The sequence below is a fragment of the uncultured Cohaesibacter sp. genome, from assembly GCF_963556055.3.
GTDB lineage: Bacteria > Pseudomonadota > Alphaproteobacteria > Rhizobiales > Cohaesibacteraceae > Cohaesibacter.
The window spans coordinates 230687-288357 of the sequence record NZ_CAUVYE020000030.1; the positions used below are offsets into that span (position 1 = coordinate 230687).

Below are 57671 nucleotides of genomic sequence, written 5' to 3' on the forward strand. Positions count from 1 at the left end.
AGCATCCAGCCCGAGCACCACGATCCCGCGGGTATGTTTGTCATTGGCTTCAATGGCATCGACCACCGCTTGCCACTCTGCATCGCTCTTGAAGGGCTCCAGCTTCCACCAATCGGGATAGACGCCGATATCATAGAAGCGCTGGATAATCGCTGGCGTCGCGTTCACGTCGACATCCCCTACCTTGGAGGGGATGACTTCGAGCAGGAATTCCAGCCGATTGCGGCGTGATGCAGTAAACAGGCGTTTGACCACAGCCTCCTGTTCGGCCTTCATTTCCTCGCTGTCGTCCGGGTGATAAAAGCACAGGCACTTGACGACATGATCGAGCGGCCATTCGCTGAGGCCACCGAAATCCTCTCCAAGCTGCGGCTCCAGACGCAAGGGGCGCGAGGCTGGCCACTCGGTAGGCCTGCCGATCCACAGCCCCTCTCCTGTCACCTTGTCCAGTGCATCGCGACCAAGACGTCCGTCACACAAAAGACCATAGCCTTGCCGCCCCTCGGCCACATCAAGCGCAACCCTGACGCAAAGCTCTTTGAAGGCACCGATTTTCTCAACCGTAGCCCCATCCATGTCTTCCAGCTGGATGCGATGATCAAAAGCGAAGATATGCATGTTTGACCAGTCACCCCTGCCTTTGTTCTTCAGGCTGATCGGGCGACGGTTGGTGGACCAGTGCAGCTGTTCCAGTTCCTTGTCCTTGCGCAAGGCCTTCACCTTGACGCCTCTTTCAAGGAAGAATTGCAGCTCTTCCCAACTCGGATAGGCAGGTGTGCAGCCATGGCGAGAAACAGCAAAGGCTCCGCAGGCATTGGCATATTTGAGCGCAGTCGGCCAGTCTTCCCCCGTCAGCCAGCCTTTGAGCAGCCCTGACATGAAACCATCGCCCGCACCCAGCACATTGAAGACCTCAATCGGGAAGCCGGGTCCGGCTTGCCCGTCATCAAGATCATCGGGAATGGCGTCCGTGAAGGCCACGGCCCCCATGGCTCCTCGCTTGCAGACAAGGGTTGCCTTCGACACGGTCCTTACAGCGCGCAGAGCCTTGACGGTGTCAGTGGTACCCCCTGCAATATGGAACTCCTCCTCGGTACCTTACGATCAGATCGAAAAGGTGGAGGGTCGATTGCAGCTTGGCGGTCACCTTGTCCGAAGCAATGAATCGGTTCTCCCCGTCCCCATGCCCGGAAAGCCCCCAGAGATTGGGACGATAATCGATATCAAGCGCCGTCAACGCCCCGTTGTCCCGCGCCAGCCGCAAGGCCTTCAAAATGGCACTCTCGGTATTGGGGTGGGACAGATGGGTGCCGGTCACCGTGACACAGCGGCTTTCAGCAATGAAATCCGGATCGATATCCTCTTCACATAGCGCCATGTCTGCGCAATTCTCACGATAGAAGATCAGAGGGAACTGTTCGCGATCCCGGATGCCAAGAAGCACCAGAGCGGTAAGCCGCTGAGGGTCCGTGACGACACCGCGCGTATCCACCCCTTCCCGCTCCAGTTCCTCACGAATGAAACGGCCCATATGCTCATCGCCGACACGTGTGATCAGGGCTGATTTCAGCCCCAACCGCGCCGTACCGGTTGACATGTTGGTGGGGGATCCCCCCAGATATTTGCTGAAAGAACCCATGTCTTCCAGTCGACCGCCAATCTGTGCCCCGTAAAGGTCTACAGATGACCGTCCAATCGTGATCACATCCAGTTTTGTCATACCGATGTCCCTACTCGTCGTCTTGCTGTCTGATCTTCGTGCGTATCGATTCTAAACCGAGATTTCCTCAAGGCGAACCGTACGGCCTTCTTTCAAGGACAAATTTGCGGCTTCCGCCAGCAACAGGGCGTTCACACCGTCCTTGAGCGTTGCCGGAAAATCGTGTTTGGCCTCGATTGCCTCAACGAAGCTGGCCCACTCGATTGTGTAGGCTTTCATATAGCGTTCAAGGAAGAAATGTTCGGGCTTGGCCGAGACCACCCCATCGGCGGTTGACTTGACCACGGTATTCTCAAGCATGTTTTCTGCTGAAAGCATGCCCGATGCTCCAAGCAACTCGATCCGTTGATCATAGCCAAAGGCTGCTCGGCGGGAATTTTTGATCACAGCCAGACGCCCATCGGCAAATTGCAGGGTCACGACGGCCGTATCAACATCTCCGGCCTTGCCGATTTCAGGATCAACGAGACTGGCCCCCGTTGCAGTGACCCCTACAGGGCAATCCCCATAGAGCCAGCACACCATATCAAAGTCATGGATCATCATATCTCGATAAAGACCGCCCGAGACCTTGACATAAGACACCGGCGGCGGGGCCGGATCAAAGCTTGTGACGGTAAGCAATTCGCCCTTGCCGATTTCACCTGCATCAAAGGCGGCTTTCAGCGCCGAGAAATTTGGATCGAATCGACGATTGAAGCCGATCATGACCGGGTGACCGGCCGTCTCGGCAACGATCTGACATTGCCTTGCCCGAGCCAGACTGAGATCGACGGGCTTCTCGCAAAAGACCGCTTTGCCTGCCTTGACTGCCGCCTCGATCAGATCCGAATGTGTGTCGGTAGAACTGGCAATCAGAACCGCGTCGATACCGTCATCCTTGAAGATGTCCTCAGCCGAACAGGCCTTGATGCCATATTGCGCGGCCAATTCTTCTGCCGCCTGCCCATTGACGTCCGAGACAGCAACCAGACTCGACTTGTCATTCTGCGCAACACTATGCGCATGGACACGGCCTATCCGGCCTGCTCCCAGCAAACCTACCTTCAACATGATTTCCTCCCCGCGGAACACTTGATTCCTGCGCAATTAATATTTCCTCAATCGCAAAATGTCACAGTTTGCTCGCGCGAGCAAGATAGTTTTGCTCCCGTGAGCAAAAATTTGCCAACACCCCGAAATGTGTTTATGTAAAGAAGGGTTTCTCGGTGCATGAATGACAAGCCGAGCCAGGGAGTGCCATCTTAATGGTCAAAAACACGACGATCTCGGAAGACGTCCCGATCACGGCGGACCATGTGGCCAAGGCCGCTGGCGTGTCCCGCTGGACGGTGAACAGGGCCTTTCGCCGCGACGCATCCATTTCGGACAAGAGTCGGGAAAAGGTATTAGCCGCAGCAGCAAAGCTCGGCTATGCCCCGGACTTGCTCGCATCAAGCCTCGCCTCCGACCGGTCCAATCTCGTGGCCCTGCTGGTTGATGACTTCGGCAACCCGCACAAGATGGTCATGATTGAACAGCTGACACGCATTCTCAGATCCAGCGGCTGGGACAGCCTGCTTGTCAACATGCTCAGCGAAAGCGATGCGCCTGACGCCCTTGTCAATGCCAGCCAACGACGCGTGGACGCCACCATCCTGCTGGGGGTGGAATTTGGCGAGACGGTTCTTGCAACCGCTCAGGGAGCACGCAAGATAAAGAAACTGATTGTTTTTGCACGCTCATCCGACAACCCCGACACAATTTCGATCTCTACTGACGACGAGATCGCCATTGGTGAGATTGCCGACTACTGTTTTCAGAAAGGATACAGGGCACCCCTCTTTGTGGCGGGCCCCGAAACCCTGTTTGCCCACGTGGCAAGGCAAGACATCTTTTGCTCTCTTTGGCATCAAAAGACCGGAGCAACGCCCCCAGTGATCCGGACATCGGCCTATGACTCGAGACTGAGTTACAAAGCCGTTGAACAGCATCTGGAAACCCTTGAGGAGACAGGCAGACCCGATGTACTGGTCTGCGAAAATGATGCCCTCGCCATCGGCGCCATAGACGCGATCCGTCACCGGCTCAACCTGCGCGTTCCCGAAGACATCGCAGTCATCGGCTTTGACGATGTGCCTTTGGCGAGCAACCCCAATTATGATTTGACAACCTATCGCCAGCCAATCGAAACGATGGCCGAATACATGATTGAAGTCCTTGAAAATCGGGTAGAAAGTGAGCTTTCCCAGATTTTCAAGGGGCAATTGATCATTCGACACAGTGCCTGATTTCACAATCAAGCAGGCATTTGGAGGACCCCATGCCGGATAAAAGATATGAATTTACGCCACGCGACGGAGATTGCACCAAGGACCTGCAAGCCGCGATCGACCAATGCGCTGGTGCAGATGTGACGCTGGTCCTGTGCGCAGGGACACATTTTTGCGCGGGACTGGAGCTGAAATCAAACCTCAGCATGCATCTGCAAGAAGGGGCGATCCTGTGCATGCTGGATGGCTATGAACGCTATGCAAAGAACACGGTTGGCGTGATTGCAGAGGATTCGGATCGGGCCATGCTGGTCGCCTCTCACCAGAAAAACATCAGCCTGTCGGGCAAGGGGATCATAGAAGCTCATGGCGAAGCCTATATTGTAGGCGCGCTGGAGGAAATGGGCACGCACATTCCGGCAGCAAAACGCCCGCGAACGCTTGTCATCGAGCATTGCGAGAATTTCAGCCTGTCAGACATCACGATAAAGGATTCCCCCATGTGGACCATCCACATGGTCAATTCCAGGACAGTCAACATCGAACATGTCTGCGTCGACAATGACCGCAAAATGCCCAATACGGACGGCATTGTCATCGATGCCTGCGAGGCTGTCAGCATCAGTCATTGTTCCATCGCCACGGCAGATGACGGCATTGTGCTGAAAACAAGTGCCAAAGGGAACAGTCTGGAGCCGGTAGGCATTTGCAAAGCCATTTCCGTTGCCCATTGCACCATCGAGAGCCACAGTTGCGCACTCAAGATCGGAACAGAAAGCTTCGGAGACTTCGAAGCCATCAATTTCACCCATTGCACCATCGAACGGTCCAACCGCGCCCTTGGGATCTTTTCCCGTGATGGCGGCAACATAAGCAACGTCAATTTCTCGGATATCTCGGTTGATTGCCATGAAACCCCGCAAGGGTTTTGGGGATCGGGGGAAGCCATTACAGTCAACTGTCTGGACCGCCGCAAGGAATTGCCTGCCGGCAAGATCGAGAATATCACTTTCTCCAACATTACCGGACGCATGCAGGGGGCCATCAATCTCTATTCAGACAGCCCTTCGGGAATCGACCGGATCTTTTTCCGTTCTGTCGCACTTGAGCAGGTGGAGGGTCCCTACAATTCAGGCCGTTTCGACGTGCGCCCCACGCATTTTGATCTGGCCCCGTCTCCGGATGCCGCCGGCCGCGCCAATGCCTTTGTGAAGGACGAGAATGGTGAAGTCATCGGGCTAGTCCCCTACCCTGATGGACAACCAGGCATTTTTGGGCGTAACATCAACGGGCTAATATGCGAGAATGTCGAGATCAAGCGCCCCTCGCCTTTGCCTGCTGGCTGGAACACGAATGTGTTCATGATGGCAAAAGATGAGTCGCCCCTCTGGACCTAGTCGTCCATTGTGGGGCATGTGTCACCATCCCAAAGGCGCAGACATGAAATAATTTTCACCAACTATTCACAATTCGGAGATAAGAATCCTCACAAATGCGCGGAAAAATATCCAGAATGCTGCCATTTTTCTTTCCCTTCCTTTCATTTGTTGCTAGATTTCGTGAAATATTTTTCACAAAGGTAGCATAATGAAGCGCAGCAATCGCAAGGTTAGCATCAAGGATGTCGCATTCCGCGCAGGTGTTGCAAATTCGACCGTATCGCACGTGCTCAATGGTACTGCATCCATCTCGAGCGAGGTTCGGGCTCGCGTCCTGACCGCAGCCAAGGAACTGGGCTATCTGGCCAAGCGGGAAATGAAAGCCACCATATCCGTGCTCGACACGATATTGCTGGCCGTGAATGAAGAGGCTTTGCCCGCCAGTGAATCAAACCTGTTTTCCTGGACCATTCTCAACGCCCTGTCCAACAGCTGCAAAACGCGTGGCGTCAAACTCGTGCCGAGCCCGGCCGCAGGCACGCTCGAACCCCGTCAAATCGTCGAAACGGCAAAAGCCGCCGAAGCCGATGGCATCATCATCATCAACGAAGATAACAGTCCCTTTCTTGAAGCGGTGCGCAGTTCAGGCATTCCTGCGGTTCTGATCAACGGCGAAGATCAAGAGATGCATATGGACAGTGTCGCGCCAGGCAACCGGTTTGCTGCCAAACAGGCAACCAACTGGCTGATAAGTCACGGCCATCAAAAAATCATGCATCTGACATGGAATGGCAGGATGACAATCAGCCGCCGCCTCGATGGCTTTCTGGACGCCGTCGATGACCATGGGATTGCGCGAGAAAAGGCACCAATCGTCCGTCTGGAAGGATATGACCAGCAATTTGCCGAAGACGCCATTTATCGCTGGCTCGACGAGCATGGCGGAATGGACGGAGTGACCGCAGTCTTCGCTGCATCAGACAATCTGGCAATCGGAACCATGAAGGCACTCACAGCAAGAGGCCTGTCCGTCCCGGATGATGTGTCGGTCATGGGATTTGACGGTGTGTCTCTTGGCGAGTTGGTGCATCCACCATTGTCCACTGTCAGAGTTCCTCTGGAACAGATCGGCCCGGCGGCCTTAATTCTGCTCGAACAACGCATCCTGGATAACAACGAAAATCGTGCCGCGCACCGTCTTGAACTCGGCTGCTCCATCATCGCACGCGACAGCGTTGCAACCTTGGCCACGGCACAGAAATCGACAGACGAAGCCTCGCCCGATTGCGGATCCCAAAACCAATAACTTCACGCAAAAGCGCCTTGATCAAGGACTTGCATGCATTGAGAGCAAACGCGTGCGCATAACCTCATTTACGCAGACCGCTCGAAAAACACGACATCAAACTGACATCAGACCCTGCTGCAATAAAAGTCGTTGATCCGCCCGGCATGACTCACTCACAGATTTCAATAAGGCAAATTGGCAACCAGCCCCTTTCGCAGAAAAGATGCCCGGCTGATTCCGCGTCCGATCGTCATGAGCAATCTGGAACCTTTCGGCTCGAACTCCGCTCGATCTGCTGAACAAACCGCTCACCAAGGCCTCTCAAATTCCACGCGATCCGGATATATGCACCTATTCATCCCTGTCCGCTAAATGAAAATATTTTCATATTGCGAAGTCAAAAAGCTTATGATTATTATGTTTTTATGTGAAAATGATCCGACCTAATGTGAAATTATTTTTATTTTTGTTTTGGTTCCCAACCAAACGGAAATCACCTCGGAGCAGTCACATACAGGGAAGGAATTTCTTGGCGAGTTTAGCTTCGCCACAAGTGGAGGACACCCAGAGTGATGATCAAAACTGGTTTACTTACATCTATCGGGCTTGGCCTGATGCTTTCGACATCGGCCTATGCATTTCAGGAAGCTCCAATATTGGCAGAGATGGTAAAAGCCGGTCAGCTGCCCCCCGTTGAGGAGCGTCTGCCAGAAAAACCAACTGTTGTTAAAGCCCTTTCCGTCGGCCAATATGGTGGCGTCTGGAAACGCGCCTTCAAAGGCCCCGGCGACCGTTGGGGACCAACCAAACTGATGGAAGAGCGCGTTTTGAAATATGCTGCAACTCCTGAAGGCAATGTTGAGCTGACCCCGGCATATATCGAAAGCTATTCGGTCAATGAAGACTCGAGCGAATTCACCTTCACCCTGCTCAAAGGCATGAAATGGTCAGATGGCCATGCCGTGACCACGGAAGATGTGAAATTCTGGTACAACGATATCTATAACAACAAAGAAATCACTCATAACCACGAGTCATATCTCGCTCCGGGTGGCAAACCATTGACGGTCGAGATCCTTGATGATCGCACCTTCACCGTCAAATTCTCTCAGCCTTATGTCTATTTCCTGAATATTCTGGCTCAGGACTCGACTGGCACCGCCGCCTTCCTTGACCGTCCGTCTTTCCTTGCTCCAGCCCATTACCTGAAAAAATTCAACAACCATTATGCTTCTGCCGAAGAGCTGGCAAAACTGGCTGAAGAATACAAGGTAGAAGACTGGACCAAACTTTGGGGCTCCAAAGGCAAGGTAACGGCTTGGTGGTTCAACGAAGATCTGCCAGTCATCACAGCATGGAAAGTCAAGGGCGGTGTCATGGGTGACAAGGTCACCATGGTTCGCAACCCATATTACTGGGCCGTTGATCAGGAAGGCAACCAGCTTCCATATATCGACACCATTGAGCATCGTTTGTTCGAGGCACAGGATGCCTTCAACCTGATGATTGTTCAGGGTCAGATCGATATGCAGCAACGCTATGTGACCGCCAACGACTTCACCTTCTACAAAGAGAATGAGGAGAAAGGTGGATATCATGTCGGAGCATCCAAATCTGCGAACGTCTGGTCTCTGGTTCCAAACCTGACTGTAAATGACGAAGGGCTGCGTGCATTGTTTGAAAATGCCGATGTCCGCCAAGCTCTCTCAATTGCCATTGATCGTGAAACCATCAATGAGCTTGCATTCTCGGGCCTCGGCGAAGCCCGCAGTGCGTCTCCGATTTCCGGGTCTCCATATTTCAACGCCGAGCTTGAAGCCCACTGGACGGCCTATGATCCGGACAAGGCCGATGAGCTACTAGATGCAGCAGGTCTTGATAAACGGGATTCCGATGGTTTCCGCCTGCGCCCTGACGGGAAACGCTTCCAGATCGTCGTGGAAAACAACAACGACGCCTACAACAACCTGCTTGAGCTGGCCGCAGATAACCTGCGCGATGTTGGCGTGGAAATGTTGCCTCGCCTGATCGACCGCACCCAGTGGGACGACAACCGCAAGAACAACAACTTCCAGATGCAGTTGATACCGTTCGACCGTTTGTCTATCGTTCCTGCTGATCCTCGCATCATGATGGGCAGTGATTTCTTCGCCAACGAGTATTTCACCTGGTATCGCACCGGGGGAGAAAGTGGCATCGAGCCACCTGCTGATCATCCTATTCGCAAAGTCTGGGCAGATTGGGACCGTGCGTCTAGCGCTGGCTCACTTGAAGAAGCAGACAAGGCAACCAACGAAATGATTGCCGAATTTGTGAATAACGGCTGGGTTATCGGCCTTATCGGTGAAGTCAGAACCCCAATCATCGTGAAAAACAACTTCCACAACCTTCAAGAAGGGTTGGTCGAAGACAACATCACCCGCGGTATCGGCATTGCCCGGACCCAACAGATGTGGATTGGAAAATAACTCTGTCTTCCAGACTACCGGAGTGGCCGTTGGCCACTCCGGGGCTTTATACTCCCTATAGCATCGGGTTTGATCCAAACCCGTGCACGGGAGGGGTGCATCTCTAAAAAATAAGCGTGGTAACACAGATGCTCGACTTCGTCGTCAAACGAGTCTTATGGGCCATTCCCGTCCTGGTGGTCGTATCCTTTGTTTCCTTTGCCATCATCCAGCTGCCACCGGGGGATTATGTAACCGCCCTGGTCGCTGAAATGCGCAATAACGGAGAATTCCTGACCCTCACACAAGAAGAAGATCTGAGAACCTCGATGGGGCTCAATGATCCGATGCTGATACAGTATTGGCGCTGGATTTCAGCCATTATTCTGCATGGTGATTTTGGTCAATCCTTCCACTGGAACGCTCCGGTCTCAGACCTCATCTGGGGACGCTTGTCGATCACCCTAATCCTGTCCACCCTGTCCCTGATCTTCACCTGGATCATAGCCATTCCGGTCGGCATCTATTCGGCCACACGGCAATATTCCCTGTTCGACTATGTTTTCACGGTCTTTGGCTTTTTGGGAAAAGGGATCCCGGACTTTTTGCTCGCCCTCGTGCTTATGTGGATGGGTTTTGCCTGGCTGAATATGGATGTTGGTGGTTTGATGTCACCAGAATTTGAAAATGCCCCATTCAACCTGGCGAAGTTTAGCAATATTCTCAGTCACATATGGATACCGGTGGTGGTTCTTGCCACAGGCGGAGCCGCTGGTCTGATCCGCGTGATGCGCGCAAACATGCTCGATGAACTTGGCAAGCCCTATGTCGAGACAGCCTATGCGCAAGGTTTGAGCGAACGGCAAGTGGTCTGGCGTTATCCAGTCCGCGTTGCGCTCAACCCCTTCATCTCGACGGTCGGCTGGGCGCTACCTGCCCTTTTCTCGGGGGACATCATCACCGCGGTCGTGCTCAACCTGCCAACCACGGGGCCGTTGCTGCTGCAATCCCTCAAGATGCAAGACATGTATCTTGCAGGCAGTTTCATTCTGATCCTTAGCGTCTTCACCGTCATCGGGACGCTGATCTCCGACGTTCTTCTTGCGTGGTCTGACCCGCGCATCCGTTATTCGTGAGCTTGCCCATGTCCATGATAGAAACAGCATTCGAAGACGAAGAAAACAGCAACGCCGAGAGCCTTTATTCCGCCAGTGCGACAACACTGATCTGGTGGCGGTTCAAGAAACACAAACTTGCTGTCATTTCTCTGATCTTTCTGACCTTTGCCTATTTCGTGGCGATTTTCGCCGAATTCATTGCCCCTTACGCACCGAATTCGATCGAACGCATTCAAACCTTCGTGCCGCCACGCATCGTGCGCATCTGGCATGACGGCTCACTGCACCGCCCGTTCGTTTATGAACTCAAGCGCACCCGCGACCCCGAAACCGCTCGGGTGATCTACGAGGAGAATAACAAGAAGGTTCTGCCCATCCAGTTTTTCGTGACCGGAGAAAAATACAAGTTCTGGGGCATCTGGGAAACCAAGATGCATCTGTTCGGCATCGATCACCGCCGCCAGAAAATCAACCTTCTGGGCACGGACAGTCTCGGCCGCGACCTTTTGAGCCGCCTCATCTACGGAGCGCGCGTCACCCTCTCGGCCGGGCTTATCGGGGTGATATTCTCCTTCGTCCTCGGGCTCTTCTTCGGCTCCATCTCCGGCTATTACGGGGGCTGGCTTGATACCTCCATCCAGCGCTTGATGGAATTCATCCGCTCCATTCCCACCATCCCGTTATGGATGGGGTTGGCCGCAGCCTTGCCCATCGCCTGGGACCCTCTCTTTGTCTATGTGCTCATCACCCTGATCCTGGCGCTCATCGGCTGGACGCATCTGGCCAGGGTCGTGCGAGGGAGGTTCCTCAGCCTTCGGTCTGAAGACTTCGTGATGGCCAGCAAACTATGTGGTGCATCCGAGTTCCGGATCGTTACCCGCCATATGTTGCCTGCCATGACCTCCTATATCATCGCAGCCATGACACTGGCGGTGCCGGAAATGATCCTGGGTGAGACAGCCCTCAGTTTCCTTGGCCTGGGCCTTCGCCCACCTGTTGTTTCCTGGGGCGTATTGCTACAGGACGCGCAGAATTTGCGATCCATTTCTCTGGCACCATGGCTCCTTTTCCCGGGCATCGCTGTGGTGCTCGTGGTGCTCGCTTTCAACTTTCTCGGTGATGGTCTTCGTGACGCTGCCGATCCTTATGGCCATTGACGGGGGAAATAATGAATAACAAACCTGCAAACATGCCGCCCGAACGCCTGTTGGATCTCAAGGATGTCAATGTGCATTTCGAACTGCGCGAAGGCATCGTAAAAGCCGTCAACGGCGTTTCCTACCACGTCAACCGCGGAGAAGTACTCGGAATCGTTGGCGAAAGCGGATCCGGAAAATCTGTTGCGGTTCGCGCCATCATGCGGCTATTCCCGAAAAACCTGCATGAAAGCACAGGCCAAATCCGCTTCCAGCCAACTCCGGGAGAAGAAGTCGACATCTCGAGTTTGACTGGCAACTCCCGCCAAATCCGCCAGTTACGTGGCAACCGGATCGGCATGATTTTTCAGGAGCCGATGACAGCCCTCTCCCCTGTTCATTCGGTCGGCACCCAGATCACCCGTACGATCCTGCTGCACCGGCAATGCTCCAAGAAAGAAGCACGGGAGCGCGCAATCGAGCTTCTGGGCAAGGTGCAATTGCCTCGACCCGAGCTTCTGGTCGACAATTATCCGCACCAGTTATCCGGCGGCATGCGGCAAAGGGCGATGATAGCTCTGGCGCTCTCCTGCGACCCCGATCTCCTGATCGCCGACGAACCGACAACGGCTCTGGATGTGACCACGGAAGCCCAGATTCTCGATCTCTTGCGTGGTTTGCAAGATGAGCTGGGCATGTCGATCATCTTCATCACGCACAATTTCGGTGTGGTGGCCGATATCGCGGATCGCGTGTCTGTCATGTATCTGGGGCGTGTTCTGGAAAGTGGGCCGGTGGACGATATTTTCTACAACCCACAGCATCCCTACACCCGTGCCCTGTTGCAATCGGTTCCCCGCCTTGGTCAGGCGCCAGTGAAGCGCCTGAAGACCATTCCTGGCATGGTACCCGATCCCTTCAGCGTACCCAAGGGATGCCCCTTCCATCCAAGATGCGAATTCGCAGTCAAAGGCCTTTGTGACGTGAAAGACCCTGAAATGGTGAGCTTCTCCAACGAGCACGAGGCCCGTTGCCTCAGGGCGGGAAAGCTTGAGGAGGCGGCCCAATGAATGACAGTGTGACCATGCCTGAAATGCCCGATGATGTTCTCATTTCCGTCAGGGGTTTGAAAAAATATTTTCCCATCCGCAAGGGGTGGAGATCAAGCCACGTGGGCGACGTCAAGGCCGTCGACGATGTCAGCTTTGATATCAGGAAAGGTGAGACTTTCGGGCTCGTGGGTGAAAGTGGCTCGGGAAAATCGACCGTCGCCCGCCTCATTCTGCGCGCTTATGTGCTGACCGGAGGATCCATCCGCTTTCGCATGACGGACGGCTCAGTCGCCGAGCTTGGTGAGCTGACAGACAAGCAGATGCGTCCCATCCGCAAGGAAATGCAGATGATCTTTCAGGATCCCTATTCCTCGCTGGATCCTCGCATGACCCTGCTGGAGTTGATCGGTGAGCCCTTGAAGGTCAACAATTATGGCACGGAAGAGCAAATCAAGGAACGGGTTGCCGAGTTGCTCAAAATGGTCGGTCTGCGTCCGGAATATATCCTGCGCTATCCCCATGCATTCTCCGGCGGCCAACGCCAGCGTATCGGCATCGCCCGAGCGCTCGCACTCAATCCCAGCTTCATTGCGGCAGACGAAGCCGTCTCCGCCCTTGATGTTTCGGTTGCGGCCCAGAATATCAATCTCTTGCAGGATCTTCAGGAGAAACTCGGTCTCACTTACATGTTCATCACCCATGATCTCAGCATGGTCGAGCATATTTCCGACCGGATCGGTGTGATGTATATGGGGCGTCTGGTCGAACTTGGAGACACGGACGACATTTTCCGCACTCCCCTGCATCCCTATACCGAAGCCCTGCTTTCGGCTGTCCCCCAGCCTGATCCGCGTCGCCGCAAGGAAGGCAAGAGGATCATCCTCAAGGGCGAAATTGCCGATGCAGCCAATCAACCGACCGGTTGTGCCTTCCATCCAAGATGCCGATTTGCCAAGGACTGCTGCAAAACAGACAAGCCCACACTCAAGACCGTCAATGGCCGTCAGGTGAGCTGCCACTTTGCGGGCGAAATCGAGTTGGCCGGGGTGTAGCCATGAATAAAATGACCGATTCCGGCCAAGGCCGCTTTGCCTGCTTTACCGTGAAGCCAGGAGAAACCTTGACAGCCTGGTCGCTGTCTTCAAGTCATGAAACCCCATATCCCGGCGATATGGCTCTGGCAGAAGACCGCGTTCAATATCGCTTCATCAATGGCTTTGTCGATGTGGGAGACCTGCCTTGCCGAAAGGCCCTTTGGCAGGATGTGGCAAACCGCACGGTTGCTCTTGAAACGGACTGGAAAGTGGAAAGCATCAATCTTCCCGGTTTCAACCGCCGATTGGACTTCTCCGGTTTCTCACATCGCCCGACAAGGCTCAAACGCTGGTGCGGGACCATTTTGAAGCCCAAGGCGGACGGCAACTATGATTTCCGACTTGCCACATGCGGAGGCGTGCATATCTGGGTCGATGGCGTACTTGCAGCCAAATTCGAACCCTTCAGTCGAAACAACGAGCAGCAAACAGACATTTCGCTCCCCCTCAAAGAGGCCGGTAGCGACGTCGTGATGCTGTGCGAAGACCTCGCCGAAAGGGATGTCGACTGGCATGTCGAGGTGACACTTCTGGGCCCGGACACCATTGATAGCCTGATCGATAGCAGCGCCGATGCTTCTGTCATCGATGAACTGATGGCCCTTGCCCGTGACATCCGCCCCGAGAGAGAATTTTGCTCTTCCGGGCCTCTGAGGCTCAAGATTGACAAGCCTGCAAGCCTTGACGTGACGATCTCGGCCCGGGTTCTTCCCAGCGTCCACTTGCGGGACAACCCCCTCATTCTCTCCAGCACGACCACCCTCAAGGCAGGCGATAGGATCGCCCTTGTCGAGGGGATCGACGCGATGCCTGACGCCTATCACGCACTGGACCTTGTCTTTGAGGTGGGAGAAACAAAGGTTGTCCGCCAAATTGCCTTTGCCCTTTTACGCAAGCCTATCCCACAGACGCTTGCCCCCTCCTTGCAGGAGCGGAAGCAGCAGGCCTTGCTCTACGCTGCCGATCACGGAGAGGTCCGCATTGGTCGAGCTCTTGCGATCCTCGCCACGGGTCGAGGTTGTACCGAAATCTGCCGGACCTTGATTGAAACCACTCTCGCATCAATCGATGAACGTCTTGATTGCTCGGACTTCATCATGGTCCCGCTGCTCTGGCTTTATGGAGCCTACCGCGATCAATTGCCCGAAGACCTGAGTGCCAAAATCAAAAAATCGGTTTTGAACTATCGGTACTGGGTTGATGAACCGGGCAATGATGTCATGTGGTTCTGGAGCGAAAACCATGTGTTGTGCTTCCACACATCGCAATATCTCTCCGCGTTGCTGCTGGAAGACGAGACCTTTGTCACATCCGGGCGGACGGGAACCGAGCAATTGAAACTCGCCGAAGACCGCCTTTCCCAATGGTTTTCGTCTATCGAGGGACATGGCTTTGCCGAATGGAACTCGGCCGCCTATTATCCAATCGACTTTATCGGCCTGTTGGCCTTGCAACATTGGGGCAAGGGCTCCGTTTCTGAACGGGCAGCAGCGCTTCTTGGCCGCCTCTTCAAGATGATCGGCCTGCATACGCTCGCCGGAGTACCTGCTGGATCCATGGGCCGCGCCTATGACAAGGAACTGCGCGCCGGACCCTGCACCGAACTGGCACCCTTTGCAACCGTCGCCTTTGGACAGGGCTGGTTCAATGACGGAGTGGCCGCCCTTACCATGTTCTGCATTGGCAATTATGAACCGCCTTCGGAATTGGCTGACCTGGTCTTTCCATCAGCGGGCATGGCCGTAGAGGCTCATTATGTGCAGGGCTACAATATTGCTGCACGTCTTGCCCTTTACAAAACCGCCTCCGTTCAGCTGTCAGCCTCCGTCGACAGCCCCCCCGGAACCAAGGGGCATCAGCAACACATGCTCGATATCCGCTTCGCCGGGCATCCCTTTGCGCGGGCTTGGGTCAACCATCCCGGTGAAGATGATCCCTGGGGCCACCAGCGGCCATCCTACTGGGCTGGCAACGGTTCGATACCGCGGGTCGCCCAGCATGAAAATGTCGCCATGATGCTCTTTGATATCCCCGAAGATCATCGCATCGACTTCACCCACATCTACGCGCCTCTTGATGCCTACGATGACTGGTGTATCCGCGACAACTGGCTCGTTTTGAGATCGCAAAACGGCTTTGCCGCCCTGCGACCGGACGCCCCACTGGAGATGGTGGATCGCGGGCCGGGCGAAAACAGGGAATTCATCTCCCGAGGCAGAAAGGCCGCTTGGGTGGCCATTGTCGGCGATCTGGAAGATGGCGCCGGGCTTGAAACCATTCTCGACATGCTTTCACAACTCACCATCGGCTTCGACAAAGACAAGATGCTCTTGACGCTGGAACGACCAGACAGACCGACGCTTCACCTTTCTTATGAAAAGGGACTGTCAATCGACACCATACTGCACCCATTCCCCAGTCAATCACTCGAACCGGTAATCTCTGTCAAAAATGCCGTTTCGCTGAAGCATCACTGAAGGCAACGCAAGGAATATGAAAGTAGGCAAAATGAACAAGACCGAAGATCTGAACACCCTGCTTGGCAACGTTGCTGTCGGGTTGGCACGTCTCAAAGGCATGAATGAAACAGCACCTTTGAACGAAGGCGGCTTCAAACTGCAATTTGACGAATGGGACTGGGAAGTTGGTGTCGGGATGTATGGGCTCATGCGACATGCCGAGGCTTCCGGCAACAAGGAACTGATCGCCTCGCTCGAGGCTTGGTATGATTGGCAAATCGGGCGTGGCCTGCCACCACGTCAGGTCAACTCCACATCGCCGATGCTTGCCCTCTCGGTACTGATCGACTATGTCGACCGGCCAGACTGGGAAGAGCTCATAAAGGATTGGGCCAATTGGCTGATGACGGGACTAGCTCGTACGGAAGATAACGGCTTTCAGCACGTGGTAAAAGAGCGGATGAACGACGGGGAAATGTGGGATGACACCCTGTTCATGACCTGCCTGTTCCTTGCCAACGCTGGTAAACGCTTTGACCGTAATGACTGGATCGATGAAGCCATTCACCAGTTTTTGCTTCATACCCGATATTTGTCCGACCCTGTCACCGGGCTCTGGTACCATGGCTGGACTTTTCACGGTCGCCACAATTTTGCCAATGCCTTCTGGGGGCGCGGCAACAGCTGGATCACGGTCGCCATTCCAGAGCTATTCATTCTGGTTGGAGATGCCATCCCCGCTTTCGCAGCCCGTTACCTGACGACTGTCCTGCACGCGCAGGTCAAAACCCTGGAAAGCCTGCAACATGAAGACGGCATGTTCTCGACTCTGCTGGATGATCCTGATTCGCCCGTCGAAACGTCAGCCACGGCAGCTTTCGCCTATGGCATTTTGCAGGCTCTGGACCTTGGCTTGTTGAGCGAAGACTACAGAAGCGTCGCAGAAAAGGCTTATGACGCAGTGATTAAACGGATCAATGACGATGGCATCGTGTTGGAAGTCTCGGACGGTACGCCAATGGGGCACGATCTCGATTTCTATCGCAAGATTCCAAATGTCCCGGCTCCGTATGGCCAAGCGCTCGTGATGTTGCTTCTGGTGAAATGCATGCAATTGCAGAATTGAGGCAGAACACGGAATCTCAATCCTTGATGCGCGAAAAACGCATTTATTTTAAAGGTTTACTTGAGGGATCTATCGCCTCTCGAGTAAGCCTTTTCTCATTTTCAAAGCAGCAACCCCCTCGAAACTGCGTTACTTGAAAAAGACCTGCGGAAAGCGCAAGCAAAGAGCCTGACGTCCTCCCAGAGATCAATCTTTCACAACAGCCCTGCCCGTCTTTTGTCTTAAGTAAACCGGTAGACAAAGCACGCCACCAAACAGTCACCACACTCTTTGAAGCCCCGTTAAATCTTCCTTTAGTGCTTGCCGTCAATATTCCTGCTTGCAGAACACAGCAAGAACATGTATATTTTGTTCGTGATTTGTGCCACAGATGTTTCGGTTTTGAGAAACCCGCTAGACCTTCGGATATAGGAGAGGGAAATGCTTACACGCAAGCAGCACGAACTGCTTATGTTTATCAATGAGCGCATTAAGGAAACCGGTGTTCCTCCCTCTTTTGATGAAATGAAGGATGCACTCGATCTTCGTTCGAAGTCAGGCATTCATCGCCTCATCACCGCTCTTGAGGAGCGTGGCTTTATAAGGCGCCTGCCAAATCGGGCAAGGGCTCTGGAAGTTCTGAAATTGCCTGAAGCAAATATGCCGTCGTTCGGCGCACCGGCTCGTGGTTTCTCACCCAGTGTCGTGGAAGGCGGGCTTGGAAAGGCAAGACCGCAAGAATCCGCCACCAGCATCAGGGAAGAAGAATCAAGCGGTGTCTCCGTGCCCGTCATGGGCCGAATCGCCGCCGGTGTTCCCATCTCCGCCATTCAGCATCAGTCACATTCGGTCTCGGTTCCGATCGAGATGCTGCGCGGTGGTGAGCATTTCGCTTTGGAAGTGCGTGGCGATTCCATGATCGAGGCAGGCATTCTTGATGGCGATACCGTTGTGATCAAAAAGACCGATGACGCAACATCTGGAGAAATTGTTGTCGCTTTGGTTGACGACGAGGAAGCCACCCTCAAGCGGATCAGAAAGAAAGGGGCTTCCATAGCGCTGGAAGCAGCCAACCCGGCCTATGAAACCCGCATCTTTGGCCCGGACCGGGTGCGAATTCAGGGCAAGCTGGTCGGCCTTATGCGCCAATACTGATCTTTGTCACATAGGGCCTCATCAGCCTTATGGTAAGCCTTATGGCATGCATGCCATCTGTCGCCGGAGTCAGTCGAGCCGATCCGACCGCATCCAGGGGCGCTGTCCTACAGGCAGCGCCGTTTTTGTTTCAAGCCTCCAGCCCGATTGCCGAACAACCTCGGGCCTTTTCCTCCCCTCCAACCCCTCTTCAAGTGTGGGCCCAGCAACCAGAGCGAATTCCCCGCGACGATCTGCGTCCGGCCTCAAACCGACTCCCTTCTGATTGTCCCGCTTGAATTTGACAAATAGTGCACCCCTTTGCTTGAGTTCATCTTTGCCGATGGTGAGCAAGGGAGCCTCACAGCTTTTCGGTATCGGCAGCTTGCTCACAAGGATTGCGCGACGCTGACACTCCTCTGCAAAGGCTGATGCCTTGCGCACGATGGCAAGAGACAAGGTGGTTTGCTCTCCTCCCGCCTGTAAAAGACCTGAAGCGTAACAGGCTTCCCCATCACAGACGGTCTCGATGGGGACTGCGGATCGATCATCTTTTACCTTGTTTGCCAGACTTTTCCCGCCCAGAACTCTCATATCCCCTTCGGAGCGAATAAGAGACTGAAATTCAAGTGTCATGTGCCTTGATCCAAGGCTTTGCCATGTACCTTCTTGATCGCGATAGGCGACCATCGTCCCCTTTTGAGATATCCATAGATCCGCCTGCGGCCCGCTCCACCAGATGATAAATGCAAGTCCCAACGGTATGATGGCAGCCTTGGCAAGATAACGCCGATGGATTGTGAAGACGCCAAGCGCCAGGATCGAAAAGGGCAAAAACGGACCGCCCGCCTTGACCACCAGATAGGCAGGGTTAGAGGCATCGGATACCAGTCTCGCCGTTTCGATAATCGTCTCCAGCCCGGTCTGTACAATCAAGAGCGGTACGGATTGCAAACCGAAAATGGACAATATGAGAGATACGAGCCCGACCGGCATGACAACAAGACTAAGAACGGGCATCGCTACCAGATTGGCGATGAGCCCCAGGGGAGCCATCTGTTGAAAATGCGCAACGGAAAAGGGCAAAACCGCAAGACTGGCAATCACCGAAGTGAGCCCAATTCCCAACAGTCCCCCTCCAATGCTGTACATCCCCTTCGCGATCACGCCGAACAAAGACCGATCAGCACGGTCAAGAAGGGGCACGCCCATTTGTGACCGTATCCTGATCCGATCATAACAGGCAATCAGCGCAGCCGTTGCCGCAAAGGACATCTGCATGCCCGCCTCAACCACGCCATAGGGCTGAATGAGAACCAGAAAGACAAGCGCCAGCGCCAGATTATGCATGGTAAATGCAGGACGCCCGACGAGGATCGAGACGAGAAAAATCGCTGTCATGACGAAGGCCCGCACCGTGGCAACCGAGCTTCCGGATAGGACGAGATAGCCGGTCGCAAACACCAGCGAGAGCAGCGCAGCCCATTGCTTGGTCGGATAATGGAGCACCAGACCGGGAATGAAACCAAAGGCCTTGCGCGTCAACCAGAAAACAGACATGGCCACCAGCGCCATATGCAGCCCCGAAATGGCAAGAATGTGCGCAAGGCCACTGCGCCTCAAATCATCCTGAACATCACGGGACAGGAAATCCCTCTTCCCAACCGCAAGAGCAACGGCCAACCCGCCCGCCTCCCCGTCAATCCGGTTCCGAATATAGTGGGCAATATCCCCCCGAGCCTGCTCGACCCTGTCACCCCACCAGTGAACAGCCCGTGAAAATGGGGCGTTAGAACTGGTGGGCAAGCGTTCAATGCCACGGGCAAGATATCCTTGCCCTCCAATAGAGCGCGCCCAGAGGTAGCGACCATAATCGAAACCGCCCGGATAAACGGGCTCTTGCAGCTCAGTGAGAAAGGCGTGCATTTTCAACCTCTCACCGACATGAAACGCTCCGTCGACACTTTTGCGCAACAGCAATAGCTTGCGCGGCATGGTGTCTGATGACAGTCGGGAGATCCGCTCGACACGCACGGTCCAGCGCTCTTCGGGTTTTGCCGCAGAGCCCCGATACTCGATGCGTTCCAACTGGCCGGTAATGTCGCTTGAAAAGCTCCGCTTCAGTATCGGGGAGGCTTGAAACGTGCCATGAAAGCTCGCAGCCGTGAGGCCCAAAAGCCCCGCCCCCAATAGCATCAAGGCGAAAACAGCCTGCCCCGCCCTTGCCCGTCGAAATATCCAGCCTCCGATGGCCACACACAAGAGAAGAAGAAGCCAGAAATTGGGCTCGTCAGGCAGCGAGTAATAAGCTGCTGCCCCGGAAGCAAGACCAAGCGTCACCCACAAAAAGCGCGCATTCTGTTTCTCGCAATCCGCGCTCCAATTCTCATGCAGCCTGCAAAACAAGGACTCCATCACGAAACGAGCGCGGACAACGGCTGTCGGTTTTTTAAAAGGAAAAGCCAGCAAAGGCAAAGGCTGGCTTGCCCCTTGAGAGGAAGAACGCACCACAGGGAAAGCCTTCTCATCAATCTGTGATGAGTTATTCGCCTCAAATCGGGCTTTTACACCTTTTTCCTTCTCACTCTTTGCCATCAGGCCTTTCACCCGGGGTGCAAGCTATGCTAGATGCATGACATCTTGAAAATGCCGGCCAACGAGATCAGCCGCACAATGACAATATGTCTTTCAGGCACACAACCGATCTCAACTTCCGGTTCAATATATCCCGAACAGCAGGTTTCTGATAGCATTATGTGTTCCCAGGTTGTAACGCGATTTGCCCCATCCCCGACTGGCTTCCTTCATATCGGAGGCGCTCGCACGGCCCTATTCAACTGGCTTTTTGCCAAAGCAAATGGCGGCAAAATGCTGCTTCGCATTGAAGACACCGACAGAGAACGCTCCACCGATGCCGCGATCAACGCGATCATTGCAGGCATGGACTGGATGGGGCTTTCCTATGATGGCGATCCGATTTCTCAATATTCAAGGGTCGAGCGCCACAGAGAAATTGTCGACACACTGCTCGCCAGCGGAAAAGCCTATCGCTGCTACTGTTCGCCCGAGGAACTTACGGAAATGCGCGAAAAGGCACGGGCCGAAAAACGCCCGCCGCGATATGACGGCACATGGCGGGATCGCGATCCGTCCGAGGCGCCCGAAGGCGTCAAGCCTGCCATCCGTATCAAGGCTCCGCAAGAAGGGGAAACGGTCATCGAGGATCAGGTTCAGGGCACTGTTCGCTTCCCGAACAAGGATCTTGATGACATGATCATCATGCGCTCTGACGGCAACCCGACCTATAACCTCGCTGTCGTTGTCGATGACCATGACATGGGCGTCACCCACATCATGCGCGGCGATGACCACCTGACCAACGCAGCGCGTCAGACCCTTGTCTATCAGGCGTTGGGCTGGGAGGTTCCGACCATGGCGCATATCCCGCTCATCCACGGGCCGGACGGAGCGAAATTGTCAAAACGTCATGGAGCACTGGGTGTCGAGGCCTATCGCGACATGGGATATCTGCCAGAAGCGATGCGCAACTATCTGGTTCGCCTCGGCTGGGCCCATGGGGACGATGAGGTCATGACCACCGAACAAATGATCGAATGGTTCGGCTTTGAAGGCATGAACAAGGCCGCGTCGCGCTTCGACTTCAAAAAGCTCGAGAATCTCAACGGCATTCATATGAGAAATGCCGCTGATGATCACCTTTATGATCAGTGGGTCAGCCTGCTGCCACATCTGGAAGGTGGCGAAGCGTTGCTCGCAAAGATCGATGACGCCAAGAAAGCGCAAATCATGCTGGCCATGCCAAGCGTGAAAGAACGCGCCAAGACGCTCCTTGAACTCAAGGCCGGTCTTGAATTTCTGTTCGACACGCGTCCGCTTGAAATGGAAGACAAGGCCGCGAAATTGCTGACAGATGATGCCCGGCTGTTGCTCGGCGAGCTGGTTCCGAAATTCGAGGCCCTTGGTGAATGGTCGCTCGAAAGCACCGATCAGTTGGTCAGGGCCTTCGCCGAGGAAAAGGAACTGAAGCTGGGCAAGGTCGCCCAACCGCTGCGCGCAGCCCTGACCGGGCGTTCCACTTCTCCGGGAATATTCGACGTGCTCATCATTCTGGGCAAGGATGAAGCCATAGCCCGTCTCAAAGATCAGTCAAAATAAATTTGACTGACAAATAAAAAACCAAAAAGAAGCCGGCTAAATGCCGGTTTTTTTGTTTGTCTTGCTGAATATCCCAAGTTTAGGGGAAATAGTTCCATGGAACTAAAAAGTGATTCCGTCCTTGCCAAAAGGAACGAAACACATCATATTCCAGAAGCGAAAACATTTCGCAAATATTCATGTTTTTCTACTGGAACGCTCATACTTTTGTAGGATAAGATGCTGAAAAATATAAGTTTTTAGCCATTCTCAAGACACATTCAGCCCTAAGACGGCTTGCGATACAGAGAAAAATCAGATACCGAACAAACAATTCCTTCGTCGCCAGGCAGGGCAAGTAGCAACCAAATATGCTTGCCAATGCACCGAAGTGCGACACATAATTGTTTACATATTTTGGGAGTAGCCGAATGAGTGACAAAAAAGCGAAGTTGACTGTTGGTGACCAGACTTGGGAGTTTCCAATTCGATCGGGAACAATCGGGCCTGATGTCATCGACATCGGTACCCTTTATAAAGAAACCGGTATGTTCACCTACGATCCGGGCTTCACTTCGACCGCATCCTGTGAATCAGAAATCACCTATATCGATGGCGACGTAGGCACCCTGCTCTATCGTGGCTATCCAATTGATCAATTGGCCGAGCATGGCGATTTCCTTGAAACCTGTTACCTTCTTCTCTACGGCCACCTTCCAACCGCAGAGGAAAAGAAAGACTTCGATACCCGTGTGACCCGTCACACGATGGTCCATGAACAGATGAGCAAGTTCTACACCGGCTACCGCCGTGACTCCCACCCGATGGCGGTCATGGTTGGTATCGTGGGCGCACTCTCTGCCTTCTATCATGACTCCACCGACATTGCCGACCCGCATCAGCGCATGGTCGCGTCCCTGCGCATGATCGCGAAAATGCCAACCATGGCTGCCATGGCCTACAAATATTCCATCGGTCAGCCATTTGTGTATCCACGCAATGACCTCAGCTATGCTGGCAACTTCCTGCATATGTGCTTCTCTGTTCCGGCCGAACCATATGAAGTGAACCCGGTACTGGCCCGCGCCATGGACCGGATTTTCATCCTTCATGCCGACCACGAACAGAATGCTTCCACCTCGACGGTCCGCCTGGCCGGCTCTTCGGGTGCCAACCCGTTCGGCTGTATTGCGGCTGGTATTGCCTGCCTTTGGGGCCCGGCTCATGGTGGTGCAAACGAAGCTGCTCTCAACATGCTGTATGAAATCGGCACCCCGGATCGCGTTGCCGAGTATGTTGCCAAAGCCAAGGACAAGAATGATCCGTTCCGTCTCATGGGCTTCGGTCACCGCGTTTACAAAAACTATGATCCACGCGCCAAAATCATGCAGCAAACCTGTCACGAAGTTCTGCATGAACTGGGAATCGAGAATGATCCGACCCTTGAGGTCGCTCTGGAACTCGAAAAAATTGCTCTTAACGATGAGTATTTCATCGAGAAGAAGCTGTATCCAAATATCGACTTCTACTCCGGTATCACCTTGCGTGCGCTTGGCTTCCCGGCAGAAATGTTCACTGTTCTGTTCGCTCTTGCGCGTAGCGTCGGCTGGATTGCTCAGTGGAAAGAAATGGTCGAGGATCCATCCCAGCGCATCGGTCGCCCGCGTCAGCTCTTCTCCGGTGCTCCGCTTCGCGACTATGTCGACATCAAAAATCGCTGATAGGGAATATGCTCTCTCAGAGGGCATTCCCCCCCCAACAGCACATATGCGAAAGGCTCCCTCTTGGGAGCCTTTTTCATTTCACAAGCAGCCAGAAACCTTAAGCCACTCAATCTGCCTTTGGCAGATATTGCAGCAGAATACTTGCAACCCTCTCACTTGGAGTTGTATCCGGCAACGTCATTTTCTTGTCGAGCAGTGCCAAAGCAGCTTCTTGCGCCTCTCTTTCTGGAGATGCCTCAAGCAACGGAAGCAAATGAGCGGACAGCGTCTCGGAATTCGCTTCATCGTCAAGAAACTCCGGAATCGCGCTGGACCCCAGCACCAGATTTGTGAGCACGAAGGAAGGCGCCGTCATGAGCCACTTAAACCGGCCCATCAACCAGTCGACTTTATAGGCAACCACCATCGGAATTCCCGAGAGTCCCAGTTCAAGCGTCACCGTTCCTGACGCTGCCAGCGCTGCATGGGCCTGACGAAATGCCGCGAACTTGGCTTGCTCGCCTTCCACGATTTCGGGTTTCACCGACCAACCCTCTAGCGCCGTATCAATGAGGCCCCGTAAATGGGAAACCGCTGGCAAGATCACCCGCAGGTTTGGATAACGAGACCTTGCTTGCTCAACCACCGCGCCAAACTCGGCCATGAGACGGCTGACTTCGCTACGGCGTGAACCCGGCAGAACCAACAAAACAGGAGCGTCAAGCCCGCCTCGTTCCTCGGGCGCTGGACGCAACACATCAAGCCGCTCGATCAGGGGATGACCGACATAGCTGCATGTGGGGCCAGACAGTTCCTTGTGGACTTGCACCTCAAAAGGCAAAAGCGCCAGAACATGATCAACATAACGCGCCATTTTCTTGGCACGTCCCGGCCGCCATGCCCAAACGCTTGGCGATACATAATTGACAATCGGCAGATCGGGTTTCTTCTTGCGAACACGCTTGGCAACTGCATGAGTAAATTCCGGACTATCAATGATGAACAGCAGATCGGGATCGACACGAAAGACATCCTCGACAACGTCCATCCCGCGTCGATAGAGCGATGGATACTGCTTTATGATATTGACGAGCCCCATCACGGCAATCTCGGACAAGGGAAACAGTGTCGTCAATCCTTCCGCTTGCATGCGTTCACCAGCGAGCCCTGCAAACCGAACATGTCCATTGGTTGCCACCTTGATGGCTTTCACCGCCCGAGCCCCAAGCTGGTCGCCCGACTCCTCGCCAATCACAATGTAGATAAGAGCGTCTTTTTGCTCCATGCGATGCCCCCTTCCTTGGTCGGGTCGTCAAACGGTATCAACGAGCAGACAGCTTGATCAATCGGAGATCGTCCCTTGCTGCATTCCTTAGATCACAGGGAGGTGTCATTCAGATTGCGGGACTGAAGAAACAGCCCGACATCCCTTGCCAACTCCAGACACCGACTGCGACTTGCACACAGAACCTCACCTTCGGAGCAGACAATTCCCGCCAACCCGGCTCTTTTTGCATATTCAATCGTGACAGGGCCGATCGTCGGCATATCGAAGCGCAAATCCTGTCCGGGCCTGGCGCGTTTGAGCAGAACGCCCTCTTTTCCAAAAGCCCATCTGGCCCGCTTGTCTTCACGAATCCGGCAAACGCGCTCAAGCATCTGGTCGGTCCCTTCAGGACCTTCCATCGCCAGAATGCGCCCGGCTGCAACCACGACCCCCTGCCCGGCATCAATCGCACCGATGGCATTGGCAGCTCTTGCCGCCAAAGCAATATCAAGCTCACAGGTTTGCGCTTTTGCGTCCCCCAATCGCAGATCATTGCCCACCACGAGCGAAGGTGCCACCTCTGCCACGGATGTAAGCCGCAGTCCACGGCGTTCGAAAAACTGGGCGACGCCTTGCAAAACGCCCTCATCCCCGCCGGATGCGACAATTCGAAGGATTTCAGGAAGAGCCTTGACCGCTCCAAAATCGAGCCGGGTCGTCTTGTAATCGGGACGAGAGGTAATCGCCCCGATAAACAGCACATCACGAATGCCCTGTCGTTCTATGGTGTTGAAAAGCTGCCCGACTTCCCCCCACTTGAGCCATATGTGAGGATGCAGCTCGATCCTTTGATCAGCCTCGCCGGAAACGCCAAACAGAAAATAGGGTCGCCCGGACATGCGCAAAGCATCAGCGACCTCAAAGGGAAGATCGCGTCCACCGGCAATGATGCCGACTGGCCCATCCCCGGCGTCAGTCATGATCAATCCTTATTGTTGCGAGGTGTACACAGGGACTTCTTGGTATCCTTGCGAATGAACTCGACGATTTTCATGACATTTTCATCAGCGGCGTAGTCTTCCGCCACACGATCAACCCGTTCCATCATCGTGCCTTCATCAGCAAAGAGCATCTGATAAGCATGACGAAGATTGTGAATGGTTTCACGGCTGAAGCCCCGCCGTTTGAGACCGACAAGATTGAGACCTCCAAGATGGGCCCTGTTGCCGATCACCGAGCCGAAGGGGATCACATCATTCTCAACGCCGGACATACCTCCGACAAAGGCGTGTTCGCCGACTCGGGCAAACTGGATGACCGCAGACAGACCGGCAATGATCGCATGATCTCCGATTTCGCAATGGCCTGCGATGGTGGCATGATTGACCAGAATAACATGGTCGCCGATGATGCAGTCATGAGCAATATGCGCACCGACCATGAGGTGGCAATGATCCCCCACCTTGGTGAGGCCTCCACCGCCTTCAGTCCCCGGATTGATGGTCACATATTCGCGAATATTGACATGATCACCGATCTCAAGCCCGACATCTTCACCCACAAATTTCAAATCCTGAGGGATCAGGCCAACCGCAGCAAAAGGGAAAATCTCGACATTCTTGCCAATTCTCGTGTTCCCATCAATAACCACATGAGAATGCAGCTTACCCCCTGCGCCAATCACGACATTGGAGCCGATAATGCAATATGGTCCCACCTCGACATCATCGGCCAGTCGAGCACCTTCAGAGATAATGGCGGTTGGGTGAATTTTGGTCATTTCGCAGATTGGTCCCCGATCAGCATTGCACTTACTTCGGCTTCAGCAACTTTAACGTCATCGACCTTGGCCTCACATGCAAATTTCCAGATATTTGAACGGTTCTTCACCTTCTGAACATGCACATACACCACATCACCAGGAACCACCGGTTTACGGAATTTCGCTTTTTCAATCGTCATGAAATAGACAAGGCTGGGGCAATCCATGTCATCGCGGCTATTCACACAAAGCGCACCGGCGGTCTGCGCCATTGCCTCAATGATGAGAACGCCAGGCATCACCGGCTGTTTTGGAAAGTGGCCCTGAAAGTGCGGCTCATTGATCGTAACATTCTTGATACCAATGCAACTGTCATCGCCATCCATCTCAATAATCCGGTCGATCATGAGAAATGGATAACGGTGCGGCAACAATTCCAAGACGCGCATGATGTCAGCACTATCAAGGGTCTTTTTGTCTTTCATGGTCTGGTTCCTTCAACAGCGTCCCAAATGCCTCCAATCCCCCGGTCGAGACATCTGATTTGTCCAATGGGCAGCAAGCCCGCAATTTATTTGAGTTGGAAAAGAAATACCGATTTGTACCCGGTATTTCAACCGCACAATTCAGCTGGACTTCTCAGCGAGGCGACTAAGCGCTGTCATCTCGCGAAACCATTGTTTTACGGGCTTGGCAGGCACCCCGCCATAGCGGGCGCCAGCAGGAACGTCATCCTTGACGACACTGACTGCCGCAATTTGCGCGCCCATTCCAATGGTAATATGTCCCGCCACACCGGTCTGACCTCCAATTGCAACAAAATCTTCGAGTTTCGAAGAACCGGAAATCCCGACCTGAGAGACGAGAACACAATGGCGACCAACTTCCACATTGTGACCGATCTGGACCTGGTTGTCGATTTTTGTGCCCTCTCCGATCACGGTATCGCGGTTGGCTCCCCGGTCAACAGTACTATTGGCCCCAATCTCGACCTTGTCCTGGATGATCACCCGACCGATCTGCGGAACTTTCTGATGCCCGCTTGCACTCATAGAAAAGCCAAAGCCGTCCTGACCGCAGCAAACACCGGGATGAAGAATGACCAGATCCCCAATCAGGCTGTGCTGGAGAACACAATTGGCACCGATATGGCAATTTCGACCAATACGTACATTTTGACCGACGACAGCATTTGCGCCGATTACCGTGCCTGCACCGATTTCCGCACCGGCGCCAATGCTTGCTCCGGGTTCGATGCAAACACCATCTTCAATTTTGGCAGCAGGATGGACATGGGCAGCCTGTGAAATTCCAGCTCCGGTCTCGAAATAGGCCATCGGCACCTTGGCCGTTGGATAGAAAGCGGAACTCGCATCAGAAAACGCCTGATAGGGATTCTTGACTTCGAGCGCGACAACGCCTTCGGGGACACGTTCCAGATAGCGCTTGGCGCAAATGACCGCGCTGGCCTTGGTCTGTTCCAGCAAGGGAACATATTTGGGATTGTCCAGAAAGGTGATCTGCCCCTCATGGGCATTGTCGATAGGCGCGACGGTCTCGATCATCAAGGACCCGTCTGCACCATCGGGCAAATTTGCTCCGATAATCTCAACGATTTGAGCGAGTGAAAGGGCATCGACTTTCTTGAAAAATGCAGGATCTGTCATGGTTGCTTTCAAAAAAAAGCCGCCGCCCATATGAGCAGCGGCTTTAGCCAATATTATAGTTCGCCTTAGAACGAGGACGCAGCACCGAAGCGGATAACCTGCGTTTCATCATAGTCTTCTTTGGTCAGGGCATAGCCATAATCGAGGCGCAGGCGACCAAACGGGCTGGCCCAGATTACACCGGCACCGATCGAAGAGCGGATGCTATGTTCATCATGGAACGTGCCACTCGCGGCATCCGAACCGAACAGGGTACCAGCGTCGGCAAAGACCGCACCACTCAACCCGACAGTATCAAGATATGGCAGCGGGAACTGCAACTCTGCGGTAGCATTGACGTAAGTCTTGCCGCCCAGCGCTTCCCCTGACGTGATATCGCGAGGACCAAAACCATAAGAAGCAAAGCCGCGGATCGTATCACCGCCCTGGTTGAAGGCATCAAGAAGACGAACATCTTCCCCGCCAAGCCCCTGAATATGGCCAGCACCGAAGCGCAACATGCCCACCAGGTTCCAGGCGGCATAGAGCTCGTGATAGTAACGCGCATCAACCGTGGACTTGATGAATTTGACATCGCCACCAAGGCCAGCAAATTCCTGCTGGAACTTGCCATAGATACCACTGGTCGGCGTCGTCATGCTGTCAAGCGTGTTATAGACCAGCGAGTAGCCGATGGACGATTTGAGTGTCTTGCCTTCGTCCTGGGCTTGCTCGATGGCAGGAGACGCACCGGACATGCCGTAATATTCATAGTCGGTGATCTGCTTCTGTTCGAGCGTGTAGAACGGGTTAATCGACAAAGCCTCGGTGATAGGCAAGCCAAAGCGCAAGGTTCCACCGATACGCTTGTAATCATACTCGCGATAATCGTTGTCATCATAGCTGCTGTGGAACAGATCAAATCCGGCCGACATCCGACGACCGAGGAAAAACGGCTCGGTAAAGGACAGCGCATAGGATTTGGAGGACGAACCACCCGAAGCGGACACTTTCAGATACTGACCGCGACCCATGAAGTTGGTTTCGGTCACTGCAATATCAGCAATGAAGCCATCGCTAGTAGAGTAACCGCCACCAAGGGTAACAGAGCCAGTGCCTTTTTCCTTCACATCGACATTCAGCACGACACGGTCAGGACTGCTGCCCGGCGCGGTGGTAACGTCGATTTTTTCAAAGAACCCAAGTGCATCAAGACGACGCTTCGCACGATCCAGCATGACCCGGTTGAAGGCATCGCCCTCAGCCATATCGAACTCACGACGGATAACATAATCGCGGGTACGGGTATTGCCGCGAATATTGATCCGCTCGACATAGGCCCGTGTTCCTTCATCGACCTGATAAACCAGATTGATGATTTTGTTTTCGTAATCACGATCAGCACGAGGTGTCACCCGAGCAAAGGCATAACCTGATTTCGAGATCTCGATAGTGATATCTTCGAGCGACTTAGAAACAGCATCCATGCTGTACACATCGCCACCATCGGTATGCACCTGTCTGCGCAGAGCTTCGGCATCCACTTCAGGCACGGCACTGTCAATCTCGACATCACCGATACGATATTGCTCACCCTCATCGACAGTAATCGCCACAAAGAAAACATTTCTTTCGCGATCGAGATCAGCGACGGAGGAAACAATCCGGAAATCGGCGTAACCATGATTGAGATAGAATTTGCGCAGGCGTTCTTCGTCGGCAGCAAGGCGATCAGCGTCATAAACGTCGTTTGACGTCAACCAGCTAAGCCAGCCGGTTTCCTTGGTTTTAAGAACATTGCGCAGACGACCGTCACTGAAAGCATTGTTCCCAAGAACAGAAACACGTGAAACAGGTGTCTTGCCACCTTCCACGATTTCAAAAACCAGATCGGCACGATTGCGACCAAGATCAATGATTTTGGGCTCGACGCGCGCGCCAAAGCGACCAGCGCGACGATAAGCTTCAAGAATACGCTGCACATCAGTCTGAATGCGGCTCTCGCTCAGAATACCGCGACTTTTCGAAGTCACAACCAGATCGAGATCCTTATCCTTGATGCGCTTGTTGCCTTCAAAGGCGATCCGGTTGATCACGGCGTTTTCCTGCACGGAAACAACCAGAGAAGAGCCGCTCATCCGAATATCGACATCTTTGAACAAGCCTGTCTGATATAGGGCCTTGAGCGATTCATCAATTTCATAAGCGCTTGAGCGCTGACCGGGCTTAAGTGTCAGATAAGACCGTATGGTATCATCCGAAACGCGGGCATTTCCCTTAACAACGACGCGGCTTACGCTTTGCGCGAATGCCGGACTAGCTGATAAAAAATCTATTGGCCCCAGCGGTACCCCTGCACTCAACACAGTTGCCAGTGCCGCTCCCCAAGCGATGGTCTTTAAGTTATTCATCAGCCCAAACACTCTTTTTGTTAAATCTTCAGATCGTTTTGGACGCAAATTGTCCACGAAATGGAATCTCTTTGACTACAAAGGTTTTACCGTGAATCCAGAAAGGATCAACCCCTTATAAGCTTTTGGCCCCACAAACATCACACTCAGTTGCCTATAAGCCACAAATTTCTGATAAATTCCAGTCGGCTAAAGTCATGTTCCCATATTTTTAGCAAATCAGTTTGACAGAAAAATTCGCGTTATATCGTTGAATGTCGCAAAGATCATAAGCGAAAATACAAGGGCCATTCCGATACGAAAACCCAGTTCCTGACTTTTCTCCGACAGCGGACGCCCACGGACAGCTTCGATCGCGTAGAAAACCAGATGCCCACCATCAAGCATCGGAATCGGAAACAGATTGATCAGCCCGATGCTGACAGACAGCATCGCCGACAGATTGACCAGCGCCACGATTCCGAGCGTTGCAACCTGACCGGAAACCTGGGCAACGCGAATTGGGCCACCCAATTGATCCGCATCTTCCTTGCCGACAAAGATCCGCGCGATATAGCCAAGGGTGTGCTTGACGATGAAATAGGTTTCCTCAACGCCTCCCCACATGGCCTCAACGGGTCCGAAGCGTTTTCGCACGACATCTTCCGGTTTTGCCTCGTGACGGATGCCCAGCACGCCAATTTTCTGCTTGTTGCCAAACTGATCCGTCACTTCTGTCCGACGCGGCGTGGTCATCAGGGTGACTTCCTGCCCTCCACGATCAACAACCACTTCCAGTGTCTCATTGGAGCTTAGCGCAACAACGCTTTGAACATCGGAGAAGGTTTCAATCTTCGCCCCATCAACGGACAGCATGACATCGCCCACCTGGAACCCGGCTTCCTCGGCAGCACTTCCCGGCACCACGCTATCGATACGAGCTGGCGTAATCGGTTTGCCATAAAGCAGCAACATCATCGCAAAAATGACAATAGAAAGGAGAAAATTGGCAAATGGCCCCGCCGCCACAATCGCCGCACGCGCCCAAAGCGGTTTATTCTGCAAGGCACCCTTGCTCTCTTCCTCATCCATTTGCTGCAAGGCATCGAAATCGGGAGTACTGGCGGCATTTTCGTCCCCGAGAAATTTCACATAACCGCCCAGAGGAATCATGGAAATTTTCCACCGCGTGCCATGCTTGTCATGAAACCCAAACAGTTCGGAACCGAAACCAATGGAGAATGTCTTGATCGTCACACCACACCAGCGACCGACCAGGAAGTGGCCAAGTTCATGAAAGAACACCACAATCATAAGGACAAACAGCGCAGGAATAACATAGCTCAACAAGCCGAAGCCTGCGGAAAAGGCGCTATTCAGAATATCCATGTCATTCTCCAGGTTGTTCGGGCGCGACAATAGCCTTCAGACTCTAAAGAAGGCTTAAATAGGGTGAAATTATGGAGAAATCAACCTGACAAGACAGCCCATGCCCCAAACGAAAAGTGCACGGCAAAACATGCGTTGATCCAATCCTCTAATGCATAAAATGAAGCGCGGAAGATCAGTCATCAAACATTGAGAGAAAACGCCCTGCGGCCCTGATTGCCTGATAGCTTGGATCATAGTCCTTGCTGAAATGCAGAAAGCCATGCAACACCGAAGGATAGAAATCGTAATAGTGGGACACATTCGCATCAACCAGTCGAGACGCGAGCCACCGGGTGTCATCGGCCAGACAATCACATTCGGCCTCACAAAGGTAAGCAGCAGGCAAACCCGAGAAATCGGCGTCCGATAGCTCTGCATAGGTCGGGTTGGTTCCATCCGGCAAATAGAATCCCCACAGACTGCTCATCCAGTCGGTTGCAAGCCCGGTTGTCCCGTCACCATAGGCAAGATGGGAACGCGTATCGAATTTGCGCCTGTAGCAACCGTAATAGAGCAAAAGGGCGACAATCGGCAGAGTAGCCTTCTCATCCCTGAGCCTCAAGGCTGCTGCAAGAGCAAGGTTGGCCCCTGCACTGTCGCCTGCCAGCACGATCTCGCAATCCTCCGAGTGTGCAATCTGCTTGATTTTCCCACAAACGGCATCAAGTGCCGCCGGATGCGGGTTTTCCGGCGCAAACGGATAACTGAGCGCCACCAATTCACATCCTGTCACTGCGGCCAGATCCGTCATGATGCTGCTATGGGTGATCACATTGCAGTTGACCCATCCTCCGCCGTGAATGAACAGGATGATACGCCTTGTTCCCTCTCGCATGAAACGTGGCACAAAGCGACGGCCAAGAGCAGAGTCCTCAATCATCACTTCATCCGCATGGCGCCCGACAAGCATTTGCCGCACCTCGGTATTCTTCTGGCGCAGGACATCCCAGCTCTCATTGGCATTCGGATCCGCTTTGTAGGAATGGCGTGCAGCGAGCTGCATGAGTTTCTTGTCAGGAGTGGCAGACATGGCAAAAGCTCCAAATAGAAATTATTCTGCAATCACGTGCCCAGACAGGCGCGCACAAACCGGATCAAAAACAGGTGTGTCTGTCCTGATGCTGCTAACAGAACCCCCAACGAAAGGACAGAGGACCCGGTCTGTTGAAAAGGAAGACCCTATTGTTCTTCAAAGTCCATCCTGAAGCAATCGTTCGGCCACCTCTCGTGCCGACTTGTCCAACGACAAAACGTCTTCGATGCCAGCCGCACTGGAATTTTCCCCTTTTTGAACAAAGGCTTCCATGGTCTGCTCAACAACCCTTGCGATTCCGCCGAATGAGACGCGTTTCTTGAGAAAAGCGGCAACAGCGATCTCGTTGGCGGCATTCATGATATTGGGCAGACTGCCACCTGCCTTCAACGCGTCCTTTGCAAGCTGCAAGCAGGGGAACTTGTCATAGTCCGGCAACTCAAAGGTAAATTGCGCAATCTCTGTGAGTGAAATCCGGTCGGTTTTTGCTGGGGCCCTTTCGGGCCAGGCCAAACAATGGGCAACAGGAATGCGCATGTCCGGAGCCCCCAGCTGGGCAAGCATCGACCCGTCACTATAACAAACGAGCCCATGGATGATCTGTTGCGGGTGAACAACCACCGTCAACCGGTCAGCAGCCAAGCCATAAAGGTGATGCGCCTCGATCAACTCAAGCCCCTTGTTCATCATTGAAGCGGAATCAATCGTGATTTTGGAGCCCATCGAGAAATTCGGATGTTTCATCGCCTGTTCAACGGTCGCCCCGGCAATTGCGTCCTTTTCCCATGTCCTGAACGGTCCACCCGATGCTGTCAGAATGATCTCGTCAATCTCGGACCGGTTATCACGTTCATAAACCTGAAAAACAGCACTATGCTCGGAATCCACCGGTAGAATTGGCTTGCCAAGCCTGGCCGCCGCCGCCATGACCAGGTCCCCGGCACAGACAAGAGCTTCCTTGTTGGCAAGTGCAACCTGATTACCAGCCTCAAGAGCAACCATGGTGGGCCGAATGCCTGCGGCTCCGACAATCGCACCGACAACGATATCGACTGAACGCGATGCGGCCTCTTCAACGGCAGAAGACCCCGCTCCAACCTCGATTCCGGAGCCGGAAAGCGCTTCCTTGAGATCCTGATAGCAAGCCTCATCGGCAACCACGGCAAATCGCGCACCGGTCTTGATCGCTGCTTTTGCAAGCTTTTCAACATTCCGATACGCTGTCAGCGCCTCAATTTGATATTTTTGAGGAGAGCCACTAACGATATCAATTGCCGAATCCCCAACCGAACCACTGGCGCCCAAAACGGATATCTTTTTCGGATCAAGCCCTGCACTCTCTTGAAATTGGGTCATCGTTTCGTTAGCTCATTCGTTTTTGAAATAAATTGACTGAAGAGACTGAGCCCCCGCCAAATCACCAGATCAGAAAACCTGTCGCAACAGAATGGATCGACCCACTCGCAAGCCCGATCATGCACGCAGCCACAACAGCAAACAGCAGCCCGTCAACACGATCCATGACACCACCATGCCCCGGAATGAGACTGCTCGAATCCTTTACCTTGAATATCCTTTTGATCTGAGACTCGGCAAGATCTCCCAATTGCGAAAGCACAGAAAGCCCACCCAGCATGACAACCAGCTTCAAGGTAGGCTCGATCTTCAGAAGAAAAGCCACGAGCAAGGCAAACCCGGTTCCAAGGACGAGCCCACCAATGGACCCAGACCATGTTTTCTTGGGCGAGACTCGCGTCCACAATTTCGGTCCCTTGACAATTTTCCCGGTGAAATAGGCCGCGACATCGGTCCCCCAGACAAGAGCAAACAGCACAAGGATCGCAGCAAACCCGAAATCGGAATCGAGTCGCAAGGCCAGAATCGCAAATCCGAAGCTGGAAGCATAGAGGATCCCCAGAGCTGTCCAGCGCGCCGCAGGGTAGCTACAGCGCACCAATGACAGGAACGCAGCTCCAAGCACCGGCAACACCAGTCCGGCCTGCCAGGCACCAAACCAGAGGCTTATCATCGAGCCCAACAGGCAGCCATAGCCAATGATGGCGGGCGTCCCAAGCGCTCGTTCACCAACAATCCGGACCCATTCCCAGAAAACCAAAATCGCAACAACACCGAAGAAGAGTGCGAACGCGATCCCTCCCCACCAGGTAACGGCAAAGGCCAGCACAGCAAGGACGACCCCCGACATCACTCGGACCGTCAGGTCCGACCATGGCGACTTTTTGTTGTTATTCTTCTCCTCCGCAGGTGTCGCGGATGCATCAAACAAATTCAGAACAGCTTCTCCCGTTCAAAAAACACATTGCCGTGACCATTCCATCACCAGCCTTATCCTCCAGAAGCAACTGCATTCTGTTCCAGCTCGACATCCTCTCTCTCGACACTGCCAAAACGCCTGTTGCGCCGACCATATTCGACCAGAACCAACTCCAACTGCTGCATATCGAATTCGGGCCAGTAACAATCGACGAAAACAAATTCGGAATAGGCCGCCTGCCAGAGCAGAAAGTTGCTCAGCCGCTGCTCGCCGCTGGTACGCACGATGACATCCGGGTCCGGAATTCCTCCGCTATAGAGCGACTGGGAAATGAGAGACTCGCTGATTTCATCCGGCTTCAAACGCCCGGCTTCGACCTCTTTGGCCAACTGGCGAAACGTATCCGTTATTTCCTGACGCGCACCATAGTTAAAGGCAATGATCAATGTCAGGCCAGTATTCTGGCATGTCAAATCCTCGGCCTTTTCAAGCAGCGACAAAATATCGTCCGCAAGCCCCAAACGGCTGCCGATGACAAGAACCCGCACATTCTGTTTGTGAAGGGTCGCCAAATCCCTTTTGATGAACAAGCGCAGCAATCCCATGAGATCACGCACTTCGCTGGCTGGACGAGACCAGTTTTCTGAACTGAAGGCGTAAAGGGTAAGATACTCGATCCCCAACTGGCTCGCATTGGAAACGATCTCACGAACCGCAACGACACCTTGCCGGTGACCATGCGTCCGGGTCAGATTTCGTGCCTTTGCCCAACGGCCATTCCCATCCATGATAACGGCCAAGTGGCGAGGAATCACCATGGTTTCGGGAACGAAAGTGCCCGCTAAGCGCGTTTGGCCAGCCATATATTCTGTCCTTTTGGTTGCGTCGGTCGGTTTGCCAAACCGGACATGCTGTCTAAATCAGCAAAGAAGCTCGAACAAGATTGTGGCCGAAAAGCAATTAAAAGGCTTTCCAGCCAGATTGTTCACAACCTGGCCGCTTCACATGCCAGGTTCCCGGGCAAGATGTCGTCACGAGGCAGAACACCTGACCCGAGGCAAACGGCCTCTAGACCTGCATGATTTCGGCTTCTTTTGCCTCAACCATTTTGTCGACCTGCGCTACATACTTGTCGGTCATTTCCTGAATTTCGTCGTTATAGACGCGAACATCGTCCTCGCTCATGCCATCCTTTTCGGCCTTCTTGCACATGTCCATACCGTCACGACGCACGTGGCGCACGGCTACCTTGGCATTCTCCGAATAGGAATGAGCGATCTTGACCATTTCCTGACGACGCTCTTCGTTGAGCTCAGGAATGGGCAGACGCAGCAATTGACCATCTGTCACCGGGTTGATGCCGATGTTGGATTCGCGGATCGCTTTTTCAACAGCTCCGACCATGCCCTTGTCCCAGACCTGGATCGACAACATGCGAGGCTCCGGAACGGACACAGTACCCACCTGATTGATCGGCATGGACTGGCCATATGCTTCGACCGTGATAGGGTCGAGCAGGTTGACAGATGCGCGCCCGGTCCTCAAGCCAGAAAGATCTGATTTGAGAACGGCAACAGCACCTTTCATTCGGCGCTCAAGATCATCAAGATCCAGTTCTTCGGAAGACATGATTAAGCCTCACATAGTTTCGGTTTTCATTCTGGAAGACACGGCCATGGCCCGGATCGGGCACGACATGACATCATCCTCCCACCTTGAACATTCGCAATCACACCCCTCGTGTGAAAGCGTATCCTGTGGTTGCGTCAAAACGCGTTTTGTAACGTGGAGCCAGAAACACGTTAGCCCGAAACCACAGTAGCACGCCCACGACCCTGCAAAATCTCGACGAGTCCGTTGGGTTCATGCATTGAATAGACAATTATCGGGATATTTGCCTCTTGAGCAAGGGAAATCGCGGCTGCATCCATAACCTTGAGTCCCTGTTTTAGCACTTCGTTGTAGCTAATACTCTCATATCGGATTGCATCGGGATCCTTGTGAGGGTCGGCGGAGTAGACGCCATCGACCTGGGTTCCCTTCAAGACCGCATCGCATTGCATTTCTGCGGCACGCAAAGCGGCTCCGGAGTCAGTGGTTACAAACGGATTGCCCGTACCCGCAGCAAACAGCACAACCTTGCCAGCCTCAAGATAGGCCTTGGCATTGCGCTGGGTAAATGGCTCACAAATTTCGTCCATGGCAATTGCAGACATCGGAACCGCATCGATATCGATGTCTTCGAGGGCATTTGTCATCGCAAGGCAGTTCATGACCGTTGCCAGCATGCCCATGTGATCGCCTCGCACGCGATCACCACCCTTGGCCGCCACGGAGACGCCGCGGAAGATATTGCCGCCCCCAATAACCACGCAAACCTCAGCACCAAGAGCACGGACTTCGGCGATCTCGGCCGCTACGCGCGCAACCATTTTCTGATCGATTCCGAAAGACTGCTCTCCCATCAATGCTTCGCCGGAGATCTTCAGCAAAACACGCTTATATTTCAGGTTTCCCATATGTCGGCTACCCCACCAGAATTGGGTCAATCACTTTGCAGTCAGCCTGACGCAGAACTGGCAGGGAACCAGACAGCGCGACATCCAGCAAACAAACAATGACCGGAAGAAAAGCTGCTTCTCCATACACGAAGGGCGCTGGTTCGTCATCCCCAGCGCCCCTTTTTTTTCACGATTCTATGCCAAGTCGCATGATGTGTGACATGAGTCAGGATTTGCCAGATGCCGCAGCAACTTCAGCAGCGAAATCCTCTTCCTTTTTCTCGATGCCTTCACCCAGAGCGAAGCGGGCAAAAGAAATGAGTTTGATCGGAGCGCCAACTTCCTTCTCGGCATTCTTGATAGCCTGTTCGACAGTGTTTTCACCATCGATAACGAAGGTCTGTTTGAGCAGAACAACTTCCTCGAAGAATTTGCGCATACGACCTTCAACCATTTTTTCAATGATGTTTTCAGGTTTGCCAGATTCACGAGCCTGTTCGGAGAAAACAGCTTTTTCGCGCTCTACAGCAGCCGGGTCAACTTCCTCGGTGGTTGCAGCCAAAGGATTGGTAGCCGCGATATGCATTGCGATCTGCTTGCCAAGTGCGTCAAGTTTCTCTGCATCACCGTCTGATTCCAGAGCAACCAGCACACCAAGACGACCAAGTCCAGGTGCCGTTGCGCTGTGCATGTAAGAGGCAACAACACCCTTATCAACACTCAACACCTGACCGCGACGCAAGTTCATGTTTTCGCCGATGGTTGCAACCGCGTTGGTGATCGTTTCTTCAACGGTTCCACCTTCCGGATATTTGGCAGCCAGAATGTCTTCCAGTTTGTCGCCTGCTTCGATAACAACAGAAGCAACATTGCGAGCAAGTGTCTGGAACTGATCGTTACGGGAAACAAAGTCTGTTTCAGCATTCAGTTCAGCCAGAGCGGCCTTGTTGCCTTCGCCTGCAATCGCGATCAAGCCTTCAGCAGCAATACGACCGGATTTCTTCGCAGCCTTCGCCAGGCCCTTGGTGCGCAACCAATCGATTGCAGCTTCCATGTCGCCGTCGGTTTCAGACAGAGCCTTTTTGCAGTCCATCATGCCAGCGCCAGAAGTCTCGCGCAGCTCTTTTACCATTGATGCCGTAATCGCCATTGCAGCCTCACGTCCTTTATTTAAACTAGCCAAAAACTTTCCGATGCATCCCGGAAAGCCAAATTGAATATCGCAAGGGGCAAGCCCCATGGAATCATCTCAAGCCAAGAAATTGAAGACACACTTCATGCAGATTGTGCAAAAGGAATGCGTCAGCTCGGCTCATATCAGGCTTGTCATGTTTCAACCATCAGCACCTTTCCGGGTGACGATGGTGGGGCAAGGCTTACACAGCCCGATCTCCAAACAAGCCACAAGCCGCCCGCGCAAAACCCGGACGGCCAACTTCTCAATTTCAGAGCATGCGCCCCGAATCTTTTCGAAATGAGATACACCGGCCCAAAGCTGACAGGCTTTTAAGACAGGAATATGTATCTCGACCGAAGTTAGTCTTTTGCTTCTTCGGCTTCAGCGGAAGGCTCACCTTCAGCAACAACGGCTTCGGCAGCAGCTTCCTCAGCGCCTTCCTCTTCGAGATCTTCATCATCGAATGCAGGCTCAAGCAAACCGTCTTCAGATGCGCCAATATCAACGCCGGCTTCGCCAGCAGAACGGGAAATCCCGTCAATGGCAGCAGCAACGATCAGGTCGCAATAAAGGGAAATGGCGCGCGCAGCATCATCATTGCCCGGAACAGGGAAATCGATATTGTCCGGATCGCAGTTGGTATCAACAACAGCAGCCACAGGAATTCCAAGGCGACGTGCTTCATGAATAGCGATGTCTTCCTTGTTGGTATCGATAACGAAAATCAGGTCTGGAACACCGCCCATATCCTTGATACCACCCAAAGCGCGTTCCAGCTTGTCGCGCTCACGGGTCAGGGTCAGGCGTTCTTTCTTGGTGAAGCCCTGTGCTTCTGCGTCAAGCAGTTCGTCAAGCTTGCGCAGGCGCTGAATGGACTGGGTGATGGTTTTCCAGTTGGTCAGCATTCCGCCGAGCCAGCGGGAGTTGACATAATACTGAGCAGCAGCCTTGGCAGCTTCAGCAACCGGACCGGAAGCCTGACGCTTGGTGCCAACGATCAGCACGCGACCGCCGCGAGCAACGGTATCGGAAACCGCTTTCAGCGCATCGTTCATAAGAGGAACGGTCTGGGACAGGTCGAGAATATGGATATTGTTGCGGGCGCCGAAAATGTATTTGCCCATTTTCGGGTTCCAGCGGTGGGTCTGGTGACCAAAATGCACGCCTGCTTCAAGCAGTGAGCGCATGGATACTTCAGGAAGTGCCATGTGATAAATTCCTTTACCGGTTTAACCTCTGCGGGAAGTGGCCAGATTGGGCACCGGTTGGATCACAGCACATGTCTCCATGCTGCAACCCTGATCCCGCATGTGGATTCGACGGGCCTTATAGGCGGAACAATCGCACAATGCAAGGAAGAATGTGACAATTCGGGGAAAAGCAGCCCCATCGCGCGAAATTTGTGACGCTCGATGACCGCTCTTGCCAAGCCTGCCCTGGGCCCGAGCTTAACGACATTGCGGCATGGCCAAACACTGGAACCACATCCGCCAACGCTTCAACTGCCATCAGCTGATGGCGGCCCGAAAGGAAGCAGGCATCACACCGGTTCCGGTTTTGAAGCTGCGCGAAAAGTGGCTCTGCGAGCTGAAACCACAGGCATCGGCCACCTGCGCAAGCGGCTCGCCTGCCCGGATCATATCTTTTGCCCGCTCGACACGCCGGTGTGCCAGATAGCGAGAGGGAGAAACCCCACAGCTTTGCTTGAAACTGCGTTGAAGATGAAACTCGCTGAGCCCGGCAATCTCGGCCAGCTCCCGAAGTTTGACCACGTCCCCGAGATGCGCTTCGATATAATCCTGCACCTTTCTTTGAACCGAAAGGGAAAGCCCACCCTTGATCGGCTTGACCCTTTGATCATGAAATCGTTTTTGCGCAAGAATGTCCGCGACAAGATCAAACATCACCTCTTGCGCCAACAGCTGATCCTGCTGGCATGTGGCTTCGAACAGCCTGGAGAATGGCGCTATCAGGCCTTCCGGCTCCGCATATGTGACGTCTGCCAATTGCAGAAGGCTCCCGTCACGATCCATCATTTCGCTATAGCAGCGGCGCAACTCTTCATCCGGCAGATAGAGATGCATCATAATCAGCGGACCATCGATGCGCCATTCAGAGCTATGACCTTGAGGGAAAATCGAAAAAGCGCCGGGCCAACCATGGATCGGAGCTTGATCCACGCGCCAGACATCCTGCCCATCGCGCACGTAAAAACTGAAAGCATGACCTTCCAGCTTGTCATATTGCACATGGTCATTCGAATTGCTCCAGATCGCGCAGGACCGACCAAAGCCCAGATCAAGGCTTCCATGGGTTATCGCCGTGGAATGCTCTTGCAGAAATCCGTAAACTGAATTGCCTTTTTGCTTCATGGGTCCACGCATTTTCGCCGGTTTGGTTGATAAGCCATATTTATCATCCCCTCGGCATTGATCAAAGTGAAGAATGCAAGAAAGCTTTATTTCACCGCAAGATTATGCAAAAGCCGAATGCACGATTGCACTAGAACAGCCTTCTCAAGCGAAAGGCTTTCAGATGATTCCGTTTCTTTTCATTTCCACCGTTCTGATATGGGGTACCACCTGGTATGCGATCGCGTTGCAGACAGGCCCCGTCCCCGCACTGGTCTCCATATTCTATCGTTTCGCCGTTGCCAGTCTCATCTTTCTGGCCATTCTGTTGGTGACAAGACGACTGCGCGTACCCAGAAAAGACCATCAGATCTGGCTGATTGCCCAGGCTTTGTGCCTGTTCAGCCTCAATTTCATCTGTTTCTATTTTGCAGTCGAATTCATCCCGTCAGGGCTTGAATCGGTCATCTTTTCATTGGCAACGATATTTAATGCGATCAATGCCCGCATCTTCTATGGAGACAGGATCACCAAACAGGTTCTGATTGCCAGTGGCCTTGGTGTGACAGGCCTTATCCTGCTGTTCGGACGAGACATTCTGGACGCCGACAGCTCAGGCACACTGCAAGGAGTAGCACTTGCGATGCTTGGTACCATGCTTTTCTCTCTGGGCAATATGGTCTCGCGCCGCAACAGCAAGGCTGGCATTTCTCCCACCATGGCCAATGCGTGGGGCATGGGCTACGGAGCCCTTGTTCTGCTGGGACTGATCACCATTACAGGCACTCCGATCATTCTGCCGACAGAAGGTCTCTATATCGGTGCCCTGCTCTATCTTGCCATTTTTGGCTCGATCATTGCCTTTACGACCTATCTCATTCTGGTCGCCCGGATCGGGTCTGCCAAATCAGCCTATTTGACGGTCCTGTTCCCGATCATAGCATTGGCCATCTCGACCATTTTCGAAGGATATGTATGGCATTGGAGTTCGGTCCTTGGTCTGGCGCTCGCGCTGGCCGGCAATCTGGTCATGTTTGCCCCCAAACAGGCCAAAGCCAAACTCGAAACCACCAGGGGCAATGGCGAAGCTCCCGAAAGCCTGTCTCCTGCCAACTGACAGACGCCTTGTAACCGCCCCTTCAGAAGGGGCGGTCATCACGATTGCCCATCCAGAGAAGCGTTTCCCTCAACGCACTATCCAGCTCTGTATGCGGCTCTGACCCGAGAAATGCGACGAGGCGATCATTCTCCAGCTTCAACTCGTTTTTCCAGTATGGCTCAATCTCAACGACTTCCCGCGCAAAACCGACAAGGGGTGCCAACACCCGCATAAGCCACCACGGAAATGCCCTCAACTTGACATCATGCCCGGAAACGCGCGCGATGCCTTCGATCAGCTCCATCCCGGTGCGGTCATAATGCCCCGCGAAAACGAACTCATCAAAGGATTGCAGAGCCTCCTCTCGCACCAACAGTCGAGCAAAGGTCTCTGCCAGATCCGGCATATAGGCCCAGCTGTGACCAACATCCACGGCCAATCGGGTCACCCTCCTGACCGGGCGGCCGGGTTTGACCATCGCTTGCGCGAACCATGTTGACCGGACCTCTGGGCCGAAGAAGTCCCCAGCCCTCAAGATCAACACAGGCACAGTTTCCGACGCGTCCCGGAGGCGCTTTTCAAGAGCGATCCGGATCCTTCCCTTTCGGCAAATACCGTCCTGTCTTGTACCACTCACAACACGATGGGTTTTTGCGGGATCAAAATTATAGACCGTACCGGGCAGCACAATCCTCGCCCCTCCCACAGCTTTGGCCGCGGCAATCGTATTATCGATCATGGGCAGCACGACCTTGTCCCAGTTGCGATATCCGGGAGGATTGACACCATGGAAAATCACCGACGCATCCTTTGCCGCCGCTATCACGTCATCCCTGACAAGCGCGTCACCCGCGACCCAGTCCACGCCCTCAAGGCCGCTCTTGCCAGCCTTTGGCACATCGCGGACCATGGCCCGCACCTTCCAACCATCTGCTAGCAGCGCCTTGGCAACTGCCCCGCCGACACCACCGGTCGCACCCAAAATCAATATGCTTTTCTTTGTACGCATTGTCCTATCCGTTCCGATCTCTCATGGGCATTGCTGTTTCGCCCCTCATGGTTTGACTGGATTGTCTGCCTGAAAGGATCGAAAATAAATTGCGAATAAACCTTCATTTGCTAGAATAAATTTTATGAGCAAACTGATTTCATGGGATGACCAGCACTGTTTTCTGACGGTCCTTCAAGAAGGCAGCCTGTCGGCAGCGGCGCGCAAGCTTGGCGTTTCCCAACCCACGGTCAGAACCCGTATTGCCAGATTGGAAGAGGCTGTGGGCGCAACGCTTTTTACGCGCTCGATCAACGGCCTGATTCCGACAGATCACGCCCGCGATCTTTTCCAGTCGGTCCATTCCATGGCGTTGGCATCCGATGAATTTGTCCGCCGAGCATCAGCACCTGTTGGCGAAATCGCAGGCACTGTCAGGTTGAGCATGCCCGAAGCCATGGGAACCGAAATCGTTCCCTTCATGCTGGCGAGAGCACGGGATGATCATCCGGCACTGCAAATCGAGCTGGAATTGAGCAATCGCCCGGCAGATCTTCTCCAGCGTGAAGTCGATATTGCGGTCAGAACCACACCGCCAAAACAGGATGCACTGGTCGCCCACAAAGTCGCCTCCATCCCCCTTTGCTATTTCGCCAGCCACGGTTACATCGCCCGCCATGGCGAACCGCAAACATTGGCAGATCTCAAATCCCACACCATCATCGGGCCGGACCGTAACCAAAGCGATCTGAAACTGGCGAAAAGGATCGGCCTTGACCTTGACATCCGTCCCGCCATCAGAACAGACAGCCACCCGGCACAAATCGCGGCAACGGTCGCAGGTCTCGGGATTGGCATCATGCAAATGCCAATTGGCAGGAAATACCCTGACTTGAAACAAATTCTGACGAGCCAGACCGTTTATCGGATGGACACATGGATTGTCACCCACGAGGATTTACGCAACATTCCCAAGATCAGATATGTCTTTGACACTCTGGTAACGGCCTTCATGGACTTGTGAAAGCATACGCCCGACAACAGCCATGACGCGACAGGAAAAGACGGCTTCAGAACGCCCCGACCTGAACATCAAAAACACCGGGAATGGCCTTCAGCGCGCGCCCCACTTCAGGCGAGACATAATATTTGCCACTCAGCCGCATTTCCACTTCGCAAGTGCCCTCATCGAGCATAACGATGACGGACACCTCGCCATCACCGCGGTTATCAAGCTGCGCCTTGAGCGAATGAAGCGGCTTGGGATCCCGCACGAAAACACGCATAGCCTTGCGAACATTATCGCTTTCAAGAGGGCGGACATTGTTGATCCGCACCGACACCCCCTCGGGGCGTTCATCCGCGCCGACCTCCAGAATAACGGTCTTGCCAGGTTCCAGCATGTCACGGAACCTGTGAAGCGCTTCGGAAAACAAAACCGCTTCATACTGCCCGGTTGGATCGGAAATCGTTATGATCCCCATACGATTGCCGGTTTTGGTCTTGCGCTCCTGCCGACCGGTAATGGTGCCGGCCAGACGTCCTGCACTTGCGCCCTGCTTCACAGCCGCTTCAAACTGTTGCCAAAGCTGAATGCGCATTTTCTCAAGCTGCGGAATATAGTCATCCAGAGGATGGGCCGAAAGATAGAAGCCAATGGCACTATGCTCTCGTTGAAGTTTTTCCTCGCTCGTCCATGGACGCATATCGGGCAATGGCAGCGGAGCGTCTTCCTCTTCCCCGAACAAGCCGCCCTGCCCTGATGACGCATCCCGCCGATGGCTCACCGCTTCCCCCATGATCACATCGATGGACGCGACGACCTGTGCCCTGTTGGGGTTGAGAATATCGAAGGTTCCCGCAGCGGCCAGATTTTCAATCGTGCGCTTGTTGAGAATGCGGGGATTGATCCGCCTAGCAAAATCAGCCAGATCCTTGAAGGGATTGTCCCCGCGCACTTCGACAATATGCTCGGCGGCCTGATGTCCGACACCCTTGATCGCGGCCATGGAATACAGGATGGCTCCATCTCGAACCACGAACTCGACACCGGAGTCGTTGATCGAAGGCGGACGCACATCAATACCCAAACGGATTGCATCGCGACGGAACTCGGAGAGCTTGTCCGTGTTGTTCATGTCGAGCGTCATGATCGCCGCCAGAAATTCGACCGGATAATTGGCTTTGACAAAGGCAGTTTGATAGGCCACCAGAGCATAGGCGGCGGCGTGTGACTTGTTGAAGCCATAGTCGGCAAATTTCGCCACAAGGTCATAGATCTCGGATGCCTGTTCGCGACTGACACCCCGTTCCTCGGCCCCGTCGCAGAAGCGAACCCGCTGCTTTTCCATCTCTTCGCGGATCTTCTTGCCCATCGCCCGGCGCAGCATATCTGCTTCACCCAGCGAATAGCCCGACAGGATCTGCGCGATCTGCATCACCTGTTCCTGATAGATGATGATGCCGTAGGTTTCCTTCAGAACCGGCTCCAGCAGCTCATGCATATAGTCCGGCTTTTCCTCACCACGCTTACGCGCGCAATAGACCGGAATATTGGCCATGGGACCGGGACGATAGAGCGCCACAATAGCAATGATGTCCTCGAACTGGTCGGGCTGCATGTCAAGCAGCGCCTTGCGCATCCCCATACTTTCAAGCTGGAATACACCAACCGTCTCACCCTTGGTCAGGATTTCATAGGACTTCTTGTCGTCAATGGGGATCTCCGAAAGATTGAGATCAATGCCGCGGTTCTTGATAAAGCGCACGGCCGTTTGCAGAACCGTGAGCGTCTTGAGGCCCAAAAAGTCAAACTTGACGAGGCCGGTTTTCTCAACCCACTTCATGTTGAACTGGGTAACCGGCATGTCCGAACGCGGATCGCGATACATCGGCACCAACCGGTCAAGGGAGCGATCCCCGATGACGATGCCCGCCGCGTGGGTCGAGGTATGCCGGTACAGCCCCTCCAGCTTGAGCGAAATGGAAATCAGGCGATCAACGATTTCCTCTTCCTTGCGTGCATCGACCAGTCTTGGTTCCTGTTCGAGCGCCTCAGGAAGGGACACCGAAACGGCCCCCTTCATTGGCACAAGCTTGCACAACTTGTCGACCTGCCCGAAAGGCATTTGCAAAACGCGCCCGACGTCACGCAACACCATCCGAGCTTGCAAGGTACCGTAGGTGATGATCTGACCGACATTGTTCCAGCCATATTTCTGCTGGACATAATGAATAACCTCCTCGCGCCGATCCTGACAGAAGTCGATGTCAAAGTCGGGCATCGAGACTCGTTCCGGATTGAGGAACCTCTCGAACAGCAAGGCAAAGCGCAAGGGGTCAAGGTCAGTGATGGTCAGAGACCACGCAACGACCGAACCCGCACCCGATCCACGTCCGGGCCCGACAGGAATCCCATGTTCCTTGGCCCACTTGATGAAATCGGCAACGATAAGAAAGTAGCCCGGAAACTTCATAGAAATGATGATACCCAGCTCGAAGTCTAGACGATCCCAATAGTCCTGCTCCGTCTTGCCCGGCGCCAGCCCGTGAACATCCAGCCGCCGCTGAAGACCTTCTTTTGCCTGACGGCTCAATTCGGCAGCCTCGTGCCGCTCCGCCTCTTCCGCGTAGGCATCAGCACCGGCGAACCGCGGCAACAATGGCGCGACGGTTCGCACGCGTGTATGACAACGACGGGCAATTTCAATGGAGTTTTCGAGCGCCTCGGGCAAATCCGAGAAAAGCTCTGCCATTTCATCCTGACTCTTGAAATAATGCTCTGGCGTGACCTGACGCCTGTCGCTCTGAATGAGAACCTTGCCCTCGGCAATCGCAAGCAGGGCATCATGGGCCTCGTAATCGTCCCGCTCGGCAAAATAGACATCATTGGTCGCGACAAGCGGGATTTCCAGTTGATAGGCAAGATCCAGCAAATCCGGCTCAACAATCGCTTCATGCGCCATGCCATGACGCATGACTTCAACATAAAGCCGATCTCCAAAAACCGCCTTCAACTGAACAAGTCGCTCGGACGCCCGGTCAGTATGATGATTGGCCAAAAGCCGATCAACAGGCCCGTTACCGCCACCGGTAAGACAGATGATCCCCTCACCAAGCTCTTGCAAATCGGCAATTGTCACATGAGGATCTTGTTCATCTTCGGGAGAAAGATAGGAGCGTGAAATCAAAAGTTGAAGATTTGCCCAACCTTCATCCGTTGCAGCCAGAAGCACCATGGTTGGCAACGCGGTATGCCCGTGACCATTCTGGTCGCCATCCTTGAAATCAACTTCGACCTGGCAGCCCATGATCGGCTGCAAGCCATCCGACACAGACTTTTCGGAAAACTCCAGTGCCCCGAACATGTTGCGGGTGTCAGTGATGGCGACCGCAGGCATGTTTTCGGCAATCGACTTCTTGATGACTTTTCCAACAGGCAAGGAGCCTTCAAGAAGAGAATAGGCTGAGTGAACATGAAGATGCACAAACTTGAGACCGCCAGACAACCCCTTCATAAACAAAGCTCCCTTCCAAACCGCATTCAAAGCACGATCGGCACTGACCCACCCGAGAGAATCGGCACCAAGAGCATTAGAATAGGCAACCGGTCACTCACTGACAAAGCGGTTCGATGAACTTGTCCCCGTAATCGACATCAACCAAAATGCAATCGATGCCGTATCCTTCATAGCCACACACTCGAAATGCAGAGCATAAACCCCTCCGCCGGACCAGCGTGGTGATGCTCGGCAGCAACATCAAACCAGAACTTGTGCCCATACACCAATCATAGTCATGAAGGTAATCAGTGAACCCAAAGCCAGAACGTCACGAATAATCATTACAGCATCTCCATTTTGTTCCCTTTTCTCCCCTATAATGTATTCGTTTTGTTCTTTTTGCAAGCGGATTTTCTTAATCTTCACAACCGCATTTTATTACAATTTTTCAATTAGTTAGAAGAAGCCGCAATTGATTTATTCACATTGAGTGCAAATTGGAACATATCCGCGCAGCTTCATCCACACCGGTTGAAAAGGTCAGAACAGCTTGTGGAAACAATCGGGTGATTTCCACAAAGCTTTCACAGCTTGTTTGAGAGTTGTGAACGGCTAAGGCAATACGGTCCCGACACGGCTCTTAGAAAGGCCATGGCGTCCACCGCATGGAGGAGGAATGAAAAGACACTCGATTAGAGCGCTCGATCTGACCAATCGGGATAAGATATCAAAGCTCGACGATTTTGCCGTCAACGAGCGTAATCTGCCGGTCCATACGTTCGGCAAGAAACAGATTATGCGTGGCGACCAGAGCAGCGATACCCGATTGCTTGACCAAAGCATTGAGCGCCTTGAAGACATAGTCAGACGTTGTCGGATCAAGATTGCCCGTCGGCTCATCAGCCAGCAAGACACGCGGAGCATTTGCCATGGCTCTGGCAATGGCAACCCGCTGCTGTTCACCGCCAGACAATTCGGCTGGCCGATGATCTGCCCGATGCTCGATTTTCATGTAGCTTAAAAGCTCTCTCGACCGGGCCCCGGCCTCTTGGCGATCCTCACCGCAAATCAATTGCGGCAGCATGACATTTTCAAGCGCGGTGAATTCTGCCATCAAATGATGGAATTGATAGACAAAACCAATCTCATTGCGTCGGGTCAATGTCCGGGACCTGTCAGACGCTTCACTCTGAGGCATGTCAGCGATATAGACTTCGCCTTCGGTTGGTCGCTCCAGAAGCCCGGCGATATGAAGTAGTGTCGACTTGCCAGCCCCAGACGGGGCGACCAATGCCACCATTTCACCCGCGTAAACGGTCAGCTCAGCTCCATCCAGAACGACAAGTTGCTTGTCGCCTTGAACATAACTCTTGGAAATGGCATCCAGCCTCAGCAAGGGTTCAGAAACGCCTTGCGAAGACTCAGGACGCGTTCTTTCTTCATCAATCCCCGCAACCGGTCGCAGATCTTCACGCTCCGGCTCCGGTGTCCCCGATTCCTGAGCCAGTTCATGCCCCAATGCCTCGCTCGATGAGAGGGAAGCACCGCTCGATGAACGAGGCATCACCGCAATGGAACGGACCGGAGGGTCGGGATACGGCGTTGCCGCCTCCCCTTGATCGAGCGCTGGTTTCTTTTCGGCCTTCAGATCTGGCAGCACCCTGTCAGCCCTCTCGATCTGTTCGACCTTGGCATCGGCACCTGACCTTTTTTCAGCTTTCGCCCGCTCCTTGTCCGAGAGGACAGGCCAGAAAAAACTTTTCTTATTCATACCGAAGCGCCTCCACCGGATCGAGAGTAGCGGCGCGCCAGGCAGGATAGATGGTCGCGAGGAAAGAGAGCAACAAGGCGATGACCACGACGGAGACAGTCTCGGAAACATTCATCTCGGCGGGCAGCTTTGAGAGGAAATAAAGCTCAGGCGAGAAAAGCTCGGTGCGTGTGATCCAGGAAACGAATTGGCGTATCGATTCGATATTGAGGCACACGACAAGCCCCAGTATGAACCCGGCAGCCGTCCCGACGAAACCGATTGCCGCACCGGTGATCATGAATATCCGCATGATCGAGGCACGCGTCGCCCCCATGGTGCGCAAAATGGCGATATCACTCCCCTTGTCCTTCACCAGCATGATGAGGCCCGAAATGATATTGAGAGCAGCGACCAGCACGATAAGAGTCAGGATGATGAACATCAGATTTCGCTCGACCTCCAGAGCCGAGAAGAAGGTCACATTCCGGAACCGCCAGTCGGTGACAAATATCTGCCGCCCCACGGCCTCCTCGACTGCCGGCCGAACGGCTCCCACCTGATCGGGATCATCGAGATAGACCTCGATTGCCGAGACCTTGTCTTCCTGATTGAAATAGAGTTGCGCATCGCTCAGAGGCATGAAAATGAAACTGCTGTCATATTCGCTCATGCCGATCTCGAACACTGCCCGAACCGGATAGGACTTGATCCTCGGCGCAACACCCATGGGAGTCACCGCACCCTTGGGCGAAATCAGCGTAACGCGGTCGCCCGCGATCACGCCAAGGGAGCGAGCCAGCCGGGAGCCAAGCGCCACACCTTCGGAAGTGTCGAAGTCCGCAAAGCTGCCCTGAAGAACATTGCTCGAGACAAGTTTGAGCTTGTCGATGCTGTCTTTCGACATCCCCCGCACGAGCGCACCAACCGCGCCCCCTGCCCCGGATGCCAAAATCTGTCCCTCGACAAACGGAACCGCAAAGGATACGCCATTCACCCCCTCAACGCGCTGGGTGATCGCATCATAGTCGGTGAGATCCGCGTCAACAGGCTGAATCACGAGATGTCCGTTAATGCCCAGGATCTTGTCCAGCAATTCGGTCCGGAAACCGTTCATGACCGCCATGACAATGATCAGCGTTGCTACGCCAAGCATAATGCCAAAAAAGGAAAGCCAGGAAATGACAGAGATGAAGGCATCGCGCCGCCGCGAGCGCAAATATCGAAATGCCATCATCCATTCAAACATCGCAAATGGTGACTGGGCCTTTGGGGCGGACATTCACTTCTCCAGACATGAGCATCCGAGGTGAAGCCTCGCCCGGATGCTCATAATTATTGTCGAATCAATTCTCCGCGATAATACGATCTACCACCGCATCAAGGGAAACCATTTCACGTTCGCCCGTTGCCCGATCCTTGATTTCCACCTCATTGGACTTCAGACCGCGCGGACCAACAATGAGCTGTGTTGGCAGGCCTATCAGGTCCATGGTGGCAAATTTCGCCCCGGCCTGACCGGCACGGTCATCATAGAGAACATCAAATCCGGCATTTCCAAGGCGCTCGTAAAGCTGATCACAAACGGCTGTGGTTTCTTCATTGTCAGCCTTCATATTGATGAGGCCAATATCGAACGGAGCCACGGACTTTGGCCAGATGATGCCATTCTCATCGTGGCTGGCTTCGATGATCCCACCCAGCAGGCGCGACACGCCAACACCATAGGAGCCCATGTGAACCGGATATTCCTTGCCATCGGCAGCCATCACGCTAGCTCCCATTGGCTCTGAGTATTTGGTGCCGAAATAGAAGATATGCCCTACCTCGATGCCCCGCGCAGCAATCCGATCCGCTTCGGGAATCGCATTGAATTCTGCTTCGTCATGCATTTCATCGGTTGCGGCATATTCATTGGTCCAGTCAGCAACAATACCGGACAGATCCCCATTGAAATCCAGATCTTCGCCAGGCACTTCCTTGGCAAGATAATTCTTGTGACAGAAAACCTCACTCTCACCGGTATCGGCAAGAATGATGAATTCATGGCTGAGATTGCCACCAATAGGCCCCGTGTCTGCTTTCATTGGGATCGCGGTCATACCGAGCCGCTTGAAGGTGCGCAAATAGGCCACAAACATCCGGTAGTAGGCCTCGCGTGCGCGATCCTCATCCATATCGAAGCTATAGGCATCCTTCATCAGGAATTCGCGACCACGCATCACGCCGAAACGAGGACGTATCTCGTCACGGAATTTCCACTGAATATGGTAGAGATTGAGCGGCAGATCCTTGTAGGACTTCACGAAGGTCCGGAAAATGTCCGTTATCATTTCCTCGTTGGTCGGGCCAAACAGCATGTCGCGCTCGTGTCGATCAACGATTCGCAGCATTTCCTTGCCATAGTCGTCGTAACGTCCACTTTCCTTCCAGAGTTCGGCCGGCTGCATGGTCGGCATCAAGAGCTCCACAGCACCGGAACGGTTCTGTTCTTCCCGCACGATCTGCTCGACCTTGCGCAACACGCGCAGCCCCAAAGGCAGCCAGCTATAGATTCCGGCTTGCTGCTGTCGGATCATGCCGGCCCGCAACATGTAACGATGCGAGACTATCTCGGCCTCTTTCGGAGTTTCCTTGAGGATTGGAAGAAAATAACGGGAGAGACGCATCGGATTCGGCTCTTTCTTTCAAATGAACAAAATTGCAATGGGCATGCATGTCGTCGAAAAACACAGACAAACATCCACCAAAGCCCTGTTGGGTTCGTGTTAGCGGTCTTTATAAACCGAGAATGCAATAGGAACATCAATTATCGAAAAAAGATCCCTAAGTGCGACTTTTTGCACAGGATAGCCGAACACCTCATGAACTAGTACAACTGCACTTATACGAAAGGAGAAGCTAACAACGGCTCTTAACGATAGCCAGCCACATGTGTCATGAGAAAAAGCGAAAAAATACGCAAACGCTCAAAAATATTGATGACAAACTAAGCGTTTGGGATTAATCTCCCAAACCATAATGATAAGAGATACGCTCACCACCGTTATCTCATTTCGCGCAGTAATGTCTTGGGAGGATACATATCTCTGGCGCGCTTTTTAAGCTGCAGCCGCTCGACCTTAGCAAAAAAAACGCAAGCCGAGCAATGAGATCACGTCGCGATGACTAAAAAACAAGGCGTTCACGCCTTGTTTTTTTTTTGCTCCAAAGGCACGTGGAAAATATCCTCACCTTCCCTATTTAGGCGCAGAACTATCCATTACAAGTGACAGGCTTGTGACAATTCATATCATGCCTACTTTTTATGCAGACCGGATAAATCTTTTCATTTGAACCAAGCCGCCACTGATAGTCGTCAGACAGCGTCAGCAGAAAGGGAAACGTCATTTGCCATGACAAACAAAAACCGGACTGACCACATTCGGTCAATCCGGCTCCTATCATTTTCAAACGGCGAGGCTCGTCTGTTCAGCACAAAATCTCGTGTTGTCCGACCGGCCCTGAGCCCATGGACCTAAACCTGTTCCAGCTCGGTCAAAGTGCCACAAAAGTCTTTCGGATGAAGGAAAATGACTGGTTTGCCATGCGCACCGATTTTCGGTTCGCCGTCGCCAAGAACGCGAGCACCTTCTGCTTTCAGTTTGTCGCGAGCTGCAATGATGTCATCGACCTCGTAGCAGACATGATGAATGCCACCCATCGGATTCTTTTCAAGGAATTTGGCAATCGGGCTGTTTTCTCCAAGAGGCTCGAGCAGTTCCACCTTGGTATTTGGAAGTTCTACGAAGACAACGCGAACACCGTGTGCCGCTTCATCCTGAGGCTCAGATACTTTTGCTCCCAATGTGCCGCCATAAGTGGCTACGCCGCTTTTGAGATCTGGCACGGCAATCGCAACATGGTTCAATCGACCAATCATTTCCTTGCATCCTTTCAAAGTGCGATTATTACAAGGTCAGTCGGATCCTCCCGATTAGACTGATGTCTCTGACCTGAAAACTCTGTCCTGTCTGTCATACAAGGTTGATCATCACTGCGACAACTGGCTTTTTGGCCCAATGTAGATTTACTTCGGAGCGCACGGAACGCCGCACCGCTTCGCGAACCACTTCCACATCCTTGCGTTTCTTGCCTGGCATACCCTTCAGAGCCCCGAAAATTCCCGCTTCGACAATCTCGATGAACAAACGATCATTGGCGTCTCGCTCTGGAATTCCGGCAAGCGCCATCTGTGGATGGCCAAGAATTTCACCTTTGCGGCTGAGCGTGATCGCCACGGATATGTGGCCCACGAAGGAAAGCTTGCGCCGCTGCTGGATACCCATTTCCTCGAATGTGCCGACAAGTGAGCCATCCTTGAAAAGGCGCCCGCCGAAATACTCGTCCCAGCTTTTCACCCTGCCGCCCGCCAGACGAGCCATCCATCCGTTTCGAACATGGAGCACTTCAGGCACGCCAAGATCCTTTGCCAATTGTGCATGCGCATTCAAATGCATTTCCTCGCCATGGACAGGCACGGCAATCGAAGGCCGAACCCATTCATAGAGTTTCCTGAGATCATCTCTTTTGGGATGCCCGGAAACATGCACTGCCGCATCCCGGTCCGTGATGATGTTGACGCCCTGGCTGGCGAGATTATTGACGACTTCGTTGATCGACCGTTCATTTCCCGGAATGGCCTTGGATGAGAGAATGACAAGATCGCCTTTGGTGAACTGAACTGCCGGATGCTCCTTGCCTGCGACCCGTGCAAGCGCGGCTCTTTTCTCGCCCTGCGATCCGGTCAATATGGCAACGACCTTGTCACGGGGCAGATATCCATAGTCATCCTCAGACAGGAACTCGGGCACGTCGGTCAAATAGCCCTGCTCCTGCGCCACTTCTATGAACCGCCAGAGCGCACGCCCCACGACAACACAGTGCCTGTCATTGGCACGCGCAGCTCTTGCAATCGCCTGCACTCTTGCAACATTGGACGCAAAAGTCGTCACCGCAACCCGATTTGGCGCCAAAGCCACGAGACGGGTCAGCTCTTCCTCAACATCCTTTTCCGAAATCGATGAACCTTCCGTGATTGCATTGGTCGAGTCACCAACGAGAGCCAGAACGCCTTCGTCCCCCAGCTCAATCAGCCGAGCGATATCGGTTCCCTTGCCAACACCGGGCGTTGCATCAAGCTTCCAGTCGCCGGTATGCAGAACCATGCCCAGTTCCGTGCGGATCGCAAGGGCATTGGCCTCAGGGATCGAATGCGACATCGGCACGAACTCGACATTGAAGGGACCAATTTGCACCCGCCTGCCCTGTTTCATCCGTTCGACCGGAATATCCTCGGCACCCGGTTCTGCCTCGCCTTTCGCTTCGATCAGGTCGGCCAGAAAGCCGGTAGCATAAACAGGCACGCCCAGCCTTGGCCAGAGATCGAAAAGCGCACCGAAATGATCCTCATGCCCATGGGTGATGACAATGCCTTCAACCCGGTCCTTCTCCTGCTCCAGAAATCGGATATCAGCGAAAATCAGATCCGCACCCGGATGGGCTTCGTTGGCAAAGGCAACTCCGAAATCGACCACCAGCCAGCGCTTGTCACCCTCGGGCCCTATCCCGTACAGGGCCATGTTCATTCCGATTTCACCAACACCGCCAAGCGGCATGAAGACCAGTTCAGAAGTCATTTCAACTCTCATCGTGGCGCTTTCTCGCACCATCATTCATTCAATCAGTCATTCCGGGCAAAAAGACATCACCCGCATAGATAACGCGCGACTCACCGCCGGCAAGCCGCATCACCAGAGCGCCGCTCTCGTCCAGCTTTTCAAAAATGCCGGAGACCTCTTCATTCGGCAGCCGTGCCACAATCGACTGACCAAGCCCTGAGGCACTTTCAAGCCAGAGGTTTCGAATGGCAGCAAAATTATCACCTCTTTGCCAGATATCCAGCTGCAAGGCCATTTGCGAGGCAAGCCTCTGAAAAAGCATCTCAGGTTCAATCAGGGAGCCACTTTTTGACAAATCAGCCGCAGCCAGATGATCTGTCTGACCCGGATGCGTCTGACAATTGACCCCGATCCCGATCGCAACGGCCTGTTTGCCACTTGGCAAAAACGCGCTTTCAAGCAAGATGCCGCAAATCTTCTGATTGCCCCACAAGAGATCATTGGGCCATTTGATCTTGATTTCCTTGCGGAGAACCGCGGGCAGCATCTCGCAAACAGCAGCATGAACGGCAACCGCAGTAACAAGGGGCAATTGCCCGACAAGGCTGACGGGAGCCGGATCCACCAGCAAAAGAGACGCAAAAAGGTTGCCCCGCTCGGAAACCCAGCGCCGCCCGCGCCGCCCCTTGCCATCGGTCTGTTCCTCAGCCTTGATCCATAGAAAACCGCCATCGCCCTGAATGGCAGTCTTAAGAGCAAACTTATTGGTCGAATCAATCTGTTCAAACAATTGCAAGCGATATGGAGCGGGTAAGGTGATCAATGAAAAAGCTCGATCCAAAGGGTCTCTTGCTGGCACATGTGACATATGGAACATCAACCAGATGTCGGTAATCACGGCATTGCCAGCCAAAATCAGGCTTTTCATAGCACAAGCGAAAGCCGCTGTCTTGAGAAACAAACAGCTCTTTACCTGTTAATTTTACGTGTTACGAGGCAAAGCCCCGCAACGGAGATCAGAAGAAGCTGTTCGCGGCAACCTCGGCCATGGCCCTGATGGGGCCTGTATAGACAACCATGGTGAACATGAACAGACCGCTGACGATCAGAACCAGCCGCAATTCGTTCGACGTTTTTTCAAACGCACCGGCAGGCTCGTCAAAGAACATGATCTTGACGATACGCAGATAATAGAAGGCTCCGACGACAGAGGCCAGAATGCCGATAATGGCCAAAGGATAGAGCCCCGCCTCGATGGCGGCGGAAAAGACAAACCATTTGCCAAGGAAACCACCCATCCAGGGGATTCCGGCCAGCGAAAACATCAATATTCCCAGCAACACCGCCATTGGCAGATCAGTGCGTGACAGACCGGCAAGATCATCAATACTTTCTACCATGCCATCCTTGCGGCGCATCGACAAAATGGCCGAAAAGACGCCAAGCGTCATGGCTACATAGGTGATGAGATAAATGATAACCCCGGCAATCCCCGCCGAGCTGCCTGCTGCAAGCCCTACCAGAGCATATCCCATATGACTGATGGAAGAATAGGCCATGAGCCGCTTGATATTCTTCTGTCCAATCGCTGCAAATGCACCAAGAACCATTGACAGGATCGAAACAAAGACAATGACCTGCTGCCATTGAACATCCATGGGTTCAAACGCCGTCATCACCACGCGCACGATCAGCCCCATCGCCGCAGCCTTGGGAGCCGCAGCCAGAAACGCCGTAACAGGCGTTGGAGCGCCTTCATAAACATCGGGTGTCCACATATGGAAGGGAACCGCTGAA

Annotated in this window: 43 protein-coding genes and 1 pseudogene (2 of these 44 running past the window's edge); 15 read left to right on the plus strand and 29 right to left on the minus strand. The window is 53.5% G+C overall.

Features of this window, described 5'->3' with window-relative positions:
• Both iolC and iolG read right to left on the minus strand, forming a co-directional pair.
• A pseudogene (gene iolC, locus ACHZB8_RS18905) lies at positions 1 to 1720 on the minus strand (5-dehydro-2-deoxygluconokinase); it reaches 216 nt to the left of the window's first position.
• Between the two features lie 51 nt (positions 1721 to 1771).
• Positions 1772 to 2773 carry an inositol 2-dehydrogenase gene (iolG, locus tag ACHZB8_RS18910; RefSeq protein WP_316862611.1) on the minus strand — a complete coding sequence of 334 codons (1002 nt, stop codon included), beginning with the start codon at positions 2771 to 2773 and terminating at the stop codon, positions 1772 to 1774.
• A 194-nt stretch (positions 2774 to 2967) separates the two neighbouring features.
• On the opposite strand from iolG, the gene ACHZB8_RS18915 reads away from it, so the two are divergent.
• From ACHZB8_RS18915 to lexA, 11 genes are all read left to right on the plus strand, one after another.
• Positions 2968 to 3990: a substrate-binding domain-containing protein gene (locus tag ACHZB8_RS18915; protein ID WP_316862613.1), complete on the plus strand. Its 1023-nt coding sequence runs from the start codon at positions 2968 to 2970 to the stop codon at positions 3988 to 3990.
• 32 nt (positions 3991 to 4022) lie between these two features.
• The gene (locus tag ACHZB8_RS18920) at positions 4023 to 5369 is read left to right on the plus strand and encodes a glycosyl hydrolase family 28 protein (RefSeq protein WP_316862614.1); all 1347 of its coding nucleotides are present in this window, start codon (positions 4023 to 4025) and stop codon (positions 5367 to 5369) included.
• Positions 5370 to 5559: 190 nt separating this feature from the next.
• Positions 5560 to 6657, plus strand: coding sequence for a LacI family DNA-binding transcriptional regulator (locus tag ACHZB8_RS18925; RefSeq protein ID WP_316862615.1), 1098 nt, complete (start codon positions 5560 to 5562; stop codon positions 6655 to 6657).
• 554 nt (positions 6658 to 7211) lie between these two features.
• A complete protein-coding gene (locus tag ACHZB8_RS18930; protein WP_316862796.1) occupies positions 7212 to 9107 on the plus strand; it encodes an ABC transporter substrate-binding protein in 1896 nt (631 codons plus the stop codon).
• Between the two features lie 128 nt (positions 9108 to 9235).
• Positions 9236 to 10222 (plus strand): ABC transporter permease, encoded by a 987-nt coding sequence (locus tag ACHZB8_RS18935; RefSeq protein ID WP_316862617.1) that lies wholly within the window; start codon positions 9236 to 9238, stop codon positions 10220 to 10222.
• A gap of 8 nt (positions 10223 to 10230) precedes the next feature.
• Positions 10231 to 11361 carry an ABC transporter permease gene (locus tag ACHZB8_RS18940; protein WP_316862618.1) on the plus strand — a complete coding sequence of 377 codons (1131 nt, stop codon included), beginning with the start codon at positions 10231 to 10233 and terminating at the stop codon, positions 11359 to 11361.
• A gap of 11 nt (positions 11362 to 11372) precedes the next feature.
• Positions 11373 to 12410, plus strand: coding sequence for an ABC transporter ATP-binding protein (locus ACHZB8_RS18945; protein ID WP_316862619.1), 1038 nt, complete (start codon positions 11373 to 11375; stop codon positions 12408 to 12410).
• A complete protein-coding gene (locus ACHZB8_RS18950) occupies positions 12407 to 13444 on the plus strand; it encodes an ABC transporter ATP-binding protein (RefSeq protein ID WP_316862620.1) in 1038 nt (345 codons plus the stop codon). The genes ACHZB8_RS18945 and ACHZB8_RS18950 overlap by 4 nt, the downstream gene beginning before the upstream one ends.
• 2 nt (positions 13445 to 13446) lie before the next feature.
• Positions 13447 to 15963: a hypothetical protein gene (locus ACHZB8_RS18955; protein WP_316862621.1), complete on the plus strand. Its 2517-nt coding sequence runs from the start codon at positions 13447 to 13449 to the stop codon at positions 15961 to 15963.
• Positions 15964 to 15994: 31 nt separating this feature from the next.
• Positions 15995 to 17071 carry a glycoside hydrolase family 88 protein gene (locus ACHZB8_RS18960; RefSeq protein ID WP_316862622.1) on the plus strand — a complete coding sequence of 359 codons (1077 nt, stop codon included), beginning with the start codon at positions 15995 to 15997 and terminating at the stop codon, positions 17069 to 17071.
• 420 nt (positions 17072 to 17491) lie between these two features.
• Entirely contained in the window at positions 17492 to 18205 is a 714-nt protein-coding gene (gene lexA, locus ACHZB8_RS18965; protein WP_316862624.1) for a transcriptional repressor LexA, read from the plus strand.
• Positions 18206 to 18274: 69 nt separating this feature from the next.
• On the opposite strand, the gene ACHZB8_RS18970 is transcribed toward lexA, so the two are convergent.
• Positions 18275 to 20779, minus strand: coding sequence for a ComEC/Rec2 family competence protein (locus ACHZB8_RS18970; protein WP_316862625.1), 2505 nt, complete (start codon positions 20777 to 20779; stop codon positions 18275 to 18277).
• A gap of 159 nt (positions 20780 to 20938) precedes the next feature.
• On the opposite strand from ACHZB8_RS18970, the gene gltX reads away from it, so the two are divergent.
• Together gltX and gltA are read left to right on the plus strand one after the other, a co-directional pair.
• Positions 20939 to 22360, plus strand: a complete 1422-nt coding sequence (gene gltX / locus ACHZB8_RS18975; RefSeq protein ID WP_316862626.1) for a glutamate--tRNA ligase — start codon at positions 20939 to 20941, stop codon at positions 22358 to 22360.
• 410 nt (positions 22361 to 22770) lie between these two features.
• The gene (gene gltA, locus ACHZB8_RS18980) at positions 22771 to 24060 is read left to right on the plus strand and encodes a citrate synthase (protein ID WP_316862628.1); all 1290 of its coding nucleotides are present in this window, start codon (positions 22771 to 22773) and stop codon (positions 24058 to 24060) included.
• A gap of 109 nt (positions 24061 to 24169) precedes the next feature.
• Here the strand turns inward: gltA and lpxB are convergent, their stop codons facing one another.
• The 16 genes from lpxB to ACHZB8_RS19060 form a co-directional block, all read right to left on the minus strand.
• A complete protein-coding gene (gene lpxB, locus ACHZB8_RS18985; RefSeq protein ID WP_316862629.1) occupies positions 24170 to 25327 on the minus strand; it encodes a lipid-A-disaccharide synthase in 1158 nt (385 codons plus the stop codon).
• A gap of 92 nt (positions 25328 to 25419) precedes the next feature.
• The gene (locus tag ACHZB8_RS18990; protein WP_316862630.1) at positions 25420 to 26289 is read right to left on the minus strand and encodes a UDP-2,3-diacylglucosamine diphosphatase LpxI domain-containing protein; all 870 of its coding nucleotides are present in this window, start codon (positions 26287 to 26289) and stop codon (positions 25420 to 25422) included.
• Between the two features lie 2 nt (positions 26290 to 26291).
• Positions 26292 to 27089: an acyl-ACP--UDP-N-acetylglucosamine O-acyltransferase gene (gene lpxA, locus ACHZB8_RS18995; RefSeq protein ID WP_316862631.1), complete on the minus strand. Its 798-nt coding sequence runs from the start codon at positions 27087 to 27089 to the stop codon at positions 26292 to 26294.
• Positions 27086 to 27556: a 3-hydroxyacyl-ACP dehydratase FabZ gene (gene fabZ, locus ACHZB8_RS19000; RefSeq protein WP_316862633.1), complete on the minus strand. Its 471-nt coding sequence runs from the start codon at positions 27554 to 27556 to the stop codon at positions 27086 to 27088. The genes lpxA and fabZ overlap by 4 nt, the downstream gene beginning before the upstream one ends.
• Before the next feature lie 141 nt (positions 27557 to 27697).
• Complete coding sequence (gene lpxD, locus ACHZB8_RS19005) at positions 27698 to 28738, minus strand: UDP-3-O-(3-hydroxymyristoyl)glucosamine N-acyltransferase (RefSeq protein ID WP_316862635.1); 1041 nt, start codon at positions 28736 to 28738, stop codon at positions 27698 to 27700.
• Positions 28739 to 28803: 65 nt separating this feature from the next.
• Positions 28804 to 31128 carry an outer membrane protein assembly factor BamA gene (gene bamA / locus ACHZB8_RS19010; RefSeq protein ID WP_316862637.1) on the minus strand — a complete coding sequence of 775 codons (2325 nt, stop codon included), beginning with the start codon at positions 31126 to 31128 and terminating at the stop codon, positions 28804 to 28806.
• Positions 31129 to 31347: 219 nt separating this feature from the next.
• On the minus strand, positions 31348 to 32496 hold the full coding sequence (gene rseP, locus ACHZB8_RS19015) for an RIP metalloprotease RseP (protein ID WP_316862638.1): 1149 nt from the start codon (positions 32494 to 32496) through the stop codon (positions 31348 to 31350).
• A 175-nt stretch (positions 32497 to 32671) separates the two neighbouring features.
• Positions 32672 to 33568 (minus strand): alpha/beta hydrolase, encoded by an 897-nt coding sequence (locus ACHZB8_RS19020; RefSeq protein ID WP_316862639.1) that lies wholly within the window; start codon positions 33566 to 33568, stop codon positions 32672 to 32674.
• Between the two features lie 159 nt (positions 33569 to 33727).
• Positions 33728 to 34927: a 1-deoxy-D-xylulose-5-phosphate reductoisomerase gene (gene dxr / locus ACHZB8_RS19025; protein ID WP_316862640.1), complete on the minus strand. Its 1200-nt coding sequence runs from the start codon at positions 34925 to 34927 to the stop codon at positions 33728 to 33730.
• 61 nt (positions 34928 to 34988) lie between these two features.
• Positions 34989 to 35858 (minus strand): phosphatidate cytidylyltransferase, encoded by an 870-nt coding sequence (locus ACHZB8_RS19030; protein ID WP_316862642.1) that lies wholly within the window; start codon positions 35856 to 35858, stop codon positions 34989 to 34991.
• A gap of 59 nt (positions 35859 to 35917) precedes the next feature.
• Positions 35918 to 36664: an isoprenyl transferase gene (locus ACHZB8_RS19035; protein ID WP_316862799.1), complete on the minus strand. Its 747-nt coding sequence runs from the start codon at positions 36662 to 36664 to the stop codon at positions 35918 to 35920.
• Positions 36665 to 36914: 250 nt separating this feature from the next.
• Complete coding sequence (frr, locus tag ACHZB8_RS19040; RefSeq protein ID WP_316862645.1) at positions 36915 to 37475, minus strand: ribosome recycling factor; 561 nt, start codon at positions 37473 to 37475, stop codon at positions 36915 to 36917.
• A 173-nt stretch (positions 37476 to 37648) separates the two neighbouring features.
• Positions 37649 to 38365 (minus strand): UMP kinase, encoded by a 717-nt coding sequence (gene pyrH / locus ACHZB8_RS19045; RefSeq protein ID WP_316862646.1) that lies wholly within the window; start codon positions 38363 to 38365, stop codon positions 37649 to 37651.
• A 208-nt stretch (positions 38366 to 38573) separates the two neighbouring features.
• Positions 38574 to 39497, minus strand: a complete 924-nt coding sequence (gene tsf / locus ACHZB8_RS19050) for a translation elongation factor Ts (RefSeq protein WP_316862648.1) — start codon at positions 39495 to 39497, stop codon at positions 38574 to 38576.
• A 386-nt stretch (positions 39498 to 39883) separates the two neighbouring features.
• On the minus strand, positions 39884 to 40732 hold the full coding sequence (gene rpsB / locus ACHZB8_RS19055) for a 30S ribosomal protein S2 (RefSeq protein WP_316862650.1): 849 nt from the start codon (positions 40730 to 40732) through the stop codon (positions 39884 to 39886).
• A gap of 300 nt (positions 40733 to 41032) precedes the next feature.
• Positions 41033 to 41896, minus strand: coding sequence for an AraC family transcriptional regulator (locus tag ACHZB8_RS19060; RefSeq protein WP_316862651.1), 864 nt, complete (start codon positions 41894 to 41896; stop codon positions 41033 to 41035).
• Between the two features lie 163 nt (positions 41897 to 42059).
• Here ACHZB8_RS19060 and ACHZB8_RS19065 point away from each other — a divergent pair, with 163 nt between their 5' ends.
• Positions 42060 to 42992 carry a DMT family transporter gene (locus ACHZB8_RS19065; protein WP_316862652.1) on the plus strand — a complete coding sequence of 311 codons (933 nt, stop codon included), beginning with the start codon at positions 42060 to 42062 and terminating at the stop codon, positions 42990 to 42992.
• 22 nt (positions 42993 to 43014) lie between these two features.
• Here ACHZB8_RS19065 and ACHZB8_RS19070 read toward each other — a convergent pair whose 3' ends face one another.
• Positions 43015 to 43983, minus strand: a complete 969-nt coding sequence (locus ACHZB8_RS19070; RefSeq protein ID WP_316862653.1) for an NAD(P)H-binding protein — start codon at positions 43981 to 43983, stop codon at positions 43015 to 43017.
• Between the two features lie 124 nt (positions 43984 to 44107).
• Between ACHZB8_RS19070 and ACHZB8_RS19075 the strand changes: the two genes are divergently transcribed.
• Positions 44108 to 44986 carry a LysR family transcriptional regulator gene (locus tag ACHZB8_RS19075; protein WP_316862654.1) on the plus strand — a complete coding sequence of 293 codons (879 nt, stop codon included), beginning with the start codon at positions 44108 to 44110 and terminating at the stop codon, positions 44984 to 44986.
• Positions 44987 to 45032: 46 nt separating this feature from the next.
• Here ACHZB8_RS19075 and dnaE read toward each other — a convergent pair whose 3' ends face one another.
• The 9 genes from dnaE to nuoN form a co-directional block, all read right to left on the minus strand.
• A complete protein-coding gene (dnaE, locus tag ACHZB8_RS19080; protein WP_316862655.1) occupies positions 45033 to 48479 on the minus strand; it encodes a DNA polymerase III subunit alpha in 3447 nt (1148 codons plus the stop codon).
• 243 nt (positions 48480 to 48722) lie between these two features.
• Positions 48723 to 48869, minus strand: coding sequence for a hypothetical protein (locus ACHZB8_RS19085; RefSeq protein ID WP_316862656.1), 147 nt, complete (start codon positions 48867 to 48869; stop codon positions 48723 to 48725).
• A 322-nt stretch (positions 48870 to 49191) separates the two neighbouring features.
• Positions 49192 to 49911, minus strand: a complete 720-nt coding sequence (locus tag ACHZB8_RS19090; RefSeq protein WP_316862800.1) for an ABC transporter ATP-binding protein — start codon at positions 49909 to 49911, stop codon at positions 49192 to 49194.
• A gap of 316 nt (positions 49912 to 50227) precedes the next feature.
• The gene (locus ACHZB8_RS19095; RefSeq protein ID WP_316862657.1) at positions 50228 to 51496 is read right to left on the minus strand and encodes a lipoprotein-releasing ABC transporter permease subunit; all 1269 of its coding nucleotides are present in this window, start codon (positions 51494 to 51496) and stop codon (positions 50228 to 50230) included.
• 64 nt (positions 51497 to 51560) lie between these two features.
• Positions 51561 to 52883: a proline--tRNA ligase gene (gene proS / locus ACHZB8_RS19100; protein ID WP_316862658.1), complete on the minus strand. Its 1323-nt coding sequence runs from the start codon at positions 52881 to 52883 to the stop codon at positions 51561 to 51563.
• Positions 52884 to 53731: 848 nt separating this feature from the next.
• Positions 53732 to 54136: a methylmalonyl-CoA epimerase gene (mce, locus tag ACHZB8_RS19105; protein ID WP_316862659.1), complete on the minus strand. Its 405-nt coding sequence runs from the start codon at positions 54134 to 54136 to the stop codon at positions 53732 to 53734.
• A 94-nt stretch (positions 54137 to 54230) separates the two neighbouring features.
• The gene (locus ACHZB8_RS19110) at positions 54231 to 55892 is read right to left on the minus strand and encodes a ribonuclease J (RefSeq protein ID WP_316862660.1); all 1662 of its coding nucleotides are present in this window, start codon (positions 55890 to 55892) and stop codon (positions 54231 to 54233) included.
• Between the two features lie 40 nt (positions 55893 to 55932).
• Positions 55933 to 56802 (minus strand): biotin--[acetyl-CoA-carboxylase] ligase, encoded by an 870-nt coding sequence (locus ACHZB8_RS19115; RefSeq protein ID WP_316862661.1) that lies wholly within the window; start codon positions 56800 to 56802, stop codon positions 55933 to 55935.
• An 88-nt stretch (positions 56803 to 56890) separates the two neighbouring features.
• On the minus strand, positions 56891 to 57671 hold the 3' portion of the coding sequence (gene nuoN / locus ACHZB8_RS19120; protein ID WP_316862662.1) for an NADH-quinone oxidoreductase subunit NuoN. Its footprint extends 665 nt past the window's final position; 781 of the gene's 1446 nt are visible here — the last part of the coding sequence; its start codon lies beyond the right edge, outside the window — the gene reads right to left on this strand; its stop codon occupies positions 56891 to 56893.

Coding starts and splice junctions, on each gene's coding strand:
- iolG (WP_316862611.1), bottom strand. CDS start 2,773: ATGTTGAAGGTAGGTTTGCTGGGAGCAGGCCGGATAGGCCGTGTCCAT.
- ACHZB8_RS18915 (WP_316862613.1), top strand. CDS start 2,968: ATGGTCAAAAACACGACGATCTCGGAAGACGTCCCGATCACGGCGGAC.
- ACHZB8_RS18920 (WP_316862614.1), top strand. CDS start 4,023: ATGCCGGATAAAAGATATGAATTTACGCCACGCGACGGAGATTGCACC.
- ACHZB8_RS18925 (WP_316862615.1), top strand. CDS start 5,560: ATGAAGCGCAGCAATCGCAAGGTTAGCATCAAGGATGTCGCATTCCGC.
- ACHZB8_RS18930 (WP_316862796.1), top strand. CDS start 7,212: ATGATCAAAACTGGTTTACTTACATCTATCGGGCTTGGCCTGATGCTT.
- ACHZB8_RS18935 (WP_316862617.1), top strand. CDS start 9,236: ATGCTCGACTTCGTCGTCAAACGAGTCTTATGGGCCATTCCCGTCCTG.
- ACHZB8_RS18940 (WP_316862618.1), top strand. CDS start 10,231: ATGTCCATGATAGAAACAGCATTCGAAGACGAAGAAAACAGCAACGCC.
- ACHZB8_RS18945 (WP_316862619.1), top strand. CDS start 11,373: ATGAATAACAAACCTGCAAACATGCCGCCCGAACGCCTGTTGGATCTC.
- ACHZB8_RS18950 (WP_316862620.1), top strand. CDS start 12,407: ATGAATGACAGTGTGACCATGCCTGAAATGCCCGATGATGTTCTCATT.
- ACHZB8_RS18955 (WP_316862621.1), top strand. CDS start 13,447: ATGAATAAAATGACCGATTCCGGCCAAGGCCGCTTTGCCTGCTTTACC.
- ACHZB8_RS18960 (WP_316862622.1), top strand. CDS start 15,995: ATGAACAAGACCGAAGATCTGAACACCCTGCTTGGCAACGTTGCTGTC.
- lexA (WP_316862624.1), top strand. CDS start 17,492: ATGCTTACACGCAAGCAGCACGAACTGCTTATGTTTATCAATGAGCGC.
- ACHZB8_RS18970 (WP_316862625.1), bottom strand. CDS start 20,779: ATGGCAAAGAGTGAGAAGGAAAAAGGTGTAAAAGCCCGATTTGAGGCG.
- gltX (WP_316862626.1), top strand. CDS start 20,939: ATGTGTTCCCAGGTTGTAACGCGATTTGCCCCATCCCCGACTGGCTTC.
- gltA (WP_316862628.1), top strand. CDS start 22,771: ATGAGTGACAAAAAAGCGAAGTTGACTGTTGGTGACCAGACTTGGGAG.
- lpxB (WP_316862629.1), bottom strand. CDS start 25,327: ATGGAGCAAAAAGACGCTCTTATCTACATTGTGATTGGCGAGGAGTCG.
- ACHZB8_RS18990 (WP_316862630.1), bottom strand. CDS start 26,289: ATGACTGACGCCGGGGATGGGCCAGTCGGCATCATTGCCGGTGGACGC.
- lpxA (WP_316862631.1), bottom strand. CDS start 27,089: ATGACCAAAATTCACCCAACCGCCATTATCTCTGAAGGTGCTCGACTG.
- fabZ (WP_316862633.1), bottom strand. CDS start 27,556: ATGAAAGACAAAAAGACCCTTGATAGTGCTGACATCATGCGCGTCTTG.
- lpxD (WP_316862635.1), bottom strand. CDS start 28,738: ATGACAGATCCTGCATTTTTCAAGAAAGTCGATGCCCTTTCACTCGCT.
- bamA (WP_316862637.1), bottom strand. CDS start 31,128: ATGAATAACTTAAAGACCATCGCTTGGGGAGCGGCACTGGCAACTGTG.
- rseP (WP_316862638.1), bottom strand. CDS start 32,496: ATGGATATTCTGAATAGCGCCTTTTCCGCAGGCTTCGGCTTGTTGAGC.
- ACHZB8_RS19020 (WP_316862639.1), bottom strand. CDS start 33,568: ATGTCTGCCACTCCTGACAAGAAACTCATGCAGCTCGCTGCACGCCAT.
- dxr (WP_316862640.1), bottom strand. CDS start 34,927: ATGACCCAATTTCAAGAGAGTGCAGGGCTTGATCCGAAAAAGATATCC.
- ACHZB8_RS19035 (WP_316862799.1), bottom strand. CDS start 36,664: ATGGTGATTCCTCGCCACTTGGCCGTTATCATGGATGGGAATGGCCGT.
- frr (WP_316862645.1), bottom strand. CDS start 37,475: ATGTCTTCCGAAGAACTGGATCTTGATGATCTTGAGCGCCGAATGAAA.
- pyrH (WP_316862646.1), bottom strand. CDS start 38,365: ATGGGAAACCTGAAATATAAGCGTGTTTTGCTGAAGATCTCCGGCGAA.
- tsf (WP_316862648.1), bottom strand. CDS start 39,497: ATGGCGATTACGGCATCAATGGTAAAAGAGCTGCGCGAGACTTCTGGC.
- rpsB (WP_316862650.1), bottom strand. CDS start 40,732: ATGGCACTTCCTGAAGTATCCATGCGCTCACTGCTTGAAGCAGGCGTG.
- ACHZB8_RS19060 (WP_316862651.1), bottom strand. CDS start 41,896: ATGAAGCAAAAAGGCAATTCAGTTTACGGATTTCTGCAAGAGCATTCC.
- ACHZB8_RS19065 (WP_316862652.1), top strand. CDS start 42,060: ATGATTCCGTTTCTTTTCATTTCCACCGTTCTGATATGGGGTACCACC.
- ACHZB8_RS19070 (WP_316862653.1), bottom strand. CDS start 43,983: ATGCGTACAAAGAAAAGCATATTGATTTTGGGTGCGACCGGTGGTGTC.
- ACHZB8_RS19075 (WP_316862654.1), top strand. CDS start 44,108: ATGAGCAAACTGATTTCATGGGATGACCAGCACTGTTTTCTGACGGTC.
- dnaE (WP_316862655.1), bottom strand. CDS start 48,479: ATGAAGGGGTTGTCTGGCGGTCTCAAGTTTGTGCATCTTCATGTTCAC.
- ACHZB8_RS19095 (WP_316862657.1), bottom strand. CDS start 51,496: ATGTCCGCCCCAAAGGCCCAGTCACCATTTGCGATGTTTGAATGGATG.
- proS (WP_316862658.1), bottom strand. CDS start 52,883: ATGCGTCTCTCCCGTTATTTTCTTCCAATCCTCAAGGAAACTCCGAAA.
- mce (WP_316862659.1), bottom strand. CDS start 54,136: ATGATTGGTCGATTGAACCATGTTGCGATTGCCGTGCCAGATCTCAAA.
- ACHZB8_RS19110 (WP_316862660.1), bottom strand. CDS start 55,892: ATGACTTCTGAACTGGTCTTCATGCCGCTTGGCGGTGTTGGTGAAATC.
- ACHZB8_RS19115 (WP_316862661.1), bottom strand. CDS start 56,802: ATGAAAAGCCTGATTTTGGCTGGCAATGCCGTGATTACCGACATCTGG.